The organism is Alteromonas sp. G4i35 (assembly GCF_054960375.1).
Genome location: NZ_JBHNZD010000013.1, coordinates 57672 through 115342, shown reverse-complemented (window position 1 = coordinate 115342; position 57671 = coordinate 57672). Strand labels below are relative to the sequence as shown.

Below are 57671 nucleotides of genomic sequence, written 5' to 3'. Positions count from 1 at the left end.
TAACATTTGTTATCGAGCGCTCACCAGAGCTATACCAAATTCGGCAAGCCCCCTCATCAGACACCATACATGCGCCTTTAGGGGATGCTGGTTTGCATTCCTGACCAAAAAACGGGCACGCATCAGGTGCCATTTTTCCGAGGATCACTTTTTCACAGGGCGATGTGGTTTCAGGAACGTTTTGCGCACATTGCGAAGGGAAATCGACTGGCGCATAATCGTTTGTGGCGTCTAGGTGCGATAGTCTCGAAGCAAAGGAAAATCCAGAACCAGGAATAACACCAATTCCTCGCCAATGTGCGTCAACGATAGTGAACGCTTTATTGATTATTGCTTTAGCTGCTGCATTGCCGTTTTGCTTTACCACTTCGGGATAGCGGTTACTCAGTGTGACGACTTTATTTGAACAATTACCGAGCAGCGTTTGGAGCGACAACAGCAAACTTTCTGGATGAAAACCAGCAATACTGACAGGCAAATTATGATGGTCGATTGCAAACTGCCATTCTTCACTACCCATAATTGTCGCAACGTGGCCTGGCGCAATCAGTGCATCAAAAGTATTCGGTTGACTCTCAAGCACATGGGCAACTGCTGGCCAAGTAAGTCGTCCAGACAATAATACTTTAAAGTTATTGGGTAAATCATTAAGCAGTGTTGCTGCAATCGGTGCCATAGTCGTTTCAAAACCAACAGCAAAAAACACAATAACCTTACGAGGTTCTTCCAATGCTATAGATACCGCTTCTTGAGGAGAAGATATCGGACGGATATCGGCCCCTTGATTTTTTGCGTCTATCAATGAGCTACAGCCACCCATTTCGTGTTCGACTGGGACGCGGAGCATGTCACCAAAACTAACGATAACGACATTTTCGTTAATGGCTAAGTGTATCGCGTATGCAATATCCTCTTCGGGGCAAATACAAACGGGGCACCCTGGCCCAGGTATCAGATGAATATTGTGCTGAAACAACGTTCTAAATCCAGCGCGCGTAATCGCACGCTCATGGCCACCGCAAACATTAAGAATACGAAACGGTTTTGAAAGCGAGGTATTCTTAATGTCTCTTAGCAACGATTCAACACTGTACATAAGACTTTAGACTCCGCTATTTTGTAACGACTGAGACTGATGAGCTGTAATGGCGTGCGTAAAATAAGAAAACCAACGCTCTAGATGTTGACTTTTCAATGAAGACACTTCGAGAACGGGCGCATCGTTGCCCACTTTACGAAATGATTCAATCGCGCGAGGTACATTGAATTCATCGTGAAATTGCAAGTAATCGGTCTTAGAAATAAGCATGACGTCCGCGGCACGAAACATCACTGGGTACTTTTCAGGCTTATCATCACCTTCTGGTACGGACAGCAAAATAATGTTTAAGTGCTGTCCTAAATCAAAACACGCTGGACAAATCAAATTGCCAACATTCTCTATAAACAAAACGTCTAGTTTTTGTAAGCTAAATCTTCCAAGTACCTTTTGCACCATACTGGCGTCCAAGTGACACCCTTGGCCCGTGGCGATTTGCTCCGCCTGCACACCATGACGTCTAATTCTATTTGCGTCATTTTCAGTTTCGAGGTCGCCTTCAATCACCGCCATCGCGTATTGCGACTTAAGCGCACGTATCGTTTCTTCGAGTAGCCGGGTTTTTCCACTGCCTGGGGATGACATCAAATTAATCACTAGTACATTATGTGCGTCAAATAAAGCACGGTTTGCTATCGCTTGGCTGTCATTGTTGCTTTTTAAATTTGCGTGAACCTCAACGATATTTGCTGATGGCTTGTCAGTTTTCTCTGATTTTACTTGCGTTTCGCAACCACAGTTACCGCACATGTTTTCTCTCCTTTGATTCTGTAAAATTGTCAGGTGCGATAAACTCTATTCGTTGCAATATAAATTCATCGCCCTCAATGAGGTCGGTTTGCCAAGCACCGCAACTTGCACATAGGATACTATTCACCGAAACTCGGCTGAATTCGCCACACAATTTACAGCGTATCTTGATAGCGCTTGTGTCAATTCTAAGCGTTGCCTGATCGCCAATGGTGTGAGTTCTACACGCCAAGAACGCATGGTGCAGCAAGTCAGGCTCAACACCTGACAGTGGGCCGACTTTGACGTGAACCAGACTGACAGACTTATTCATGTTTGCTCGCTGGTGAACAGCGACTGTGTCAAGCAAGCTATAGCAAAGACTAATTTCATGCATCGTAAGCAATGACCTGATCGAGCATCTCCCATGTCACCTGCGCTTCATCATAGGTGATCACTTGGAGAGCATAACCAACATGTACCATCACATAGTCGCCAACTTTGACCTCTAGCCCTTGCACTAAATGTAAACTCACCTCGCGAGAGACACCTTTCGCTTCACACGTTGCGTTAAAGCCTTTAATTGCAATGACTTTCATGGGGATAGCGAGACACATTACTGTTTTACCCGTTGATAGGGCCTACTTGCTCTAGCTCGATAAATAAACAGCGCAACGGTGACAAGCACGATTGTTGACACCAGCGATCCCAAAAGTAGTGAATGATCGCCTTGATGACCCGGGTGCGCATAACTAACGGGTGAACCTACCACCAGATAAAAAAAGGCAATTAAAGAAGTAACTGACTTTCTAATACTATTTTTGATTTTCATAATATTCCTCAAGTAAGGTTAACGAACTTTTAGACGCAAACGCTCTTCCCCTGTTTCGTCCATTACGTGCACGGCACATGCTAAGCAGGGGTCAAAACTATGAAGTGTTCGCAAAATCTCTAAAGGTTGGTCACGATCATGTAGCGTATGTTTATCTTGCAGAGCGGCTTCATAAGCACCTGCCTGTGAGTTGGGATCTCGAGGTCCAGCGTTCCATGTCGTAGGCACGACACATTGGTAATTCTCAATTTTGCCATTTTGCATGACCAACCAATGCCCCAACGCGCCACGAGGCGCTTCCATCACGCCTACCCCCTGGCCTTTAATTGGCCAATTGGTAGGGTCAAAATACAGAGGGTTAAACGTATCGGTATCGCCCTTTGCGATATTATCCAATAGTTGGTCATACCAAGACTGTAGCTGGTTAACCACAATTTTTGTTTCCACTGCTCTGGCGAGCGTCCTACCGAGTGTGGAGAAAAGTGCAGAGGTCTCTAAATCCAAGATAGAAAGAGATCGATTAACGATGTCTTGCGCAGCGGCATCTTTTTTAGCATACATCATTAGCACGCGAGCCAGCGGTCCCACCTCCATCGCATGGCCTTTCCAACGCGGACTTTTCAACCATGAATATTCAGCCCCTACATTTAGGTGCTTGTAAGGCGGTTTCGGACCAGTATACTCGAGTGTTGTTTGTCCATTAAAAGGGTGTAAACCACTTGCGTTCCCTCCACTATATCGATACCAGGAGGAAGAGACGAATTCTTGAATTTCAGAGGGATCATCTAGATCAAGGTCATGCACTTTACTCAAGTCTCGACCAAGTATTGCACCTCGTGGAAACAAGAAAGAATCAGGGTCATCCATTGATGTCATAGGTAAGTCTCCATAGGTAAGAAAGTTACCCAGCCCTTCCCCTCGTGTCCCCCACTCTTTGTAATAACCCGCAATCGCCACAATATCGGGGTAATACACCTGATCGACAAAGCTCTTCATTTGCGTGATAGCATCTTGTAGTTGCACTAATCGACTCGTGTTAATACCCGTTGACGCATTGAGATTAATCGGTGAAGGCACGCCGCCAACGACAAAATTAGGATGAGGGTTTTTCCCTCCAAATATGGTGTGAACTTTTACAACTTCACGCTGCCACGTTAGCGCATCTAAATAATGTGCTAATGCCATCAAGTTAACTTCAGGTGGCAGTTTATAGCCAGGATGCCCCCAATACGCGTTACTGAATATCCCTAGCTGCCCAGACTCAACCAGCGTTTTGACTTTTTGCTTCATATCTTTGAAATATCCCGGCGATGAACGAGGATAATCACTCAATTGACCGGCGAGCGTAGCGGTTCTCGTTGGATCTGCATCTAGTGCAGAAACAACGTCAACCCAATCTAGGGCATGCAAGTGATAAAAATGCATCACGTGATCATGCACATATTGGGTTGCAATCATGATGTTTCTTATCAGTTGTGCATTTTGAGGGATAGCCATTTCTGCTTCACTCAGTACGCCTATTGAAGTACGTGACTGTCGGTGCCCTTTTTTACCATGTTGCATCGGTCCTTTTGGCATAGATGTCATGGAGGGCTTTCCAATGGCAACCCCTAATTTTGCGTTTGACCGCCAAGCTTTTCTAATTGCATCTTCGACAGCACGCACCGATGCCATACCATGCACCAGCGTGCAGACGCCACAGATACGTTGCGCAAAAGCCCAAGCGTCACGCGGATCTCTGCCTTGTAAAATCAGTTCAATTCCCCGAACAGACGTGCCTGATGAGAACGCCTGTTTGATGGTATTCCCATCCATTTCAGCTTCTATTCGAAGATGCCCTTCAATTCGAGTGATAGGATCGACGACTAACCGGTTGTTACTTGCTGTATTTTCCATGAGCCTTGCCTATTATCTTATGAGTTTTTCCCAGCATGCTTCTGTGCACCTTTGCCGGGTTTGGATTTGTACCACTCCCATGGACCCAAGGCTTGGTAAAAGCTGCTTTTATCCCAGAAATCGGGCTCAGAGCAACCAAGACACGGATGGCCAGATTCGATAGGAAAACTCGTGCCTTGATTCCATTTAACCGTTGCACATGCGTTAAAGGTTTCGGGCCCTTTACAACCAAGTTCGAACAAACACCACCCATTTTTTGCCCCCTCATCATCAAACGATTTTGCAAATTTACGTTGTTCAAAAAATGGGCGTCGATAACATCTGTCATGGATGCTTTCACCAAAAAAAGCGAGTGGGCGTTGTAATTCGTCGAGATCAGGGAAACGCTTAAACGTCAGGTAATGAACCAACACAGCTGTAATCGCGATAGGCAGTGGCGGACAGCCTGAAATGTTTACGATTGGCTTGTCTGTAATAATGTCGCTTACTGCCACTGCCCCCGTCGGATTTGGGTTTGCTTTAGGGATCCCGCCAAAAGACGCGCAGGTACCGATGGCAATAATACCCGCAGCATCTTTTGCCGATTCTCTCAGCATATCGACATTACTCATGCCACTGATCGTTGAGTATCCTGGGTTACCCACCGGAACCGAACCATCAACCAACAACAAATATTGCCCTTTGTGCGCGTTCATCGCCGCACGCCTAGCGTCTTCAGCTTGCTCTCCCGCAGCAGCCATTATCGTATGCTGATAATCCAACGAAATATGATCGAAAATAAGGCTTTCCAATGTGGGAGCATGAGAGCGCAATATTGCTTCGGTACACCCTGTGCACTCTTGAAAGGGCAACCAAATCACAGAGGGTCTTCTCGCATTGCCAAGGGCAGTCGCCAAATCGGCAACAGCGCTTTGCGGCAATGCCAGTAAAGACGCCGTTGTAGCGCAAAACTTAAGAAATGTGCGTCTTGAGATACCGGACGCTTGTAACTGCTTGTTTAATGTTGGTAGCGCCATTTCAATCCTCCTTAGCCGTTTCATCAGAAGATTGATGAGACAACGAATGGATGTCAGACACTATATTGCTGAGCGATAACACCATATCTTCTGGCTGAGATTTTATGATTGGTGGACAGGTACAGATATGAACGTATTTGCCCATGATCTCCACATCTTCGTTATAGTGAATTTCAAGCCAAACGCCTGCGTAGCGTGATTCGATTAGCACCGTATCACCCAGCGCCTGAATATCAGCTTTAACCTCTCCATGCCCAAGAAAAGCTTCTAACTGCGCTTCTTCGCTAGCGCTTAAAGGCAATCGTCGCAGATCAATCGTGGTTTGTTCTTGTCGTTCAATTAACTGAGACAACGCATGACGTATCTGATGCAAAAGCGGCATTACGTTGCCGGTTTTTTCAGCATTGGATGTCATAAAAATGAGTTCTTCGGTCATCGTGCCTCCTTTTGGGTTGCCGGTTTATAGGCCTGAATGTCGTCGCTTGATAAGCAAGCAAATGCGATATCGATGATCGATGTTAACGCTGCATTTACCTTTGGACTCAAAGAGGTTCCCCACTCTATCGCCTCAGGCTCTACGCCAATTAACGTCACCGCAGAAGGTTTTGAATATAACGTTTGGCTGGTCAACAATGTATCGCGTAACGTGATCTGGTGAACGGAATGGGTCGTCGCTTGCTTAAACTGATCCGCAATTGCCTCGTCCTCAAACACTCTCACCGTACCAGGCGAACAGCGCATGTAGGCCGCGTCGATGACTATCGTATGATCGGAACTCGCGACCCACTCCAAAAGTTCATAGCTCAGTGTCCCAGCGTCAATGCAAGATACATTTGAATAAGACTTTAGCAGGGGTTGCAGAGCACGAACCGCGTGCACACCAACGCCATCATCTCGCTGCAGTAGATTTCCAACACCAATGATAGCGTAGCGCTTAGCCGCATTTTTAATTTGGTCAATTGTTGGTGTAGTTTCTAGTGATAGCATCGGTATTTTCCTTATTAGCTATGAGGTGCTGGAATTGACCAGCCAATCACAAAGAATAAACAGAGAACGATCACCGATAGACCAAGTAATTTTGTTGACCTAATGCGTTGACCTGTGCTTTGACGCATCACGAGTTTGATCACGATTATTGTTTGGATCAGGTAATAAAGTGCAAACCCTTTTGAAGCGAGATTAATAATTTCAAATACGTTAGATGACCAAACTAATATACCTGCGATGGCGATAACTAAAACGTAGTAAAATTGGGGGGAGATAGGTAAATGGAAAAGCTCTTTTAAGAGGCCTCCGCCACCGATAGTATCGGCTAATGCTGCACTTAACTGACTTGCCGTGGCGGCAACCAGTAATAAAATCGGCAATACCCATATTGCTTGCCCTAGGGTGTAGCTAATCGTTGTTTCGTTTAATTCCGTGATCGGAAAATCCAGGAAAATAGGACACGTTAGACCGATAAAAACAACATAGAGAAAAATAGCGATCCACTGAGCATAACGACTCGCTTTAATGCGCTGTTCTGGCGTATAGTTATTCCCCATAAAACGGGTTGTCTCGAACCCTTGCGTTACCATGAGCATCCCTGCGAGCATGCTAACAGTTTCAAAATGGCTCAATGCCTGTATCGCTTCATGTTGAAACCAAGCACTTTGTACTTGTATGTCGTAGGTTGCCAGCGCTGCGAGCACACCTACTATAATAGCCAACTTTATTGTCACGGCGAATAGCTCAATGGTCTCTAGCCCCCTAGCACCTCGAAGCCAAGCGACCACCATAATGATGACAAGCAACCCACTGGTAAACAGTTTGATGTACGTCGTATCAGAGATAGATAAACGATCAAAAACAAACGCTGCAAACAAACTAATATAAAACGCCACGGAAATGGCATATGCCGCACCAAGCGCCCATTGACTTGCTTTTTCAAGCGTCATAATACTGCTTTGTTGATTGCTAGCTAGCTCAGGTTCTGCGTGGCGTATATTGAAGCGAATAACCGACCCCAGCGCATATGCCAGAATGGACAACAACACTATTCCAAGCAGTGCCCATTTCCCCATTACCGAATGCAGCAGTGGTGCAATGATCAAAAAGCCACTACCAATAATGGAAGCCAACGGTGTGACTGTTGCTCGCCATTGGAAAGATTGTCGTAAGCGAGGCAGACACAATACTATTGCGATCAGCACCGAGGTTGCGAGCGCAATGGAATTTGTGATCACAGTTTGTACCCCTTAATGGTGTTTATACCACCCGGCACGCTTAATATCGTTCCAGGACGTAGATTGATGGCAGGCATAGCATTCCTCAACTTTAGCTTTAGGCTCGCCTGCCACTTTGGCGGAAATCATTTTAAAATGCTGCATATAGTGACTGGGCGGCGCTTCATGACATTGATTGCAATCACGTGATTGACTCGACGGGTGAATAAACTTTGGCAATGACCATTTGTCTGTGCTGTGACACTGCACGCAATCCTCTCCAAATAGACCTAAATGGCGATCATCGTTGCTGTGACATTGCGTACAATTTAATAAGGCTTCTTTATCACTGACCTCAGGGTGCACAAACAAGGGCTCAGGAGTTTGTTTATTCGCTAGTATGTTCTCCAAAAACGCCATGGTGGCAGCGCCCTCGTCAAACGGGACATTTGGGTTGGGGAGCATATTGAAACCAATGTCGACTAACGCTATATGGCTCATGAGCGAAATGTTGGCCGATTCACCTTTGTGCTCTACATGGCAACTTGCACATTCTTTGATGTCGGTATGAAATGCAGTGGGTTGACGCGCAACGATATGCGTATCATTTGCATGACACGCCACACATTTGTCACGCTCAACGCCCTTCACCGGTGTGTGACAACTCAAACAGTCATCCGCGAGAAAGGCATGTGCTTTATTGAGTGAACCGGGTTCAACCATTTTTTCCCATGGAATTTGTGCGCTATCTTCAGGCATATGAATGAAATGACTGACGCCAAAGCCAGCAGCAACTAAGCCAAGAACGATTATTATCCATTTCATCATAACCAGCGCAGTCCAAAGTAAACTTCACTGAAAATGTGAAAAAACAGGACTACATAAAGTGTCATTGAAATCACGATGTGAAATTTTAACCAACGAGCAAACCACACCTTCGCGGTGTCATGAATGAGAATGCTGTACTCAACATCGGAAATTGTATCAATGATAGAAAGAACCTGGCTTTCTTGTTTGAACAATTTACTTTGTGCTGAAGTAGGCACATTTAACGTAATGTAAGGAATATGTCGTGCGGATGTTTGGGCAAACGTCGAATATCTGTCATCACAGACTGCGTCTTTCAACGCCTGTTTTGCGTTAGAAAGCGCAACGTGGAGTTCATTTACTTGGCGCTTTTTCTCTTTCACATTCGATGAAATAAGACCGAGTACATATCGACCCACAAACCCACTGATCACAACGACCATCATAAAGATAACAAGCGAAACTCCGGTAGCACTATCAAAACGATGGGCACTATGGATCAGCGCTAGAATAGGCCCCAGCACACCAGCATAGATATGTATACGCAGGAGCTTTGGCATAGCGATGTGCTTCGTCACGACTTTCTTAAGTGATTTGTTACGCTTAATGGTCATGTATACCAATGGGATAAGCATTAATACCGAAGCGCTTAAACCCACGCCAAATCCAATAAAACTGCCTGGGAATGCTGGGTCTCTATGCCATAAAAAACCGAGCCATAGCAGGATCATTAGGACAACCAAGCTGCTTACAATTGTGCGCTCTTGAGAATTCATTAAGCCTCAACCTCCACATCAGATTTAGGGATAGCTTGGCACGCCAGAATATACCCACTGAGCTTATCTTCAGGCTCCAGCCCATCATCAACCTCCATATCGACGTCACCACGTAGCAGTTTCACCTTACAACTCCCGCACGAACCCGCTCTGCATGAATTCTCTATATCTACATCGAGTCCATCAGCGACGTCTAATACGGTCTCATCCGGACCCGCGTGGGCTTCGACGTCTGAAAGACTAAACCGTACTTGTCTGTTGTTGCCTGCGTTGGTGTTAGTGGCTAATTGAGGTTTAACGGGAGCGGGCTCTGGTTTAGCAGCCCCAAACGCTTCGGTTTTAATATGCGTGTTAGGCATACCCAATTCGGCTAGCATTTTTTTCGTAGCATCCATCATTGCAGGAGGCCCACAAATATGCGCAGTTTTTGAGGCAATATCTGGCACAAATTCGTTTATCATTGCGGATGAAAAGCGGCCTTGGGGCCCCATCCAGGATGTACCCTCTGCTTGAGTCATACTGACCAGTACTTTTAACCGAGGATGACGTGCTTGCAGATATTTTAATTCCTGTTCAAAAATAAAGTCGTTGGACGTTCGCGTACAAAACAGAAAATAAATATCACCGTCCCAGCACGTCGTCGTCAAGTAGCGGACAGCGCTCATCATCGGTGTGATCCCCACTCCCCCAGAAATCAACACCACGCTGTTTGAACCATGATCATTGAAATAAAATTTACCGCCGGGGGCTTTAATTGAAAGCGTATTTCCTACCTCAACCGCGTCATGCATATAACGAGAAACCACACCGAACTCCTCTCGCTTTATCGTAACTTCAAAGTAATACTGTTCAGTGGGCGATGATGCAATGGTGTATGAGCGCTTAACTGGCTTTTCAAAACCATCGATGTTCAGTGTGAACGTGACAAATTGACCTGGTTCGAAATCAAATGGAATGGTTTGTCCATCTGGGCTGGCTAGACGTAACGTTTTAACATCATGGGTTTCATTAAAAATCGCGGTTACTACCATACCGCCACTAAACGTGCCCTTGCGCGATGAGGCAGTGGATGACAATGCTGGCTCGCTACTTTGCGCAGGTGCCGAAGCATGCTGCTGGGCAGCCGGATTAGATTCGACAACAGAGGAAACTTTTGTCGTTGGCGCAGATGTGCTTGCGGTGTCAGTAGACTTAAGCTCTTCGAGCAGCGCGGCAGCTCTGCGCATCTTAAATCCATACACATACACCATAACAATTGTAAATATGAGTAAAACGAGCATCACTGCGCTGTGAAACGGTGTCATACCAAATAGGGTTGAAGTACCTTTTTCCGGCGCACTGGGAAGCAAATTCATTTGTGACTTGAACCAGGTTAATGCCACTCTTCGTGGTTCTTGCCCGTCTTGTATGGCACGTTTCGCAGCAAGACCACTGTCAAAATGGGCTATACCCTCTTTAACTGTTTCAACAGCCATTTGCATTTGGGAATAGTCATCAGTGGCAGCTGCGCGGGCAAGCCAATCAAAACCTGTAGCAAGTTGCTCACTTCCTTGTTGCATTCTTGCGGTTGCTTTAATCAGAACAGTCTCTCTTTGTTCGGGTGTAGCTGAATGCATGCGCATTAGCGTGGGATAGAGATCTTTAGGTTTGGGTGCACCCATTTTCTCCATCATTTTATCCATGCCTTTTGCCATACCGGATCCCATCATGGCGTCAGCATTGCCCAGCGGTCCTTTACCTTGTGTAGCAGTCGGCAAAACATCCGTATTAGCGTTGACAGTGGGATCATTGGTAGCTTCAGGATGGTGGCTCGCATGCTCACTATCCTCTGGCTGTTGCTGTGCGTAACTGCTCGTCGTTGCGAATAACAGCATAACGTTCAAAATGACGGCGTAACGCAGAAAAAATGATGTGTGTGGCCACCACATGCTCATAACTCACCTGTTTGTTCGGCCATCCACAGGCTATTTATCTTAGCGATCTGAGAGGGCGTTAATACTGATACCGCTTTCCCTACCGATGTAATAAACTGCAACCGCAAGGCGCTGTTTGTGGCTTCTATTTCAGCAATGGTGTCTTTGATATTGTCGTATTGAGGTAGCCCCTGAGCGGTCAATTCCCACAACGATGCTTCTAACGCACTTCGCTGCAGCGTAAAGCTTTGTTGAGTAGACTCCCATTCAGTTCGGATCGTGAGAAGCGTTTGGTACTGACCATCGGTCAATTCGAGTGTCTCTTTGTGGTTTAAGAAAAAAGCTTGCTCTCCAACGTGGTATAAATGCAGCGCTCCACTGACACCGGGTAAGCTTTCATTTAATGGAGAACCAGATATCTGTGTTTTATTTTGTTCAGGTGGTGTACCCATCATTGAGCTGTTTTTCATCATCATTTTGCACATCATTCCCATGCACGATTTCCCGCGCATTGGCATCATGCCTTTATTCTTACTCTTTCCCATTTTCATTGTGTTTGTTGCTGAAAGTGGCATTGATGATGTATTGAGTGAAACACTGGTATCACTCGGATTTACACTCTCATTGCTTTTTGGCTGGGTCGCTAATGAATTGTCTAACGAGCGCAAAGCGGTTTGGATTTTAGCGAAGTCATCAACGTTTAACTCAGGCTGAGTTTCTTTAGTTTCTGATGAATTGTTTTTTTTGTCTGGCTCAGTACTTTGTGGTACTGCTGAGCACGCGGTTGTGAATAAGACACTCACTAATACCAGCGTCACAATAACCGCTATACGGTAGGGTTGGTGATAAACTCTATTATTCACAACGGCATACTCCTAATTAAAATATTAATCAAAAACCACGGTCAAACTCGACCATGTCATAACGCGTAATTTCGCCATCCAGCACAATAGCTTCCGCGAAGTGCTTATCCTTAGTTTTTCCAAGACGAATTTTCCCAACGAACTCTCGTGAATAGCTGTTTTCACCTTCTGAGATTGCTGTAGGGTCGTAGACAGTTCTATAGACATTAAAAACTTGATGTTCCTTCAAACCATCCGTATCAGATACACATACCACTGCTTGCTTATCATCGACTGTAACAACTTGCCCACTCATGATGTAGTCGTGATAAACCTGGCTTGCGCATCCTCCGAGGAGTCCAACTGACAAGACTACAATTGAAAAAAACTTAATTAATTTATTCATGTAAAATTCCTGTGATTATTGAAATAAGCGAGACAGCAGGTCACCTCCTGCCTCGTAACGTGGTGATTAGCTCTATTTGTGTTTATGTATTGGTTTAGACTTTTCAGCGGTGTGCCCCATCATTTGGCTCATCATGTCTTCCATCATCGACATACGCTGTTCCATCATTTTCATTTTGTCTTCGGTGGACATATCAGTGTGTTTGTGTTTCATTCCTTTTCCCGCTTTCATCCCCATCGAGTCGCTTCCTTCCATCATGCCCATCATGTCTTGCATCTTTTGGGCATGCTCATGCAACATGGCTTCGCGCTTCTCCGGATCCGATTCACTCTTAACGGCATCCAATACTGCGCGCATTTCTTCCATATGCGTCTGCATCTTTTGCATCATCTGACCATCCATCATCGGCATATCAGATTTGTCAGTCTGTTGATATGCAAAAGAAGTCGCTATTGGCGCAACGACTAAAGCACTGGCCAGTAATAGTGAAGTAAGCTTTTTCATAAGATTGTTTCCTTTGATTATGCTCAGTTGAGCGTTTTAGGTTTAAAGTTTACGTCTTGTCACCTTAATCTAATGTCTTAGACTCAGGTCAATAGGCTATATGGACGATAAAAACTCAGCTAAAGCTTCAAGCTCATCATCTGTAATCGGCATTTGCGGCATTGCGGACGACGAGTTATTAAATTGAGGCTCCTTAACTTTGCGCAAAAAGAATGCCCTGCCTTTTTCGCTAATAACATTATCCAGCGATGGACCGAGTGTTCCGCCTGCGCCTTGCACTTGATGACACCCCTGACAACCATATCGAGTGAGTACGTCACGTGGATTGACTGTTAATGATTTAGCCAGAGTCACCTCTACCGGTTGAGCAGGACTAGAAGCTATTTCCATGAATTCAAGAATGGCTTATACTTCGCTGCCGGTTAAATGCGCTTTTTCGCGCATGTGTGGCATGATCACTCTCCACTCACTGATAGAAAACTCACGCACAGGCCTACTGTTATGACAACGCGCACAGTTGTTATTAATTAACTCTGCGCCAGAAAGTGTGGTTTCATCGTCTGCCAAGTTCGGTAACGAAATAAATGTGATTAGTGCACATATAATTAATTTCTTGTTCATGATATCCCCTAGAATCCATAGCTGAATTGCACAGCAAACCGTGTATCATCAGGGCCTTCAACTACGTCTGTATCTTCATAGCCCACCTTAATAACTGAACGAGGGTCCAACCAATAGTTGACACCTACCATCCAGCGCTCCGCTTCTTCAATTTTATTGGTTTCAGCATATTCAAGGACCAATTCAGTACTACCTAGGGATTGAAAAGCATGCCCAACGAAGAAAGTACCTTGTAAAAACCATCCATTGCGTGAAAATGAGTCAATAGTTTGCTCATGATCTCGCTCAACAAATGAGTCCGTTTCAGTTTTAATATACTCGCCTCTGATGATGGCGTGAGTACTAATAAAGTTGATATCAAACCCATTGGCTGTGATATCTAGTTGTCCTTGTTCGTCGTAGGCACCTTAATAAAATGTTTATGTATTTAATCGTAGTGATTTCATTTCAAATGTAGTTGATTCAGATCAAAGCTTCACAACGAATCGATTACAGTTTGATTACATTTCTGTAATCAAATCATTAACTTATTTATCCATTCAAGGACTTTACTTATGCTGAAGCTATCAAACATATAAGTGAGCTTTCACTCTTCTACGAAATAGGCTTTTAAGATGTTGTATCAACAGACAGCACTAATATCAGGCGCTAGCTCTGGTATAGGACTTGCGCTTACAAAAGAGCTTCTACTCTCCTACCCTTTTATCCAGATCGTAGCACTTTGTAGAAATCCAGAAACTTTACAACAGCTTAAAAGGTCTTATGGGGATAGGGTCAGAATCGAGTGTATCGATTTCACTAATAGGGATTGTATTAAAAGCCTTCAAAACGTTGTCAATCAGCATACTCACTTTAGCTACCTGATCCATTGCGCAGGTGTTGTCATGCCATTTGGAGATATTAGCAACGTCGCCCCTGATGAGTGGGAGGCAACCCAATGGATAAATGTCGAAGTACCTCGCCTTTTAACGCAGATATGCTTAAAAAAATTTAGTCATAGCCGCGTGATGTTTTTAACCAGTGATTTGCCAGTACAACCCGTTGCTGGCGCCTCAGCTTATTGTGTAAGCAAAGCATCATTAAATATGCTGTGCCAAAGTTTTCAACTTGAAGTCGATAACGATATTGCTGTTTTTACAACTGTGGCTCCTGGAAACGTCGACACGAAGATGCAGGAAACGATAAGGCAAGCCTCAAATCGAGCTTTGCCTGCATCGGAGTTAATGCGCAGTATGTTTTCGGCAAACAAGCTTTTACCTCCCCGATTAGTTGCACAATATCTGCGACAATTGCTGAGCGATGTCACGCCAAACACTTTTGGAAGTCGTAGTTGGAATTTACTAGAGAGTATTGTTGAAGTTTCACCTGCAAAACAGACAAAAACAGATTCAATTGACACGCGTGCTACTGAAACAAGCCTGGTAGAACTGGCAAGTCTTGTTGGCGGCGCATTCTGGTCACCGGGTAGTGCAGAATATGAAGAAAACAGGAAAGTATTCAATCAAGGTGTTTCGCGTTTTCCGTTAGTAATTATTCAACCTAAGACAAAGACCGATATTATACACATTGTCAAATGTGCAAAGCAGTTGCGCTTATCCATTACAATTAAGGGTCAAGGGCATGGTGTAAGTGGCATGTCGGTCCTTAACAATGCAATTGTAATTGATATGTCGATGTTTAAAACAACTGTACTGAATGTTGATAAGAGCTCAGTAAACGTCGGCGCAGGCGTCAAAAATAGTGAATTGGACCATTTTCTAGCGCAACACAATAAAGTGGTTCCTTTGGGTACCTGTCCCGATGTTGGTGTTGTCGGCGCAACATTGGGAGGGGGGATCGGTTTTTTGTCCAGAAAGCTTGGTTTGAGTTGCGACAATGTACTCGCGTTTGGATTGATAACTGCTGACGGTAAAGTAAGACAAGTGACCGAATCCCAACACGCGGAGTTATTTTGGGCATTAAAAGGGTGTGGCCATGGTCAATTTGGCGTTGTGACCGATATCACGTTTAAATTACACGATGCCCCCCAAAATATTGATGGCCGAATACTCGAGTGGCCGTTATGTCACGCACGATCTATTCTTAGGCAATATAGCGAAATAGTGCTCAGTGATAACAGATCGGTTTTTCTATATGCATATCTCTCGCGATCTACGCACGATAAAGCACGAATTTCGATAATGGGGTTTAGTGAGGACTCGGTGCACGGTTTGGAATCTGTAGCCAAATGGCAAGACGGTGCCAAATTGTTAAGTAGGCGTTCGCAATACGTTGAATGCCAGTCCAATAACTACGATAGTGATCTGAACTTGTATTGGCGCAATGGCATAATTGAAGGTGAGCTATCAGACGAATTCATTGAAACACTTTTATCATGTTACCGTGCTTGTCCGGTAAATTCAGGGGGATTTATGCTAGACCCGCTTTGTGGCGCTATTCAGGATGTAAACGCTGACGGTTCGGCATTTATTCACCGCAACGCTTCCTTCGTCTGTAGTATCACAGGGATCACTCAATTTGAACGTGACGATACTGAAGTTATCGATTGGGTAAATAAATCTTTCGATTTGCTATCACCGTTTTTTAATGGCCATTCTTACCAAAATTATGACATGGGGAATGGGTCGCCACTTGCACTTTACTACGGCCAACACACAGCTCGTTTGAAATTATTAAAACAACAATACGATCCTACTGGTCTGTTTATGAGTTCTCTTCTGCGCCCTGACTAAAAGTTTTTTAGTCATTGCTGTGACGATTTTGATATTCTGAACGTATGCTCTACCCAAATTGAATTGGCATTGTGGTTTCTTGTAACAAGGAAATAGTTTATGAAAAGATGGATATGTTTGTTTCTTGTGATGTCATCTTCGCTCGCACATCCAAATGATCGTGAGCATGGCGATTTTTACAGAGGATTAACTGGTCTTAAAGCACAAATTGATGAAATTAATCGCGACTTGATTTTGCTGGAAAATGCCACCCTTTCGAGTTCAGAATCAACAGGCGACTGGCTCGGATTGAGCAACAAATTGATGACGCGTATAAGAAAATTTCAGAGGCTTCTGACGCAGAGTTACGTGAGTGGAGTGCTCAAGAGTTAGAGCAGGTAAAGCAGTCTTTGCAGGTTCTCAACATGCAAGACATTCGAATGCAATTGCAACCCCATTTAGATCAACTGCACAAATCAACTAAATCTGAAACACTACTCGCGTCTAGAGATTTCACAAATGAAACCAGTCGAAACCTTGCAACAATGGCGCTGGCACTCATTTCGCTGTTGGTCGCCATGATTTCAGCGGCAATTGCTTGGATGAACCATGTTCAAAGTTCACGAACGAAGGCAGTTAAAGATGAAGCTGAGAGCGACTTAGTTGCCTTGAGAGAAGCAACGGATCGTGAACTGATCGAACTACAAATGAACACGCAGCGGCAAATTAATTCACTGACTGAGAGGCACGAAAACGATATTGTTCGCCTCACTCAAGATCATAAGGAAGAAGTAAGGCGTCTTGAGCAATTAAATTTAGACAAGGTTCAACATGCAGAGACAGCATTTGAAAATCTAATGGGAGAAACAGAAACACAAAATGGGCTGATATTTAAAAATCTAGCGGTCTCCATATATCTTCGCCGGTTCTTAGTGGAAGATGGTTACGATCGTTTTTTTAACGACTTAACGCTTACTTCAATTGATGAAACAGCAACGGTTCGGTGTGATCCAAGCATATTAAGAGAAGTGATTTCAATTCAAGAGCACGCAATTTCACGGTTTGAAAAAGTCAAAAACAAGCTAGAAGATGCTAAAATGCTGTATTACGAAGCATTACTAGATCTTGCATTTTATGAGGCTGAAATGTCGCGGTTTGGTATATTGAATGTCGATGCGACACAACGGATCAATGAAAACCTTGTAGCTTTTGAGCAGAATTTACTCTTTTGGTTAAACGAAGAACGAAGCGAATACAAAACACCAGAGCGGTTACCGCGTTTCATTTTTCGCGTAATCTGCATGGTAGACAGCTTGGTTTTTATCAGGGGATGTTTGAAACTTCACGAAATTTTTGAAGAAAAACCCGCTAAAGACGAAATATTATCACAAGTGTCTGCATTGCTGGTAGAAAACGATATGGCTACTGTAAGACAAATAACTGACGTAATAGAGTCAAAAGAATGTAGCTCTTTGTGGTCAAAATACACCAATTTCAAAGAAGAACGGCCAAAACTGTTCGAGTATTAACGATAGTCTGGGTTTGTTGGCACTAAAAGCACAATTTTCTCCGAATTAATCTTGCGTTACTGTAAACACATTAGCGTTGATAACAAGAGTATATCGACACATGCATTTGCGCGCAAGCGCATATGCGTTTATTAAGCATTACTCTGCTGCCTTGACTCTCCCCCAAAAAAATGTGCACATCTAATCGTAATTTTATGTCTGCAGCAGCATAGCGGATATTAGTTACTGAAGGTGATTTATGGCAAAGTAAAAGAAGGTGTATAGTTACACCGATGAGCTCAACCAATAGATAGTACCAAACAGCACAAAAAAGATAGGTTGATGCAATATGTAAACTGCTAAACTATGCCGTCCGAGAAGAGTCAACTTATTCGGAATATTCCATTTTGCAAACGGATCAAATCCGCTTTTCAAAACGTGCCCTATCGCTATACCAAACAATACAACACCTATCCATGGAAAAATTGCAACGTAATCGTTTGGAGAATGAGGTAGTGACAAACTCATCAGATTAAATGGCCATTTACTGGATACGAGGCCACTGTTAAACAACGTGACCGCAACAAAACCCAACAACAGCGCCAATATGGGTTTTCGAATCAACGGAACACACAAAACACTCGCTACAGCAATAAAATGCAATACGCCAAAGAATATCCAGTTTGCATTAAAAAAATAGTACGTAAAAAGCGATATTACCGCGGCCCAGAATGCTATGGAAAACAGCCGCAGTAAAAACATTTTTAGACTAAATTTTCGATAATTCCCGAGCACGAGCGACGCGCCTACACTCACGAAGAAGAGCGTCAATATTACATACCGAAACTCCCTCCACCCTTTTCCATTGGGGACATTCCAATCAACCCAACCAAAGAAACGAAGGTCGTAAGCAAAATGGAATACAACCATCAACACAATGGCTAACGTTCGTATTGCATCCAATGTGATATTGCGATTTTGCGCGGAATTCAACGTTGTTAACGGTGCTTATGTGGCTTATTATCACGGGTAGATGAATGCGAATGAATGACCTTCCATCCTTCATCAGTTCGGCGAAACAAATAGGTTTGAAATCCTTTTTTATCAAAAACTGCGCCGGTTTTGCGTACTTCTCCTGAAACATTTACTGTCGTAACTGCCCAAGCGAAGTCTCCTTCAACGTTTGTTTCGATATCTAGAATATCAATGGTCAATCGTTTCAATACCTCTTTTTCCGGCTCTACATGATTTTTGACCAAATCCTCTAACCCTTTATTCTGACCGCCTGACTCAATGTAACGCGCACCTACCTGGCCAAGATAATGTTGATAGAACGGCATACCGTTACCAGACTCCCACCCCTTTTCAATATCTTGGATCATTTCTAGTATCTCGGTTTCGTCGTTCGTTTGCTCAGACGCATAAATGTATGGTGATGTGGCTAAAAAAATAACAACGCAGCTTGCATAGAAAAGTTTCATCGTTTTGACCTTTTTATTTTAGTTTGGTGGGGAGTTAGTGAGACCAATGAATATGACTGATTTTCCACTGTCCATTGATCAGCGTTAAAAAGAGCGTTTCATTGCCTGTCCTATCAATATCTCGACCTTTATAGTTTCCAGAAGTGTGACTTCTTGAAATGGAGACAGCTGTATTACCATGCACACGAACATGATGCTCAATCGTCTTCGTGGTTACGGCAGATGAAAATTGCATGTCTGCTTGCAAATGATGTGCACGATATTCGTCGGCACTGCGCTCAATTCTGCCACCTTCCAAAATAAGGACATCATCGGCAAGTAAGCTCATGACTGTCTCTGCATTAGCCTCGGAGAGTGCTTTGTGGAATTGTTTTGCTATTATTCCTGCGTCGGAGTCTAGCCCTGAGAACATAGGACTATTACTGGTGTCGTTATGCGTTTTATCATGAGCATTAACACAGTTAGTTAACAGCAAAGGAAAGAGTATGATTGACAACAAGTAGATTTTTTTCATTTTGTGTTTCTTCAATAATTGGGGCCTACGGCGGTACTTAACACCACCGTCACCATTAAAATAGATATCCCTATACAAAGTTCGATTTGGATTGATTTTTGAAGCGTTCGAGGACTGGTTATGCCGGTTAAAAGCTGAGGAACCAATCGCAGTTTGTGTAACAACGCGATTAGAAAGATAGCACCAACAAACAACAGCTTAACAAGCAATACAAAGCCGTAGTTTGTGTCGAGCAAACTGCTAACAGAACGCACAAGTTGCCAAGCCAGTAGTAAACCAGCAATAATTAGCCCCCCAATGGGGTACATCGCCGATTTCCCAAATTTTGTCATGACATGGTGCAAATTGGGGGTAGAAAGCTCTACGCACGTCCTTGAAAGAGGCCAGAGTGAACCCACCCACGCGAGCGCAATAACGGCATGAGCAGCCAGGATAAATTTTAAACTAGGTTGTAACTGTTGAGTATGCCCAGTTAACGTAAATGTATACCCAAATCCTGCCAACGCAATAACAATGAAAATTCCAAGAGAGAGACTTGAAATAATGGCGGTTTTTCTAATTGAATGACCTAAATAGGTTAAATATAGTAGCGCACTTGCGAACAGCACTAGTCGACTTTTTGCAACATCTCCGAGCGTTGAATGCGCGACCATCTCTCGCATAATGGGGTCAAACATACCAGCGTATCCAGATTGAGCGAGCTGCCCAACCTGAAACAAAAAGTCAAAAGCACTAAAAATGATGCCAATGACCGCAAACAAACACATGTGCCTTGTTACCGTTGTTTGTAAGCTTGCGGGTAAAGTAAATTTGGTGTCAATATCAGTATTGGTAATGCACAAAATCCAACCACCACCAAGCAGCGCTGATACGCCGAGATAAACACCAAACTTTGAAATCAACAACCCCAACTGCCAAATGTCCATAGCGTCCTCTAATGGTTGCCGTGCGTGCTGTCGTGCTTTTTGTCGTTATGTTTCATCATTGAAGCATGCACCATAAAACTAAAAGCCCCTTCCATTTTGTGACCGTCCTGACCTAGCAACATCCAATTGACAGTGTATGTATCTACTGGTAATCCGGGTAATTCGTAACTAAAGGCACTAGCGAGTTCCGTACTTGGCTTAAACTCAAACGGAATGGTTTCCCCACTTTTCGATTGCAATGTGACTCTAGCCAACCTTACAGGCTTGGTAAAAACCAATGATAGTTCAGGTGGAGATGACATCAACATTGCATTATCCTTAGGCGTAGATGTCTTGAGTGTTGTGTGAGCAAAAGTTGAAAAACTTAAGGCTATCATGAGCATTGAAAAGAGTAGTTTCATTCAGAGTCTCCTTAGACTTGATGGGTTGTGGATGACGCAAATGCTTCAACAGTGATGGCATTTGGGTCAATGGAATAGTCGATCAACATGTCTTTAACGTCTTTCATCATCGCGCTGGGCCCACATAAAAAAAACAAACATTGATCTTTTGCATGATGCGCTTCTAGAAACGAGCGAAGTGGTAACTGGACATGTCCCGTCGCTCCAAACCATATATTCGAGGCCCTAGACACCACGGGACAATAGCTAAAGTTTGTGAGTGTGGTTTCTATATCCTTAAACCAGTTGTGATTGGCCAAATCTATTGGGTGACGAGCGCCATAAAAAAGCACTACTGATTGTGTTACCTGCAATCCGAACAGAAGCTCATCTATCATTGATTTAAGTGGTGCTATACCTGAACCGCCGCCGATTAACACAAACTCTTTTTTATGAAAATCATGTGGCAATGAAAAGCCGCCATAGGGCCCCTCAATCTCTAACACACTGCCAATACCGAGATTACCCAATACATGCGAACCGATCCCTGGTTTCAGCATGGAGGAAGGCGCTGGTTGCATTTTGATATTAAAAGTAAGGTAGCCTGCCCCTTCACAGCGGTTTGCAACTGAGTAGTAACGGGTGACACTCGGGTGAAAAAAACTTGATCTTTCGCTGTAAGGCCAAAATCGGCGGAAACGTCTAGGCAAGTCAGGAGGGCATCCTCGAGTTTTACCTTTAGATATCGAAAACTTGAAATAACAACCAGGTCGAAACACGAATGTCTCAGGGGAATGATATTTGAATTTCAACTCTTTAATAAAAGGTGTCAAAAACTCGTTATTGACCAACTCTGCAGATATCGTTTGAAGTAAAGTATTTGTGTCTACACGCACTATGCTTGTTTGGCCAACCACGCGCTGACAGGCTAGCCGATAGCCTGCTTTTAGCTGATCTGTTGATAATTGGTAGCGATCTGCAGTCAAGACTGGGTCCGTTGGCTTGATCACTACACGACAACGACCACACGTTCCGCTGCCACCACATTGCGATTCAATCGATATTTTATTTCGCTGTAAAATTGACAACAGATTATCAGTTACTCTGCCTTCGATGCGATGTTCAGCCTCTTTGTCATCGATGACAGTGAGCCACTTTTTCGTTCTTTGTGTTCCTGGTACGGCAGGTTTAGTCATCATGATTTGCAACAACCACGTCACACCTGTGATACTCATCACCAAAGTAAGCAGTGCAAAAAGCTTTATCCACCAATGATTAAATGACCCTGCATTTTGATAGTCCATGAAATGCAGCATCATTAACAGTGAAGTCCATTCACTATTTTCATTGAGCACCGCTACGATATCTCCCGATGAAGCACGTAAATATATATGAGTGCTGAACTCATCAAACACCGCTACTTTCCAAAGCGGTGATTTCTCTTTGGGTAGTTCAGAGAATGGAGGCTGCACAAGAGACACGTTCGTGATTGGCGAAGTGAATTGAAATTTACTGGTTACAAGCCGGCGAATGTCAACTTCATTTAAGTTAAACTGCTCTCCTGTTACCGCATCGTATAGTTCATATGTTTTCTCTTGTTCATGCTTAGAATATTCTGTCATGACTCTATAGACTGATTTCCCTAAGAGATTAACAAGCTCTATTGAAATCGCATTTGGTGACAACGCTAGAAGCTGTTTGATCGTCATTAGTTCTTCATCGTTCTCTGACAAATCCACACCGTTCTCTACGCGCTTTTCTATGGTCGGGGCTGAGTGCATTTGCCCTAACAACAATCCAGTAGACAACCAAATCAGTAATTGTACAGCCACTATCAGTGCGAGGTATTTATGCAAGAAACGACTAAACATGCTAAAGACATTTCCTCTTAGGATTTTTTATTGATCCTGGCAATAAATAAATGCCGAAAAAAACACCCAACAAGCTTAACGATGAGATGGTAATAAGGAGGGTATTGGCTACGTCTTCACCGTCTTGGTAGTCCATAATATGAATACGCCAAAACACGTCAAAAATATGCCAAGGAAGGTGTCGCACATATTCTATGTTTCCGGTATATCGGCTAACATAAACGACTGGAGCGAGCATGCCCTCAAATTTAACTTCCCATAGTGGTCGGCCGCGCCCTCCCACTACGTGATTTTCTGACGACAACAATTCTACACTTTCTACCGGGTAGCCGTTACGTAGTTGAGAAGCAGCGATTGCACCCGCGAGAACAGGATTGACGGGCTTTAGCTCATTACCTGTGATACTGTCAACACGTTTTATTTGGTCATTATCAACAACCTGATAAATGAGCCGACCTCGCTCAGAGCTAAGTAAAATGGAACTCGCCCCCGGATACATATTAATAATGTCATTAAATTCAACGCGCGTCGTCGCATTGCTTTCCAATGGCGCAGGCGACTCAATAAAATGGTCACCGTGAATGTAGTGGATATCAAACCAGACCATGTAAAGGCCGCTTAACGACCAAAACAACACCTGCCCGCCGACAAGCAGCATAAGCCAACGATGTGAACGGCGAACAGGTACTTTCATTACGCAACGACAGCCAGGTTCTTGAGCTGTTGTTTGCGCCACATTAAATAAATGGCAGGTAATATGAGTAGTGTCAGAATAATCGCACTAACCATTCCCCCCACCATCGGCGCCGCAATACGACTCATGACTTCGGACCCCGTACCAGAGCCATATAACACCGGCAGCAATCCAAAGATGATAGTGGCCGTTGTCATCATGACGGGACGAACACGCAATCCTGCACCGTGCAGTACTGCCTCGGTCAACATGTTGACGCTCGGTAAGGTACCCTCTTCTTTGCATTTATCCATCAGTGCCTGATATTCATGATTAAGATATACAAGCATAATGACTCCGATTTCTACAGCGACACCGGCCAGAGCAATGAAACCTACGCCCACGGCCACGGAGAAATTAAAGCCTTCGATGTACATAAGCCATATGCTACCAACCATCGACAATGGCAACGTTCCCATAATAATGGCTACTTCAATGAAGTTTCGGAAGTTGAGGTACAATAGAATAACGATGATAGCGAGCGTCAAAGGCACAACGTATGTGAGCTTCTCCTTTGCCCTTAACATATACTCGTATTGGCCAGACCAATTAATTGAATAGCCGGCGGGTAAAACGAGTTGTTCAGCAACAACTTGCTGCGCGTTAGCCACATACGTGCCTATGTCTACACCATCGATGTCAACATACACCCATCCATTGAGCCGCGCGTTTTCACTCTTGATACCCGGTGGTCCGTCTTCGATGTAGACGTCAGCAACATCAGCTAAGGCTATACGTTTTCCTTGTGGTGTCACTACAGGTAACAAAGAAAGCGACTCTGGAGAGCTTCGGTATGACTGCGGATAACGAATATTTACTGGATAGCGCTCCAGCCCTTCTACACTCTGTGTTACGTTAACACCGCCAATTGCACTAGAGACAATTTGCTGAACATCAGCGATATTGAGCCCATATCGGGCGGCTTTTTCGCGATCAATGTCGACTTTCAAGTAGCGACCGCCAGCGACGCGTTCAGAATACACTGAAGCCGTGCCATCGACGTCAGTTAATATTGACTCAATTTGTTGGCCGATTTTTTGAATTTCCATTAGATCGGGACCACCAATTTTAATCCCAACAGGGGTTTTAATTCCTGTGGCAAGCATGTCAATTCGGGTTTTTATTGGCATCACCCATGCGTTGGTTAAGCCCGGTAAATTGACCACTGCATCAAACTCTTTAATAAGGTCCTGCGTGGTCATCCCTTCTCGCCATTGTTCTTTGGGTTTCAATTGAATGAATGTCTCAATCATGGTCAGTGGCGCGGGGTCCGTCGCCGTATCCGCCCGCCCTACTTTGCCAAATACCGTTTCTACTTCTGGTACGGTTTTTATTAATTTGTTGGTCTGTTGAAGAAGCTCTCGTGCCTTCCCGATTGATATGCCGGCATAGGTGGTCGGCATATACATCAAATCGCCTTCGTCAAGCGGGGGAATAAATTCACTACCAATTTTATCAATTGGCCAAACCCCGATAGCCAAGACAATCAATGCTGCGACCATCGTTGACTTTGGAAAGCGCAAAACTGTCTTGAGCGTCGGTATGTATAAAAACGTTAAAAACTTGTTGACTGGGTTTTTGTGTTCAGGCAACACCTTTCCACGTACAAAATACCCCATTAAGACTGGGACCAGTGTAATCGCAAGTGCCGCTGATGCAGCCATTGCATATGTTTTCGTATAAGCAAGAGGGGAAAACATCCTCCCTTCCTGGGCCTCAAGCGTAAAAACAGGTACAAAACTAACCGTAATGATCAACAAACTGAAAAATAACGCAGGTCCAACTTCGACCGCAGAATCGATAACAACCTGCCAGCGATTTTCCTTGGTAAGAGGCGTCTTTTCCATGTGTTTGTGCATATTTTCAATCATAACGATCGCACCATCACTCATGGCGCCAATGGCAATAGCAATGCCGCCCAACGACATGATATTGGCATTGATACCTTGCATATACATAACGATTAGCGCGGTAATGATCCCAACAGGAATACTGATGATAGCGACGAGTGACGACCGAACATGAAAAAGAAAGGCGACACATACCAAAGCGACTACGATAAACTCTTCTAATAGTTTTGAAGCTAGGTTATCAACGGCCCTTTCAATTAATGCGGAACGGTCATAAACAGTGACCACCTCAACGCCATCAGGTAGTCCTTTTTTTAAGTCCTCTAGTTTTGCTTTGACGCCATCTATCGTTTTTTGAGCATTCTCGCCAAAACGCATCACGACAATACCGCCGACTGTTTCCCCTTCGCCGTTTAGCTCTGCTATACCGCGGCGCATTTGTGGACCGATATCTACAGTGGCAATATCCCTTATTAAAAGCGGTGTGCCATTGTCATTGACGCCAAGAGGAATAGTTTCGATATCCTTCTTATCAGAAATATACCCCGTAGCACGAACCATGTACTCAGCTTCTGCAAGCTCCACTACAGAGGCCCCAACTTCTTGATTCCCTCGCTTTATTGCCATCTGAATATGAGAAAGCGGTATACCGTAAGCGCGGAGTTTTTCAGGATCTACTTTCACTTGATACTGTTTCACCATACCCCCTAGCGCCGAGACTTCGGACACGCCAGGCACAGTTTGGAGCTCAAATTTCAAGAACCAGTCTTGCAAACTGCGTAATTGAGAAATATCGTGTTGGCCGGTTCTGTCGACCAATGCATACAGATAAACCCAACCAACGCCTGTGGCATCTGGACCTAATTGCGGCCTGGCGTTTTCAGGTAGATTGGGGGCAACTTGCGATAAATATTCAAGCACCCTGCTTCTTGCCCAATATAAGTCGGTATCATCATCAAAAATGATATAAACGTAGGAGTCACCGAAAAACGAATAACCTCGAACCGTTTGTGCACCCGGTACGGAAAGCATGGCGGTCGTTAGCGGGTACGTTACCTGATCTTCTACAACTTGTGGCGCTTGACCAGGATAACTCGTTTTGATTATCACTTGGACATCGGATAAATCTGGGATCGCATCTACTGGCGTATTTTTCATTGTAACTAAACCGCCACCGACTATGATGATGGTTGCGAGTAAAACAAAGAAGCGGTTTGAGACCGACCAACGTATGACTGCTTCTATCATTCGTGCGCTCCTTCATGTTGGCTGTTATCCATCGTTCCTTTATCAGATGCTTGTATATGTACTGTGGTAATAACGTACGCACCGTCTTGGGTTTTGGTAATTTCGATGTGCAGTCGCATACCAGCGGTAATGTCAGATAAATCAACCTCATTAGCGACGTTAAAATCCATTGTCATTGCAGGCCAATCCCACGCCTCAATAGGGTCATGTTCAAGGCTTAACTGGTTGCTAGCACTCATCACTGCATTGACCGTTGCTTGAGTCCACACAGCGTCGACAGCGGTACTTGTTTCACTACTTGCCTCTTCAACAACATGAATGGTAGAAACAAGATATTCGCCACTTGAGGATTTTGAAATTTCAATATGCGCAAGCGTTCCAGAGGCCAAATCAGACAAGGTAATGTTATCTGCCACGTTAAAATCCATCGTCATCGCGGGCCAATCCCACTCTTTTATAGCGGGATGATCGACATTTATCATTCGATGCCCATCCATTACAGAATTAATCTTGACTTCAGTCCAAACGCTTTCAGACATAGTCGCCTGTGTACTTTGTGCTGAATCGATAATGTGCACGGTTGTCACCACATATTGACCATCAGTTTGCTTACTGATCTCGATATGTGCCGATGAACCACCTTTGACCGTTGCTAAATTGATATGCTCCGCTACCACAAAATCCATGGTCATCGGCGGCCAATCCCATTCTGGAATTGGACCATGTTTTGCAGTTATCATGTTGTGAGAAGGCATCACGTCTGTGATCATCACCTCTGTGAAGACCGATGTTGGACTTTCTTCAGGGGGTTCCATTCGCTTAAAGTCAGAGCTAATACTGCTCTCTGAATCAAGCATAAATTGAGCGGAGGTGACAATGCTGTCACCATCGATCAGTCCTTCAAGTACTTCTGTAAACTCGTCAACCACTCGCCCAATTTTGATTGCAACTGATTTAAATTTTCCATCTCCCAATGCCAATACAACGCGATTTTGATTGCCTGTTCGAATAACCGCTTCGGTTGGCACGATCAAGTTGGTCGAATCCATATCAGAGTGGATAGTCACTTGAGCGAACATGTTCGGCTTTAACGTATAATCTTGATTAGCAAAGCGAAGACGCACACGCAGTGTGCGGGTACTCTGTTCAAGGGTTGGGTAGACGTAGTCTACAACGCCTTGCCACGTCTTTCCGGGGAGGAAATCTAATTTCATAGTAACAGGCAGCCCTTCCACTATTTGGGCGGTTTGTCGCTCAAATACCTCTGCATCAACCCAAACCTCATCCAATGCACCAATCGACATGACTGTAACGCCAGGTTTTATAAAGAAACCTTCTCGAATGTTTAAATTATCTACGAATCCGGTTTGGGGCGCGGAAAAGGTAACGGTTTGCTGAACATTTTTTGTTTTTGTTAACGTCTCCACGACGTCTTCAGGCACTTGCAATGCATTTAAGCGAGAACGAGCAGCTACGATCAGATCTTTGTTGTTTCTGCGCATAGCAAGCAGCAATTCTTCTTGTGCATTCACTAACTCAGGCGAGTATAGAGAGTAAAGTGGTTCCCCTTTTTTAACATATTCTCCAGATGCTTTTACATGCAGTGTTTCTATCCAGCCTTCAACGCGAGGATGCACATGGATTAATGTTTCTTCGTTGTATTGAACGTACCCGACAGTTCTAATAGGGACATGCAGCGCGCGGCGCTGCACTTTCGCAGTTCGAACACCAAGATTGTTCTCCACATTTGGCGCTATAGTAATTGTTCCTGGGCCCGCATCACCACTTGAACTTTCTTCGTAGACAGGAATGAGATCCATGCCCATCGGAGACTTTCCTGGTTCGTCTCTGCGGTAATTTGGGTCCATCGGCGCAACCCAATACAACGGTTGCTTCTCTTCGTTTTGCTCATTATTCGCGGTGGATGATGAAGATGGTATCAGAAACGTGAATGCCAACGCAGTCATAATACCGCCTGCTACCCCGCCTATGACGAGTGCTTTAATTGTGCTCATTGTTGTTCTCCGATTTGAGACAAAGGAATACCTGCGTTGGTATCAAAGTAATAATTGAGTTGAATTTTTGTTTTGACCAAATCCACACTGATATCCAGTGCGTCAATTCTGGCATTAAGATCCGCAATACGAGCACGCACTACCTCAGCAAAGTCTCCTTCGTCGTTGGTATAAGCATTGAGCGATGCCTCAGCTTGCTCTTGCATTTGCTCTAACAATTCGAGTTCGTACAGCGCTTGTCGCTCCATTAATCGCTCATTTTCCGCATATAAAGACTGGATGTATGACATCATTTCTCTGAGGACTAAGCGCTTGTCGGTTTTAATGGCTTCAGATAGGCTTACGGCAGCCGAAACCTCTTGGTCTTGGCGGTTTTCTGTAAAAAGAGGTACATCGAAACTTACACCCATCGATAAAAAATCTGCTCGACTTGTACCGTCGGGCGTGTCGTCTCTGTAGGCGTAACTAGCGTTAACCCCCCATTGTGGCTTGTATTTTTCTTTGGCAAGGTCAATACCGGTTTGGCTGGCGCGAATTCTTTGCTCTATCGAGAGGATCAAAGGGTGTTGATTGAGAACCATTGCAAGCGATTGTTGATCTCTGCGCTCAAGTATTGTTCTCATATTCTGCCCCATGTTTTTGATCTCAGGTAGGGCATGCGGCAACGTTAATCGAGAAAAGGCATCAAATCCCGATTGACTTGGATAATTTTGATCTCTAACTAGCCACTCTAGAAGCTTCCCTGTGGCTCTTTCTTCTAATGCTCGTAGTTTAGTAAGTCGGTCTTCCAACCTTGTTAATTCCAACTTTGCACGAACGATATCTTGCTGATTTACGCGTCCAAAGGCAGTTGAATAATTTGCCTTTGCGATATCGCTGAGCTGTTCAAATAACGCTTTATCTTCATCAATTAGCTTTACACTTTGCTGCGCCCGATATATTTCTAACCATAAGTTTGATACTTGAACGCGTGCTTTGGCCACTCGGTCGGCTCTCATCAGGGGATGCTCTGCTGCTTGCTCCCGCAATTGACGAGACCTTATGGCTAACGAATCACCACGAGGAAACATCTGTGACACACCTACTTTTAGCTGAGTCATGGGCTCTTGATCAAACGCAAAACCATCAGTGGGTACATTTGCTAAACCGATGTTGACAACGGGGTCTGGTAGGCTCGAGGCGACGACACTACTGGACAATGTGGCACGTTCACGATGTGCACTGCTAACGAGCCATGGATCATTTTCTACCGCTATTTCTACTGCACGTTTGAGCGTTAATTTTTCATTCGCGATAGCGGGAGAGACCATCGAGAACGAGAACGCTCCCCAAATAGAAACAAAAAGACAAAACCGGTTCATTAGAATTGCTCCTCATAGGTGTTGACTTCAGCAAAGGTCGTAACTGAACCATCTACATTGAGTTGCAATACAAGGTAAGGTTGGAATCGTTCGTCAACTTCCATGCCCGGCGATCCAATTGGCATGGCTGGAACGCTCAACCCTAAAACCCCTTCAGGAGGGTTTTCTAAAAATTGTTGGATGTATTTTGCGGGTATGTGCCCCTCAAATACAAACCCGTCCTGAGAAAGAGCAGTATGGCAGGAGCGATACTGGGGTTCGATGCCATGTTTATCTTTAACTCTGGACATTAGCGCGACATTTGTCACATCTGTTTCAAAACCATGTTCTTCAATATGTCGTACCCATTTTTGACAACATCTACATGTTCTACTTTTGTAGACATCCAATGTAATTTTCGGGGCCTGTGTTGCAGACTTTGCATCATTATTTGCTTGCAGGACATCACTGCACGCCGTTAAAAAGAGGACTACAGAAACCAGAGCCCAAAACGGTATATTTTTTTTCATAAACAACTCTCACATATATTGAATTTCGCACGCTTCACGATGGAAACATCACGTGCAGTAACTGTTAGTCTTTACATCGACTAACCTGATTACACGAGAGAGTATTTTGGGGGGCGTAAATGTATAGCGATAAAGACTTTATGCAGCCTTGCTTGTCTGGTTAGGACTGGGGTGTTCAACAGTTTTGATGTTTCGAGATTCGCCCCAGCCAACATGCCGAGCTGAAAGGCAGCCATGGGACAACAGCAATCTTGATTGCAACAATTCTCTGATACATCATGTGTTGAGTGGTCCATGTGATGACCGATTCTGTTATCTATTTCATGCACCATATCGCTTGCACATGGCACAGCTACACTCGCGAAAGACCCGCTTACTTGCACGCTCAACAAAGCGATAACAACGAGGTATTTGACGAATGAAAGTTTCACTTAAACCTGACTCCTTTAATGAAACGCGTTTTCACGGATTAGCTACGGCAATGAGAATATCAAATGGCCCTGACAGACAGATTACCTTGACATTACAATTTTGTAATCATGAGCGATATTGATAGCGAAAGTGTATTTTTAGTTGAATATTTGCGACTTCGAGCTACGATGTGGTGCGCTCATTAGTATATTGAATACTCTGTTGGTGGCTGGCATACGTTTTATTATTAGTATACTAACAGCATTTTACGATTGCGGTGTATTCAACAGGCTTACTCCATTGAATTAAAGCTATGCAGCAGGTTAATCACATACCATGAAAATACTTGTAGTCGAAGACGAAGTAAAAACGGGCGATTACATCAAACAAGGGCTAATTGAATCCGGCTTTGTTGTAGAATTAGTAAGGACTGGCCTGGATGGTCACCACAAATCGATGATTGGTGATTATGAATTAATCGTACTCGATGTAATGCTGCCCGACATAGAAGGTTGGAAAATCCTGTCTTCATTGAGAGAGTCTGGTAAATTTACACCCGTTCTTTTTTTAACCGCTCGCGATCACGTTAATGACAGAGTCAAAGGACTTGAGTTAGGCGCAGACGATTATTTGGTTAAACCGTTTGCTTTCGCGGAACTCCTCGCAAGAGTGCGCACCTTGATCAGGAGAGGGACTTCTGTCCCTAACAACACGTTACACATTGCAGATTTGGAGCTTGATATCCCTTCTCGCGTTGCGAAGCGCGGTGGCAAAGTAATCAATCTGACGACTAAAGAGTTTACATTGCTTGAACTAATGGTCAGACGTCAAGGTGAAGTATTGCCCCGTTCTTTGATCGCCTCTCAGGTATGGGACATGAATTTTGACAGTGACACGAATGTCATTGATGTCGCTATCCGAAGATTGCGTGCAAAAATTGATGATGACTTTCCTGTAAAGCTAATTCAAACTGTCAGGGGGATGGGCTATAAAATGAGTGTAGATGATAGTAACGAATAAACTAAAACGGCCAAACTCTCTTGCGTTTAGAGTCACTATACTTGTTGGCATTACCGTATTTTTGTGCCTTACAATAATCAGCTTAATCGTTCAACAATCAATTGCAACGCATTTTGCTGAACAGGATGCTGATGAATTAAATGAGGTATTCCATGCTGTAAAACGAAAGCTTAGCGAAGCATACACTGAAAAGGTGGCACCTTCGAGTATCCTCGTTGAAGCAGTGTCTGGTCATCATGAAGTCTATTACCTTGTGCAAAATGAAGATGGAGAATCCGTATTTTCGAGTAAAGGCGTTGACTTGCACAAATACCCCGGTCAATTGTTTGACAACGATCTCATAACGCCTGATATGTTGACACTTTTTTTTGATGGATCCCATATGTTGCGAGCAACTGAAGCTCTCGTGACCGTCAGCACTGGTCAGAATAAGTCTACATACCGTGTTGTGGTAGCCTCAAACATGGAATTTCACATGAATTACATGGAAGACTTTGAAAAGACGTTATGGGGCATTATTTTCGTGTCTGGTTTGATCACGATAATAGTGGCACGTTTTGCTGTGTATCGAGGCCACTCGCCGCTACGGAAACTGAGTAGAAAAATAGGTTCTATTACTGCTGACAAGCTCGATATCCGACTAAATCCTTTAGAGGTACCGGTCGAGCTCGCAGGATTAGTGGGGTCGTTTAATGCTATGATTGAACGACTCGAAGCTGGCTTTGAGCAACTTTCATATTTTTCTGCGGACATTGCGCATGAATTGAGAACACCGGTCACAAACCTGACAACTCAAACGCAGGTTATTCTGAATCAACCGCGCACTGAAAGTGAATATGTTGAAATTTTATATTCTAATTTGGAAGAATACGAACGTATGACCAAGATGGTCAGTGACATGTTACTTCTAGCCAAAACGGAACATGGACTCGTCAAGCCACAGTTAGAGCGACTAAATTGCCGGGCAGAGCTTCAAGAATTAGTTGAGTATTTTGAACCACTGGCAGAAGAAAGACAAATTCAAATTCGCATCCGAGGGGCCGATGCCACAATTGATTGCGATAAGTCCATGTTTCGACAAGCTATGAGTAATCTATTATCAAACGCAATTCGATATTCCTTCGAAAACGCGATTGTTAAGGTAGCAGTATCTACCAACGAAGAACATACAAAAATTACCGTTTCAAATCCAGGCCCGAAAATCTCTGATGACCATCTTCAGAGACTTTTTGATCGCTTTTTTAGAGCAGACCCTTCACGAAAAAATCATGGTCAAGGCGTTGGTTTAGGATTGACTATCGCTCGTTCATTGCTTCACATGAACGGAGCTAAACTAACGGTTAGCTCAGATGACAACTTAACCGTATTTGTTGTTTCATTCCACAAATAATCAATCAAACTTCGTCCTGGACTCTAAACAGGTGGTCACTTTCTGAAGCTGATGTATCGGCCACTTCCCCTCATTTGTCATGTTTGCACTTTCCAACACCTGCTTCATAAAACTGGACATTTCATCATTAATCTTAATACAGTTGCTGGTATAGGCTTTACTTGTGTGTATCAACGATTGATCTAACAGTTCGGAATAAGTTGATTAATACCTTCGGAAAAAACCAAGCCTAGAGCCTCACTACCAAATTGGGAAACTCATTTTTCAGTTCCTCAATTATTGGATAAAGAATGATAACCTGCTCACTGTAAAAAACACCTGGAGCCAGATGGAAAACGCACATCTGTCGTGTTGTTTCAGCTGCTATAATAGTCGTCATCATTGACTCATTGTGGCCAATCACACTTAGGACTATTTCATTCGCATCGTTTGAAATTTTCCCACACGCTCGGACGGTGACGCCACAAATATCAGTGCTATTGTGTATGTTTATAAAAAGCCAAAATGCTATTTTTCGAAAAAACGGATTGCGCAGGAGCAAAAAATTGGGTTAAAGAAGTTGCACAGTAAGCACCTATGCAGCACGCGCATATCGATTGATCATTTCCTTCGCAGTGCTGTGCATCTTGGTTCTTTTTCTGAATGAAGTGTGTGATTATTTAAATTAGTATGTTCTACGTTTGATAAGGAATCATTTGAGGATATATGAGATTCTGATGTGTCGTGACCATCACATATAATTGGGTTCGTCATAGCAAAGCCATGCTGTGAAAGCAGCGCAGCTATTAGTACTAATTTAAACCATTTATAAATGCCTGACACAAATAAACTCCATCAGTGAGTAAGGAAATAGTAGCGGTATTCCGTTATTCTTACTTTGACGCAGATCAACACAACACAAAAAAGTGCGTAGGGCCTTTAAATATTAAAGCCGTAATCAACTAGTTTAGTACTCTTGATTCATATAGCCTTAAACTACGCTTAGAAAGTACAACATAGCCATCATTTATAGCAATGCTTTTAATTAGTGCATCCTCAAAGATTACGCTACCGCACGTGAAATCGTGACTGAAAGTTGTGACTTCGACATCATTTGCGATATATAACGCGTTATCTAACGAAATAAGAATCCCAAAGTGCCCGTATTGTCGAAGAGCATGACTAAATTGAGTGGTGTTTTGATCCCAATTTACAAACCTTCTTTTTACTGGAGGTAGACTTTGGAATGACGCTAGCTTTTCCAATTGAGGTGTGGCGTTATTATAAAGCTCATTAAAGTTATTGAGTAATTCTTCTAACAGAGTTTCTGCGAGTAACTGAGACTTGACCATCAATGATGATATCGTTTCATTGTCTTCGACCTCAAATTTCTCTTGGATTAGGATGCTACCTGCATCAAGTTTCTCAGTAAGTTTATGAATGCTAACACCCGCGTTCTCAGGGTTGTCGATAATGTAGGTTAGTGGGGTTGGGCCTCTACTTTTGGGTAGTAAAGATGGGTGGATATTAATCGCATATTTTATTTCGTTTATGGGTAGTTTGTATCCGTAATCTGCTACAACAAAGACTGTCTGCTCGTCATTTAAATATTCTTTAAGAGTCACGACACTTGGGCGTTCGGTGGAATAAACAATATTGTGTGTACGACAAATTCGTTTGATAAAGCTCGCATTTTCCTGAACATCGTTTATGAAAACGAGCTCAATGTTCAATCTAATTTTGATTAGAAGTGACAAACAATTCGAGAATAAGTCACTTCCAAAATAAACTATCTTCATACATGTTTGCACCTTCTGAGAGTAGCGAATGCCATGCTGCTTAGCAGTACACTAAATATTGCAAATGATTTAACAAGTGCTTTCATGATTACCTCTATCTTTGGTTAATATTCGGTTTTTAAAAATTAAAATTGCTTTGATTGTCAAAAGTGCGCATTTATTTGTTTAACTTTGACTTCAATCGAATTGACTGTCGTAGCTTTCTACTTTCGCGTAAGGTTCGTAGCTCCCATCTTGATATATAATGAAAACGGTATAAGGCATAAACTGCTCTGCTACTTCCATTCCGGGTGAACCTACTGGCATAGCTGGAACAGATAACCCGATAGCCTTTGGATGTTCTTCTAACAAGAATCGTTTTATAAACTTAGAAGGGACATGGCCTTCAAATACAAAGCCGTTTTCTGTAACAGCGGTATGGCAAGAGCGAAGATTTGGCGAAATTCCGTATTCGTTCTTGATGTCGCTCAAGTTATGAAAGTCCTTTGTACGTAGTTGAAACCCTTGGCTTTCTAGATGAGTTATCCACTTTTTACAGCATCCACACGATGGTGATTTATAGACCAATAATTCAAAGGCGTCGTTTGCGCCATGGTGGATATTTGCCATGGCAACGCTAGGTAGAATTAGCAGTAATACCGCAGCTTGATAGATGATTTTTTTTAACATTTTTGCCTCCAGACAAAGCTGGCACATATAGGTACGCTAGCACCTAGATAATAAACAGGAACTAAAACAAATTGTGCGTGAAATTTGGACGCACTGACCCTGTGTTAGGCAAATATCGGTGGGCGAAAAAGTGAGGAAGTTACTGAAACTGGCTGTTGGAAGAACAAGCCAAATGAAGCGTCCGGCACCACTGGGTGTTGAACAATCATCATGGAAGCTATAAGGACGGGAGCATGAGTACAACCACCTGGTGGGCATGTGCATTCCGAAGTGTTGCAACAATCTTTAATACTAGCGTTCTCCGAACTGCTAGAATCTACTCTCATACCATGGCTCATGTTCGTAGAGCAATTCGATTCAGAATTACTATTGTAATGTTTGTTGTCAATAGCCATTTCAAAACTCATAGTATCTACAGCCATCGCTTGCCCGACGAGGGCAGATAGCACTGTAAACACTAATATTACTTTTGATATGGATTTAAACATTTCTTAAGCATTAAACATAACCAATATGGAGAATAATGGATTTTCGCGAATTGGTAAACAGTTGAGGCTGATTTGTGATTAGAATAGCCCGTTCATCGGCAGAATTTAAGAAATAGTCATGATGAGAGAGATAGCCTACAACCATGCAAATTTTTAGCCGCGCCACTAAATCCGTAATTCAGATACTGCGATAGAACTTGAACGCTCTAAGTAGTTGCCACAATGCTTTCTCTTTGTCCAGTTCCATTAACGTTATAACAGGAGGTACCCGGACTTACACAAAAAATTGAGGAGGCTGACAAATAAATGCTTGAGGAACTCGCGCTCTGACAGATAGAGTTTTTGATGTCGGCGACCTTATTGACAGAAACCTAAATTCTGAGAGGTGTTTGAATTTATTAGATGAGAAATGATTCTTTTCTGTATTAGGGAATCATGAAAAACTAATATTAGAAATCAATTTGAGCAAGCTATACCAATCTGAGCTTTGGTATCAGAATGAAGGTAAATGGTGGCAATACTTAGACAATGAGCTTAAGAATAAATATTTTAACTTAGCTAACAAGTTACCTCTTTCGATATCTATTGAAACGAACTTTGACAACATTGGAATAGTCCACGCAGATCATCCTTTCCATTCTCGGCCGCCTACATAAGACTGTCAAAATTATATTAAGCAAATTCTTTGGGAAAGGATATTATCCTAATAACAATATCAAAGACCCTAAATCTACTTTGTATAAATTCTCTGAAGATTTTATACACATATTCAATTACCGAAACTTCAAACTTACTCACAGTAAAATAAAGTTAGACTGCTAAAACAAAAAGCCCCGCATTTTCATGCAGGGCTTTCTGAATAATGGTGCCTCGCTCCGGGATTGCAACGCGCGGCGCAGCCGCAGGGGCACGTTAGCGTGTGCGTGTGTTTTCAACCGCCGAAATCAAAAAAGCCCCGACCATTTCTGATCAGGGCTTCTTTATAAGTGGTGCCTCGACCCGGGATCGAACCAGGGACACGCGGATTTTCAATCCGCTGCTCTACCAACTGAGCTATCGAGGCTGAAACTTGTTAGCGTTCTAGGCGTTTGCTGCCTGTCCTGCTGTGGGTGCGTATTAAACGGTTTTCGCCTTCACAAGTCAACCGTTTTTCTCGCTTTTTTTGCGCTTTTATTACTGTTTGCGCATTGTTTGCTCAAAAAACGCTTTTTTGCTTATTTTTCAGGCGGAACATAGCCTTCAATCGTAGGCTCTACGTCGTCAAACAAGTAGGCCGACATTTTTTCTTCTAAAAACTTACGGGCATTCGGCTCCATCATATTCAACTTGTGTTCGTTAATCAGCATGGTCTGTTTCTTTTGCCATTCAGCCCATGCTTCTTTAGAAATGTTGTCGAAAATACGCTTACCCAGTTCACCCGGATAAAGTTGGAAATCTAAGCCGTCAGCTTCTTTTTGAAGCTTGCGACAAAATACCGTTCTTGCCATGTTATTTCCTTTCGTTCGCTATCTGCTTAGCAAAAAATGTTGCGTTGGGCTTAAAACGCCTAACGCATTAACTGCTGAATAATCTTGGTTGTAGGTGCCGCCAAACCAACTTCAATAGGCTCGTTCAACGAAAACCAACGAAATGCTGTTTCGGCTACGCGCTTTGATGGAGCAGAGTTTACCACGGCCACTACCGGGGTGATATCTAAATGAAAATGGCTAAAGGTATGACGGAACCCTTCAAGCGTTCGGGTTTCGTCGACACTGATACCTCGCTTGGCCAACTGCTCCATCCCCTCTTCTATTGAAGACACCTCAATAAAACCATATAGGCCACCCCACAGCCCTGTTGAAGGGCGCTGCTCTAGATATACTTGGCTGTTGAACTGTGCCACCATCATAAAGGTGGATTTCTCGGGCAGCGTCTTTTTTGGTTTTTTACCCGGGTAGTCGGTTTGCGTGCCTTGGGCGTAGGCTATACAGTCGGCTTGAAGCGGGCACTCATCACACTTTGGCTTGCTTCGCGTACAGATCATCGCGCCCAAATCCATCATCACCTGCGTATAGTTGGCACAACGTCCGCCTTCTGGATTGGTAGGCGTATTTTTCTCGGCCACTTCCCAAAGCAGATTCTCTACCTTTTTCTGTCCCGGCCACCCGCCAATTGCATAGTATCGCGCCAGCACACGCTTCACATTGCCATCTAATATAGGAAAGTGCATATTGCGAGATAGCGAAAGTATCGCCCCTGCGGTTGAGCGCCCTATGCCGGGCAAATCCATGACTTCTTCCAGACTATAGGGAAACTCGCCATTGTAATTATCTACCAGCATATTCGCAGCTTTGTGAAGATTCCTTGCTCTTGCGTAGTAGCCAAGCCCAGTCCAATGATGAAGCACGTCGTCTTGAGATGCCTTAGCCAAGTCGTGCACGGTAGGAAAAGACGCCATAAAGCGTTTGAAATAGGGAATTACCGTAGTGACTTGGGTTTGCTGAAGCATTATTTCAGACACCCACACTTTGTATGGCGTAACGTCTTGTTGCCAAGGCAAATGCTTTCGCCCGTGTTTATCAAACCATGCGAGCACTCGCTCTGCAAAGCTACCTGTATATTGTTGTTCTGTCATAATCGTCTGTATGGGCAATTACTACCGCTTGGTCGCTTTCTACCTAGCGACCATTCATTAAAAAGCGCGCTATGGTAGCATGTAACTAGCCAGTTTATTGTTAAGGAGCACACGTGTCTGTGCAGCACCCTGTTTTATTTTTTCCCGGTACGCTCTGTGACGAGCGAATATTTCTGCCTCTTTGGCGCACACTCAGTATTGCGCAACGTCGCTATGTGCCACTTCAGTGGGCAGCTTCACAAGAAGAAATGTTAGCATTAAGCGAAGATCGTATTCTCGAAAACGAAAAAGTGCACCTTGTGGGTTATTCCATGGGCGGATTTATTGCCGCGCTGGTGGCGCAGCGCAACCCTGTAAATGTAGCTTCCATAACATTGATTGGCTATAACCCAGAAGGGCTTTCAAAAGAAGAAATAGCCAAGCGTAAGCAGCTGACCACCATGCTTAAGCAAGGAAACTTCAAGCCCGACAACGATGCTTATCTTTCGCGATTTATCCACCCTTCCCGCTTAGCGGATGAAAACGTGGCTGGCGTTGTAAAATCGATGGCGCAGGATTTAGGTAAAACAACGTTACTCAACCACACACTAGCAACCACACCACGAGAAAGTACCGTTAAAGCGCTCGCAAAGATCAATGCGCCAGTAACGTTTATCACTGCCCAGCAAGACGCCATTGCACCAGCAGAAACAATTAGGCAGCTAAAAAATGTACTACCCAAAGCGACGTTCCACACCATCAGTGACGCCGGGCATATGGTAGTACTTGAGAAAACTGACGCCGTAGCGTCTATTATTGCGAAACAAATTGGCGTATAAAATTACAGCATTTTTGCCACGATAGCGTTGCATAAGCCGTGGGTAAGTGGATAATGCGCCACCATAAAATTGGGTAAGAAAGGCATTGCAAATGAGGCAATTCAAAAGTCAGGCGGAAGCAGAAGCCGCTGGAGTATACGTAAGCAAGGTAAAAAGCTTTGTGAAACGCGAAGGTAGACTTACTAAAGCACAAGAAAAAGCGCTAGAAGATCACTGGCCAACCAAGGGCATTGACTACGCTGAAGCACCGTTATCGTTGTCAGAAATTTTTGGCCGAAGTGCGCCTGTTGTTGTAGAAATTGGCTTCGGTATGGGCAAGTCATTGGTTGAAATGGCCGCAAACGCACCTGAGAAAGACTTTATCGGCATTGAAGTTCACCGTCCAGGCGTTGGCGCATGCTTAGCTGAAGCAAGCGAACAAGGCGTCGAGAACTTGCGTGTAATGGACCATGATGCAGTAGAAGTGCTTAAGAATATGATCCCAGACGGTTCGTTGTCTCGCCTACAGCTATTCTTCCCAGACCCTTGGCACAAGAAGCGTCACCACAAACGCCGTATTGTTCAGCCTGAATTTGTTGAGCTGGTTCGCACCAAATTAGCTATTGGCGGTTGTTTTCATATGGCGACGGATTGGGAGCAATATGCTGAGCACATGTTAGACGTTATGATCAATGCCGACGGTTACACCAATACTGCAACTGACGGCGACTATGTACCTCGTCCAGACTACCGCCCAATTACCAAGTTTGAAACCCGTGGCCAAAAACTAGGTCATGGCGTTTGGGATCTAATTTTCGAGCGTACTAAGTAATGATTTTATCTCCTCAAAGCCAACTGTTAGAACGTAATATCGCGCTTTTCGAAGAAGGTCAGTGGGCATTTATCAACCCTTCTGATGCGTATTTTCTGGACGGTCTTAAATCGCAAGAAGTCACGGTAATTCACCAATATTTCGATGTTTTTTCAGAGTGCGTAAGAGTCGTACCCTCGGTATCGTTTGATAGCCGAGATATTACGCGCACAGGTTTTGAGGTGACGCAAAAAGTCGGAAATCACACTCATATATTTACGCCTTTCGTTGCACTAGAGAAATCTCACACTGACGTGATGATTTTCTTACCCAAAGCTAAAACCCATTTTCAGATGCTATTGCGAATGGCAGCCAGCATGGTGGGCCAAAATGGTCGTATTCACGTGGTGGGTGAAAATAAGGGCGGTATAAAGAGTGCTGCTAAGTTGATGGACCAATACGGCCCAACCCAAAAGGTTGATTCTGCTCGCCACTGCAGTCTTATCACCGTTTTAGTTGAAGAGCCACACCTTGCCTTTGAACCGGATGCATGGCTTGATATGAACACGTATCACGTTGAGGGCACAGCTTGGCAAGTGGCCTCTATGCCTGGCGTATTCAGCTACAAAGAACTGGATGCGGGAACTGAGCTTTTACTAGAAAAACTCTCAACGTCACTGAGTGGTGAAATTCTGGATTTCGCATGCGGCGCTGGCGTGATTGCCAGTTATATAATGCTTAAGTATCCGCATTTGAAGCTTCATCTTACTGATGTTAGCGCACTTGCGGTTTACTGTAGTGCACTCACCCTAGCAGACAATGGGTTATCAGCAACACTCTATGCTGCGGATGGATTGCACGGTTTTACTCAAAAAGTACAGCACATTGTCACCAACCCGCCATTTCATACTGGCATTAAAACTGACTACACCATCACTAAGCGCTTTATTTCTGACGCTAAAGCAAGCTTAAGTCGTGGCGGCACTATGCAGATGGTGGCAAACCGATTCTTACCCTACCCAGGTTTACTCGCTGAGCACTTCCAAACGGTCTATACCACAGCACAAACGTCGCAATTTTCTGTTTATCAAGCGGCTTTGTAATTAAAAAAACCATTAGCTTGTGCTAATTTAGCTTTTCTACCTGTTGCTCATGCCATTGCGTACTCCACGCAATGGCATACGGCGCTTTTTCCGTACACTATATTTAAGCATTACAAGTGCACTGCACGTTACGCTCTGGGGGATCACCTGTGAATATTGTATTTGCTATTTCAGAAGTTGAAGAATTGGTAAAAACCGGCGGCCTTGCAGACGTTGGAAAAGCACTCCCACTCGCGCTTGATACCTTGGGCGAAAGCATCACCATTGTTATGCCTTATTACCAAGTACTGGCTGAACAGTTGAACCTACCAACTGTAACCGAGCAACAAACCCTGTTTACTGAAGGTCAGGTGTACCATTTTGATATTCGCTACATGCAATGGCACGGTATTCCTATTTACTTTGTAGACTCGCCCGAATACTTTATGCGTGAAGGGCTATACGCCAACGCATTTGAAGCCTATGAAGACAATGGTGAGCGCTTTAGCTTTTTCAGTGGCGCCGTACTTCAAACGCTAAAAGCTATCGATAAAAAGCCTGACATTATTCACTGTCACGACTGGCATGCGGCCATGCTGCCGTTTTTACTTACCCACGACAAATCTGGGTATTTTGACGGTACTAAAACCATATTCACTATTCATAACGCGGCTTTTCAAGGCGTGCATAAGCTTGAGAGCATTCCCTTTCTTCGCCATCATCCAAACATTCTGGCGCAAGTGCACGGCGGTTACATCAATATGCTGCAGAGCGGGATTGAGTTTGCCACGAAAGTGACAACCGTAAGCCCTAACTATGCAAGCGAGTTACTCACTGACCTGGGTAGTCATGGCCTGCACGAGCGGCTTGTAAATCGTCAAGCCGACTTAAGCGGTATTCTTAACGGATGTGACTACACGCAGTGGAACCCCGAGACAGATACATTTCTACCTGAGAATTACAGTGTAGAGAATCTTCATCCAAAGACCGCATGTAAACGAGCATTACAGGAGAAGTCGGGATTACCTGAGAATGGCAACGTACCGCTTATTGGAATGGTGTGCCGGCTGACTGAACAAAAAGGCTTTGGCTACATACTGCCCATTTTGGACGATTTAATTAAACACAATGTTCAAATGGTAATTGTGGGCACTGGCGACCCTAAAGTGTGTATGGACCTTGGCGAATTCGCTCAACAACACCCTGACCAATTCGCGTTTATAAACGGGTTTAGTTCCGAACATGCCCATTTGGTAGAAGCCGGCGCTGATTTCTTCCTAATGCCTTCTCAGTTTGAGCCGTGCGGATTGAACCAGATGTACAGCTTAGCTTATGGAACCATCCCCATCGTACGTTCGGTAGGCGGACTCAAAGACACGGTTATCGATTACAGCAACGATAGTGAAGGTACGGGTTTTGTGTTTGATGATCCTACGCCACATGCACTGCTATCTTGTATTCGTCGAGCTCTGCTGGCGTTCTACGAAGATGCCGGAAAATTCAGGGCGATGCAGCAACGTGGAATGCGAACGCGATTCACATGGGAAGCAGCGGCGAAGAATTACCAGCAACTATACGTTTCAACCCTCAACTAAAGGGCTTTGCGTACATTAATTATTGTTTATGGGCGTCTTCCTTTTTGCGCATTTTTGCGCCACTATGAATATATGGAAGACGCGAATGGACAATACGCAAAACGGATATGACGGATAAAGTAGTCAAGCTTACGATTAAAAGCCTTTTCATTTGGGTGGTAATGTCAATTACTACGTTTTCGCTTGCAGTGTTATCCAGTCTTGCCGTCTACACGCAAATTAAAACCTACCGTCATGAACTTGAGTCTAACGCACTCATGTTAGCCAAGTTGGTCGCAAGCAGTTCAGCTATGTATCTTTATGACGAAACGCCAGAGCGCATTGAACTTGCCCTAAGTAACCTTGCTGCCGCCGACCATGTATTAAATGCCCACGTTTACAAAGCGCAAAGCGGTAACTTAGAGCCCCAGATTTTCGCCTCTTATAACAAGGAAGGCCAGTTATTGTTAGGAGGCAAGGAAAATCAACTGGCGTCCATGTTTATGACACCTCAATTGGCCGACAATGGGCAATACCTTGAATTAAGTGCAAAAGTCTTCGACACTGAGACGAACATTCAGTTGGGCTGGATATATTTACGAATTTCCTCAGAGAATTTTAACCAGCTTGTTGGAAAGTCGATTTGGCTTAATTTGGCAGTAGCCTTGGCGCTTTTGGCTATTAGCTTTTACTTTGCAGTGCGTATGCAACGTATTGTAACTGGCCCCGTTGAAGACATTGCTAACTTCTTGCAGCGTACTTCACGACAACGTGATTATTCAGCCCGTGCCAGCGGCTCCACTATTAGAGAACTCGATATCTTGGCTGACGCCGTGAATGTGATGCTGTTTCGCATGCAAGAGTACATGCAAAAGCAACGACAGGCGGAGGAGCAACATAGAAAGCTCAATGCCAGCTTAGAAGATATGGTAAGTCACCGAACCACCGCCCTTAAGGATGCAAACCAGGAACTTATTCAAACGTTAGAAAAGCTACATCAGTTTCAGCGTCAAATTGTACAGAATGAAAAGATGGCCTCGCTCGGTGATATGGTTGCGGGCGTTGCGCACGAGGTAAATACTCCGATAGGTTTAGGCGTTACTGCGTCGACAATGATGTTAGACAGGTTAGCGGTTATTCAAAAAGACTTTGAAAATAAAACGCTGAAAGCCAGTGCAATGAAACGCTTTTTGGATGAAAGTAACGAAAACCTCAACATTATTTACCGCAATTTGAACAGAGCTGCCGAACTTATTAGCAGTTTTAAGCAGGTTGCTGTAGATCAAACCTCAGAATCTAGTCGAAGTTTTTGCGTTGTACAGCTAGTTAATGAGATACTATTGTCATTGCAGCCTCGACTCAAAAAATTAAAACACAACATCAACGTAGATTGCGACCCTACCCTTAGCGTTGAAACGAAGGCTGGCCCAATAAATCAAATCTTGATTAATTTAATCATGAATTCGGTTATTCATGGGTTTGAAACCATGGATGAAGGCACAATTGATATTCGTGCCGAAATGGTGAGTAGCAATAAGCTCAAGCTTGTTTATACCGATAACGGAAAAGGCATTTCCCCAGAAATTCGCAAACGGATATTTGACCCCTTTGTCACCACAAAGCGCGGGCAAGGCGGTTCCGGATTGGGAATGCACTTGGTATACAACTTAGTAACGCAAGCCCTTAATGGTTCAATATCGATCACCAGTGAGGAAGGCAACGGCGTAGAATTTGTAATTATCTTCCCCGTTGTTAATGCGAAAACGTCAGAATAGTTGTATAAAGTATGAACTTTTCTTGATTTTTATTGGCTAACCCCAATACCTTAACAGTAAGAATATTCACAAGTTGCTTGCAATCAAGTATATGAATATTAAAATTTAACCAGTTAGTTGCTTAAATCGTATTTTAGAAAGAGTGTAGAACACCATGCAGACGCCAAATGTGTTAATTGTTGAAGATGAGGTGGTAACCCGTACCACGCTTAAGAGTTTATTTGAAGCGGAAGGGTATAATGTGTTTGAGGCCGAGAACGGTGATCAAATGCATGATTTCTTCGAGAATCACGCTATCAATTTGGTTATCATGGACATTAACCTACCGGGTAAAAATGGCCTTATTTTGGCACGTGAAGTACGTGACCGTAAAAACGTTGGGCTTATTTTCTTAACGGGTCGTGATAACGACGTTGACCGTATTCTAGGTCTTGAAATTGGCGCAGACGATTATCTGACTAAGCCTTTCAACCCTCGTGAATTGACTATTCGCGCGCGCAACTTACTGTCTCGTACTACAAACTCTTCAGAAGATGACGATTTACCAAGCCGTGTAAGCTTCAACGGCTGGACGCTTGACGGTGATAGCCGTTCATTGATTTCACCTAGCGGGAAAGAGTTCCGCCTACCACGCAGTGAATTCCGCGCTCTTCACCTTTTCTTAAGCAATCCAGGTAAGATCCTTACCCGTGAGCAGCTAATAATGGAAATGACGGGGCGTGAACTTCGTCCGAATGACCGTACGGTTGACGTAACGATTCGTCGTATTCGTAAGCACTTCGAATCAGATCCTTCAGATGAAGAATTGATTGTAACCATTCACGGTGAAGGTTACCGTTTCTGCGGTCAGGTTGACGGCTAAGACGTCGCCTGAACGAGTTTTGAATTAATGAAAAGCCGCTACTGTGTAGCGGCTTTTTTTATATGTAAACAATTCATCCCAATGACGGCATAACTAAGCTATGCCGTGAAATGTCACTTGAGATATCGAGAGCTAAATGATCTACTTCACACTGAGGATTAGCTGTCAGTAGCGCTAAAGCAAACTGAGTAGCGGTATTGCTTCTCTTCCAACAAGAATGCTTTATGTGTACTTGGGCTCCATGAATCATCGCCGCCTACGCCCATGTGAGCATGATCAATGTACACAAACACACAATCTTGAGGTGTTAAATCACAGGTGTGTTTTGCCTCGTCTAGCTGTGCTTGTCCATATTCGCTCACGTTAAAATAGAACTGTCCTTTTGCTTTCAGGCCGCTAACCTCAAGTTGTGTACAGCCACAGCGCAAGCCGTTGTCCGTTGGGAATATGTAGCACGTTTGCATCTCTTCTATAGGTAAGGTGTAGCGACCATAACGCGCTGCCGCTTTTCTGTCAGGGTAGTTCTCAAATGGCCCTAGTCCCTGCCAGGTAATCGACGTTGGCTTATCGGCTACAGGCACTGCCGTTTGTATACCAATTCGCGGCATAGGTGGTAAACCATCATCCAAAAGCACTTCAACGTCTACCGATAGCTCGGCCTGTGCATTTATGGTGTAAACCCACTTGGTTGCCGCTACCAGCTTTTCTGAATGGTGATAGTCAAATAACGATGTTATACGCACGTCTTGCGCGCCCTGCTCAACGTCTACGCCCGTGCAAGTGCGTGTCCACTTGCCAATTCCAGCACGACGCCAGCGAGACTCCCACGCATTTGGGTCTGGATTATCAACTTCGCTTACCCCAATGTCGTTATCTAGCGGCGCTCTGAAGAAGTTATCTTCTAGCGGCGCGGCAAGTGTTTCCTCCGCGCCTTGAAGCCACGAGGTTAATAGCCCGCTCTCACTATTAAAGCTAAATACGTTATTTTGCGCATGTACCTGCAACATCCCATCCTGAGCTTCAATTGATAGCTCACTAGTGCCGCTTGTTGTTTCGTTATCATTAAGAGAAAACGATACTATTCCACGCTTGTTGACTAGCGCTAACTGGGCGGTGTCCATAACATGCCCTGCTTTAGCCCACGAACAGTTATTCGCTAGTACCACATCAATATTTAAGTGGTAGTCAGCGCCTGCTTTAAACGTAATATCTGGGCTAAGACTGAGCGTTTGTGCTTGTTGTGGCGCTATGTCGATTTCGCATTCGCCCTTCGCCTCAGCAATCGGTTGTCCATTTTCTAGCACTTGCCAACGTAACAACTCGTTATCTGTGCGTCTAAATAAGTAATCGCTGCTTGCTGTAAGCTCAAACTTGTTGTCTTTCTCAACCAACGAAAAGCTTAAGTGCTGCTGACAATATTTAGCTTCTAATAAGTGCGGATGTGGCGTTCTGTCTGGAAATAACAGACCGTTTATACAGAATTGTCTGTCGTTTTCAGTATCGCCGAAGTCTCCGCCGTAAGCCCAGTATGCTTCGCCGCTATTAGTGTGCTTTACTAACCCTTGATCTACCCAGTCCCAAATAAAGCCACCTTGAAGGCGAGGATAAGCCTTAAACGCTTTCCAGTATTTATCAAAGCTACCCAAGCTATTGCCCATAGCATGCGCATATTCGCATAGAATAACGGGGCGGTTTTCCCCCGGCATCGACAACCATTTTTTAATGGCCCACTTAGGCACTGCATCGTCTTTAATGTCGGTATCAACCCGTGCGTACATTGGCGCAATAATGTCGGTAGCCGAAGTATCAGCGCCGCCGCCTTCGTACTGTACAGGGCGCGATGGGTCAAATGACTTTGCCCAGCCATACATTGCATCGTGGGTAGGGCCGTGACCAGACTCATTCCCCAACGACCAAATAATGATGCTGGGGTGGTTTTTGTCTCGCTCGACCATTTGCGTAAAGCGCGCCATGTAAGCGCCGGCCCAGAGCGGGTCGCGAGAAAGCCTTCCCATTGGGAACATACCGTGGGTTTCGATGTTAGCTTCATCCACCACATAAAGCCCGTATTCATCACAAAGCTCATACCAACGAGGGTGATTTGGATAATGAGCGGTACGTACGGCATTGAAGTTGTTTTGCTTTAACAACTTAATGTCTTCAAGCATGTCATCTTCATTGATTGCATGCCCTTTTGTTTGATGGTGTTCGTGACGGTTAACCCCACGAATTAGCACGGCTTTACCATTTACCAGTAACTGGCCGTTTTTCATTTCAATGTTTCTAAAGCCAACGTTATAGGCCTCAACATCAACGGCATTGCCATTCTCATCAATAAGTGAGACTACGATGCGGTACAGATTCGGTGTTTCAGCAGTCCAGTGTTTAGGTTCATTCACATGAAGCGTTTGAAAAACTACATCATCCCAACCGCCCTTTTCATCAATACGCTTATTGTTAGTGCCGGTAATGACTTGCTCGGTAACAGCGTTATCGCCATCAAAAAGCTGGATACCCACTTTGTAAGTAGAAGGCGCATTGATGGCGGTACGTACGGTTACTACTGCGTCGCGATAGCATGCGTCAAGGCTTGGCGTAACAAACACATCCTGAATGTGATGCTGAGGTTTGGTGACAAGATTTACGTCGCGGAAGATACCGCTAAGCCACCACATGTCCTGATCTTCTAAGTAGCTGCCGTCTGACCATCGGATCACCATTACCGCTAGTCGGTTTTCACCTTCGACCAAGTAGCCAGACAAATCGAATTCAGCCGGTAGTCGACTATCTTGGGAATAGCCCACATACTCGCCGTTGCACCACAAGTGAAACGCGCTATTTACCCCTTCAAAAACAATATGATTGCGCTGTTTTAACTCATCCTTGGTAACGTTGAACGTTGTTCGGTAGCAACCCGTTGGATTCTCGCTGGGTACCACTGGAGGGTTCACCTCGAAAGGATATTTAACGTTACAGTAAATCGGTTTGTCGTGACCTTGCAGCTGCCAATTAGAAGGTACCGCGATAGGCTGCCAATTAGCAGATTCATCATCACTTAATGTTTTAGAAAGCAGGCTTTCAGGTACGTTTGCTGGTGCCTCAAATAAACGGAAATCCCACTGACCGTTTAAACTACGCTTTTGCGCATTGGTATTGTGCAATGCGTCTTTTAGCGTTTTATATCCGTGATGTGGACTGTGGGCATTGATGCGATTCCTCTGAAATACAACCGGGTTTTGCCAATCGTTTTGAGCCACTACTTGCGCAACATTAAGCATGTCATATCCTTTACTTTTTCGTTAAGCGCAATATAGCTAACTTTCATTAAATCCTTTATGCTCTAATCTTTCATATATTTATCCAAAACTATCATTTCACATTTATGCAACTTAGCTTTAGAGACATTGTAGACATAGGCCCTAAGTGCTTTGAACGCTTTATTGATAGTAGTAATACGCCTGAAATCAGCGACCTGGAGATTGAACTAGCAGGATGCTCTAACTTATCAGGTAACTATACGGTAGGTCGCGTTTCGCCTCCTAACCACACCTTGTTTTACAGCATTCATGGTCAAGGAAAATTTCGTGTCCCGTCAGGCGAGATGCAATTGGATGAAGGACAGCTAATTATTTTACCCGCTGGACAAAGTTTCGAAGTCACAATAGTCAGTGAGCAATGGGATATAATTTGGGTAAACTTGGCAGACTCCGAACGCTGGACACCATTTAATAAGCTAGGTGCTGTGATAGTGGATAATGCCATGCTGGAAGGACTGCATCATGCAATGGAACTTTTGTATTTAGAGCGTGACGTCGAGAATCGAAATTCGGCGATGCAAGTTGTGTCTCGCTACCTGTACCGTATTATTGATGCGCCTTTGAGTGACGTACATACTCACGATGAGAAAGAACGACGCCAAGTAAGCAGACTACACAGCCTCTTTTCTGCGGTTGAAAAACAGCTTCAGTTTGATTGGGATATGGAAAGCTTAAGTGAGAAAGCGCATTATTCTGCCCCTCACCTTCACAGGCTGTGCTTACAAGTATTTGGGAGAAGCCCCAAACAGCACGTTATCCATTTGCGTATGACACGAGCCAAAAGCTTATTACTAAGCACGCAGTGGCCCGTATCTTATATCGCCAGTTATGTAGGCTACGCAAATGTATTTACGTTCTCGAAACGCTTTAAGAAGTCCACCGGGCTGTCTCCTTCAGCGTTTCGAGAAAGCGTAAACTAGCTGCCTGCTATCTTCATTTGGTCAATAAGCACAGAACCGGTCTGTACACTACCGCGCACATCTTTTTCAGCGCCAATTGCCACAATGCCTTTAAACATATCTTTCAGATTGCCAGCAATAGTTACCTCGTGAACTGGGTATTGGATGATGCCATTTTCAACCCAGTATCCCGCTGCGCCGCGCGAGTAATCGCCCGTCACACCGTTAACGCCCTGCCCCATCAGTTCGGTTACGAACAAACCTGTGCCCATTTCTTTAAGCAGGTCGGCGTCGCTGTGACCCGTATCACCTACTAGCCAGTTATGAATACCACCGGCGTGGCCATTCGAGCGGGTGTTTAGCTTACGCGACGAGTAGGTAGTATAAAGGTATGTAGCCAATTTACCCGCATCGACAATGGTCATGTCAGAACATGCCACACCTTCGTTATCGAAGCTTGAGCTTGCCAGACCGCCTTTAATAAACGGACGCTCTTCAATATTAAGCCATTCTGGGAAAACTTGTTTACCCAAGCTATCTAGCAAGAAGCTAGAGCGACGGTAAAGGCTGCCACCACTAATGGCTCCTACGTAATGACCAAACAAACTAGATGCGATGTCACGGTGTAAAAGCACAGGCACGTTTGCCGTGTTGATTTTACGAGCCCCCAAACGGTCTACAGTAGCTTTAGCGGCATCAATACCCACTGCACTTGCTGATTGCAGCAAAGACGCTTTACGACTTACTGTGTAAGCGTAATCGCGCTGCATATCGTTATCTTGTGCGCCAATAACCATACAGCTTAGTGAATAACGGCTGCTAGGATAACCTGCATTGATACCGTGCGTGTTGCCGTAAACGCGCATACCTAGATTTGCGTTATACGACGCGCCATCTGAATTTGTAATGCGCGAGTCGTAATTCATTGCCGCCGTTTCGGCTTCAATAGCAGTTTTAATGGCCTTTTCAGTATCTAATTCTTCAGGGTGATACAGATCTAAATCAGGGAACTCGGTAGCAATAAGGTCGGCATCGGCCAAACCTGTACAAGGATCTTCACTGGTATAGCGAGCAATATCGACGGCTTTTTCTACCGCGAGTGTTAGCGCCGCTTTGCTCAGATCTGCGGTAGACGCACTCCCCTTTCGCTTGCCTACGTATACGCTTATACCTAAGCCACCGTCGTTGGTAAATTCAACGTTTTCAACTTCTTGCATACGTGAAGAAACGGCGATGCCCTGCACTTTAGACATGCTGGCTTCGGCTTGTGTTGCGCCTTTAGAAAGGGCTAATTTCAGTACATCATCTACGACATTTTGAATGTCGGCTAACTGCTGCTCAATTTGCATAGTAAGTTTCGCTGTCTTAATTCGACTGTGATAGTTACAATTTAGCTAAAGTGTAACACTAATGAGTTTGAAATGAGTGATCAGAAATACAATTCTCCTGAAGATCCTTACTTCGAAGATGCGCAAGCAGATGAGTTCGAAGAGGAAGAATTAATCAGTAAAACTGAGCTGAAGCGTCAAGCTAAAGAACTTCACAAACTAGGTGAAACGTTGGTTAACCTGACCGATGCTCACATAGCGACGATTCCAATGGATGAAGAGCTTGCTGACGCCGTAGCTATTGCCCGCAAAGTGAATAAGAAAAAAGACGGTTACCGCCGTCAGCTTCAGTTTATCGGCAAAGCTTTACGTCATAGAGATACCGCCCCTATTGAAGAGGCGTTGGCTAAAATTACACATCAGCATCAGGCAAGCAATGCGGCCTTTCATGCACTAGAAAAAGCCCGTGAAGCCGTGATTGAACAGGGCGACCCCGCTATTCAAAAGCTGATTGAAGCGCATCCTGAACTGGACCGCCAAAAGCTGCGCCAATTTCATCGCCAAGTTAAAAAAGAGCGTGAAAAAAATGCGCCGCCTAAAGCATTCAGAGAGCTGTTTCAGTATTTGAAAGACGTTATTCATGAGGATTAACGGTCTGCAATTAAAGTAATCTCAACATCACAGTTTCGTTCACCAGCCAAAGGGGGGATAGTGTGAAAATATTTTCCAACCCTAACGCAACACTGAAAAGCAAGTACGGTCAGTATCAAATTGCTGTGCTTGGTAGCATTGTTGGCGTGTCGGCTGAAGGTATTGCCGATGGTTCAGCCATTGAACGCTATGCGCGAGATATGATGGATGTGATTAACAGTTTTGGTGGGAATCACTGGGCATTTTTAGGTTTTTTGCATGGTTCTGCCCTTCTCACTAAAGCAGGTGAGACAGAACTGCAGCGTTCAATAGAGTGGCGTGCGAAGCACGGAATGGCGCTTGGCGCGCTGGTTATCGGCGACACCACAGTGCAGCCTATTGTAAGAGCGCAATTTCAGAGAATTTACGACAATGCAGGCCTTGAGCTAGGTATTTTTACCAACGAGGAAGATGCTATTGAGTGGTTGAATGGAAAAGGATTTGAAAGTTAGCCACGACCTATACCAGTCCGCATACAAAAAAGGTTGGTGCCTAGGCCCAACCTTTTTTAATTTTCCAGTTTACGGGTTTGAGCTGAATTAAGCCGTACCACCCACCGTCAACTCGTCAATTTTAAGCGTAGGCTGACCTACACCCACCGGCACGCTTTGTCCGTCTTTACCACATACACCCACGCCTTTATCTAGAGCAGTGTCGTTGCCAATCATTGAGATTTTTTGCATAACCTCTGGACCGTTACCAATTAAGGTAGCCCCTTTCACCGGTGCGGTAATTTTACCGTTTTCAATTAAGTAGGCTTCCGCGCTAGAAAATACAAATTTTCCTGACGTAATGTCTACTTGTCCGCCAGCAAAGTTCGGCGCGTAAATACCTTTGTCGATAGACGCGATAATTTCCTGCGGATCATGTTGGCCTTCCAACATATAAGTATTCGTCATGCGGGGCATAGGCAAGTGTGCATAGGATTCACGACGACCGTTACCGGTAGGCGCAACGCCCATAAGCTTGGCGTTGTGTTTATCCTGCATATAGCCTTTCAAGATACCATCTTCAATAAGCACGTTATGCGCAGTAGGTGTACCTTCATCGTCTACCGACAACGAGCCACGACGGTCGTTTAACGTGCCGTCATCAACAACCGTCACGCCTTTTGCAGCAACGCGCTGACCAATGCGACCGCTAAATGTTGATGCACCCTTACGATTAAAGTCGCCTTCAAGGCCGTGCCCTACCGCTTCGTGAAGTAATACACCAGGCCAACCGTTACCTAATACTACAGGCATAGCGCCTGCCGGTGACGCCACAGCCTGCATGTTAACGCGTGCCATGTGAAGGGCATCTTCTGCCAACGTCTCGTAATACGGTTTGCCGTTTTCGTCTTGCTTAAAGAACGAGTAGGCATAACGACCACCAGCTCCCGCTGAACCACGTTCACGTCTATCGCCTTGTTCTAGCAATACCGAGCAGTTCAAGCGCACCAGCGGGCGAATATCAGTAGCTAAAGTACCGTCACTGCCAGCAACTAAAATTTCTTCATACACACCGCTTAAGCTCACCACTACCTGATTGGCAGACGGCTCTTGTTTGCGGATATAGGCATCTACTGCTTTTAAAAGCGAAATTTTCTCAGCGTCTTGCATCGCAAGAATAGGGTTATTTTCGCTGTATCGCGCTTGCACTGGTTTTTGCCCAAGCGAAGCAACTTGTTGTGATCCGCCGCTTGGCGCAATGCCACGAGCCGCTTTACACGCTTTGGTCAACGCTTCTTCGCTTATTTCATCTGAATAAGCGAACCCTGTTTTCTCGCCGCTAATTGCACGCACGCCTACGCCGCGCTCTATGTTATAGCTGCCTTCTTTAATAATGCCGTCTTCCAACACCCAGCTTTCGTGCTGGCTTGACTGAAAATATAAATCGGCATAGTCGGTATCGTGACGATGAATAGTCGCTAAAGCACGCTCTAGCTTAGAGATATCTAGCCCTGAGTCAGATAATAAATGACGCTCAACAGATTTAGACAAAGTGACTCCTGAATCGGTTATGTTCGGCAACCGGCATATTCTGTTTAATGGTTTCTCTTTCTGCAATATCTACTTTTGCCGAAACTAACCCTACGTCGGTTTTGCGTTCGGCAAGGGTCTCCCCCCAAGGCGACAGTACAAGACTGTGACCGTATGTTTCACGGCCATTTGCATGCACGCCACTTTGATTTGCAGCTACCACAAAGCACTGCTTTTCAATGGCTCTGGCTTGCAACAACGCATGCCAATGCGCTTCTCCGGTGCGCTGGGTAAAGGCCGCTGGCAACACCAAAATATCGATATCGCCCATTGCAGTAAATAATCCTGGAAAGCGTACATCATAGCACACCGCAAGACCAATGTTGCCTATTGGCGTTTCAACAGTAACCACCTTGCTGCCCGCTTCGGTTGTCGCCGATTCACGATAACTGCCCGTGTTGTCGTTAACTGATACATCGAACATGTGAATTTTTCGGTAGTCTGCCAACACATCACCATTGGGGCCAAACAGCATGCAGGCTGCGGAAAACTTCTCTGGGCTATTGGTTTTCACTGGAAACGTACCCGAAACCAGATAGCACTGATATTGTGCAGCAAGCGCTGACAAACGTCGCTGAATCTCACCTTCGCCCTTTGTTTCTGCCACAGCAAGTTGGCCTTTGTCTTTACCGCCGAAATAAGCAAAACACTCTGGAAGCACAACTAAACTGTTTTTCTCAATCTTTGCCGATGCCATTTCGTTTGCAACGGTGTCGAGATTTTCTTCCACGCTTGGCGCAGATGTCATTTGTAATGCAACTAAATTAACCATCGATCACCTCCATTTTAAGCCTGCGTACGTCATCTTCCGTTAATGGCCTGTCTTGCGGGTTGGCCGGTACAGGCGCATTTTGCGCAGGTAAGCTGATGTCTTTGCTGTTGCGCTCAACTTCGTCGAACTTAGGATCTTTTATGGTGCCTGTAACGCGATAGTTCACATTCGAAATAACTTTCGCAGAGGTCAGCACCTGGTCTATGGCAAGAGCAGCGAGTGCAGTAGGCGGCGTAGCCAAGAAATACACTAAAAACGGTAAGTTCCCGGTTACGTTCGGTGCGAACGATACGTTGTAATTTAATCCACCGGTATTGAGATCGGTGAAGCCCGTGATCTCTATTTCACCAGCGCCGCCGTCAATTTCAGTATCGTCGGTATACGCTTTGCCATCAACAATACTTAACGTGCCGCCCATATCGTCGTAGAAAAAACCCTTAGCAAAAACGTCTCGAAAATCGAGGCTGAGCTTCCGCACTAACGAGTTCAAGCTAAACAGGGTAAAGATACGTGACCCCTTATCACTCAACTCAGTTAGATACCCATCTGAGAGCGACCACTCAACATTACCGTTTAGCTGTTCAAACCCGAAATCCATCGGCGCATTTGGCCAGTTGATATCAAACGCCACATTTGCGCTAGAATCTTTTATACCTGATTCAACACCGTACTCTTTTAGCATCTGCCCAACGTCGGGAGACGTTAATGTTCCGTTTAACGCGCTTTGAATCTCGCCTCCCATGTGCTTCCAATAACCCGTTGCGGTAACGTTAGTTTCATCAGATTTCACTAGAAGCTGGCGAATGGCTAAACCATTCTCTTCCTTCGCGATGTCTAAGGTAATTTCACCTAAATCGATGCCGTGCACGCCACAGGACTGACAATAAAAATAAATGGGCGGTAGCGTATTTGGGTCAATATTGTAGGGCGACTCGCCTTCCTCACTTGGCATAGCACTATTCGTAGCTAACTCAACGCCGCTCTCTGAACCGGTTTTTGTCGCCCCCCCGGCTTGAGCAGGCTTCTCTAGTGATAAATAGTCGGCATTTATCTCAATGCCCTGCTCGTCTAAATCACTATTAATACGAATAGTGGCTCTTGCCTGAGGCGACGCTAAGTCTAGGATCCAATCTTTATTGCGTTCTGTTGCACTGAGCTGCGCATCATTAATACTGTGGCCAGCAAAATTTAGCTTGTCGGCTTTGGCGAATATCCGCGAGGGAGTACCAAACAAATTCGCTTTTTTGCTTTCGTTTGATTGGATACTCGATTGAGCATTTGTTTTTGCAACGGCGGTGCTGGTGTCTTTCCCTTTACCGGAAAGTAACATATTTATAGTGGTAAACCATTCTTGCACATCAGCTTGAGCTAGATTCGCACTGATACTAAAACCTGTACCAATGTTGGCTATATCGCTTTCGCCAAGTGCCAAGTGCGCACGTGAAAACTGCATTTCTTTGTGCGGTAGTACGCCATCAAAACGAATGTTATCACCAAGTGACGCCTCCACATTTGATGCTTTGCTATCGCCTTTACTGGTAATAAGCAGCGGTAAACTGCTGCCCGCTGGCGTATCGAAGGGAGCAGGCAATACACTTTGTGTCGCCGTTAAATCTGCAGTTAAATTGGCAGTATAGTTAAACCCATTGTTTGAAAGCGACAATTGAACTGTAGTGTTCCAATCACTTTCGCCGTCGATGTATTCGGTGAGGTCTGTATTCACATAGTTAGCGAGCGGATGTACATGCCATCGTCCACCTAACTCTACATTTAGGTCGTACGTGTCGCCCTGTCTACCGGATAGCGACAAGCTCACCGGCTGTTTAAGAAACTGCGCCTGAAGCCCACTTGCGTCTATATCGCCATTAACAAATGACACCTCTCCCGATGCCTTATCAAATAGCATATTTGTGGTCGCAACAAAAACGGGGTTATTCGACAAGTGCGCCGTTCCCGATGCCACCACATCTTTGCCTTTAAACGGGATATCAAGCTTTATATCGGCAGATAGAGGCCCGCCAATTTGCACGTCTTCGTTAAGTACTTTGCCTAAAGATTTTTTAAGGGACGAATCCATCATTAACGCGGTTAGCGCGTTACCAGTGCCAGTACCATTGGCATAAATAATCAGGCGAGCATCTGGACTAAAGCTTGGAATGGCAGCCGACATATCACTGATTTTCATACCAGCAAGCGTCGCACTAGGGCTCTCCATCACTAATGCATTATTCACAAAATACAAAGATAGGTCTAAGTTATTAAGTGCCGGCCAGTCTGGCGCAAAAAGAAAATCCCCCTGCTCAATATCGACATACGCCTGAAAAATGCCCGTGTTGTCGTCAAACGGGAAGTCACTCGTGCGACCGTGCCACAGCACGCGCGCATTTGCGATTTCACCTTCTCCTGTAAACGCACGAGTAAGGTATTTATCGGTATTGGCCCCCATTAAAGAAGGGGGAAATAAACTGCTCACCTCATTTAGCGCCAATGGGCTTACATCCACATAAAGCGACATAAACCCTGTCGACGTATTCAGTTTAAACTGCGGGTGAAGAGTAACGGCATCACTATCGAACAGCATATCGCTGCCTTTTACTACCCACTGCTTGTCTTCGCTATCT

At 44.5% G+C, this 57671-nt stretch carries 54 protein-coding genes and 1 tRNA gene (2 of these 55 cut by a window edge); 14 read left to right on the top strand and 41 right to left on the bottom strand.

The window, feature by feature from the left end; genetic code table 11:
- The 19 genes from hypD to ACFI6L_RS10150 all read right to left on the bottom strand — a co-directional run.
- Positions 1-1096, bottom strand: the 5' portion of a protein-coding gene (gene hypD, locus ACFI6L_RS10240) for a hydrogenase formation protein HypD (protein ID WP_012516863.1). It extends 38 nt beyond the left edge of the window; the window shows 1096 of its 1134 coding nt (coding positions 1-1096); the start codon lies at positions 1094-1096; its stop codon lies beyond the left edge, outside the window.
- 6 nt (positions 1097-1102) lie between these two features.
- The gene (gene hypB / locus ACFI6L_RS10235; RefSeq protein ID WP_020742696.1) at positions 1103-1849 is read right to left on the bottom strand and encodes a hydrogenase nickel incorporation protein HypB; all 747 of its coding nucleotides are present in this window, start codon (positions 1847-1849) and stop codon (positions 1103-1105) included.
- Complete coding sequence (locus ACFI6L_RS10230) at positions 1839-2225, bottom strand: hydrogenase maturation nickel metallochaperone HypA/HybF (protein ID WP_012516861.1); 387 nt, start codon at positions 2223-2225, stop codon at positions 1839-1841. The genes hypB and ACFI6L_RS10230 overlap by 11 nt, the downstream gene beginning before the upstream one ends.
- Positions 2218-2445: a HypC/HybG/HupF family hydrogenase formation chaperone gene (locus tag ACFI6L_RS10225; protein WP_012516860.1), complete on the bottom strand. Its 228-nt coding sequence runs from the start codon at positions 2443-2445 to the stop codon at positions 2218-2220. The genes ACFI6L_RS10230 and ACFI6L_RS10225 overlap by 8 nt, the downstream gene beginning before the upstream one ends.
- On the bottom strand, positions 2445-2660 hold the full coding sequence (locus ACFI6L_RS10220; RefSeq protein WP_012516859.1) for a hypothetical protein: 216 nt from the start codon (positions 2658-2660) through the stop codon (positions 2445-2447). The genes ACFI6L_RS10225 and ACFI6L_RS10220 overlap by 1 nt, the downstream gene beginning before the upstream one ends.
- Before the next feature lie 18 nt (positions 2661-2678).
- Entirely contained in the window at positions 2679-4556 is a 1878-nt protein-coding gene (locus tag ACFI6L_RS10215; protein ID WP_462573927.1) for a nickel-dependent hydrogenase large subunit, read from the bottom strand.
- Between the two features lie 17 nt (positions 4557-4573).
- Entirely contained in the window at positions 4574-5572 is a 999-nt protein-coding gene (locus tag ACFI6L_RS10210; RefSeq protein ID WP_012516857.1) for a hydrogenase small subunit, read from the bottom strand.
- Between the two features lies 1 nt (position 5573).
- Entirely contained in the window at positions 5574-6008 is a 435-nt protein-coding gene (locus ACFI6L_RS10205) for a hydrogenase expression/formation C-terminal domain-containing protein (protein WP_006991848.1), read from the bottom strand.
- Positions 6005-6559, bottom strand: a complete 555-nt coding sequence (locus ACFI6L_RS10200; protein WP_462573926.1) for a HyaD/HybD family hydrogenase maturation endopeptidase — start codon at positions 6557-6559, stop codon at positions 6005-6007. Before ACFI6L_RS10200 ends, ACFI6L_RS10205 begins: the two co-directional genes overlap by 4 nt.
- 14 nt (positions 6560-6573) lie before the next feature.
- Positions 6574-7797: a hypothetical protein gene (locus ACFI6L_RS10195; protein WP_156079167.1), complete on the bottom strand. Its 1224-nt coding sequence runs from the start codon at positions 7795-7797 to the stop codon at positions 6574-6576.
- Between the two features lie 12 nt (positions 7798-7809).
- Positions 7810-8604: a cytochrome c3 family protein gene (locus tag ACFI6L_RS10190; protein ID WP_014997000.1), complete on the bottom strand. Its 795-nt coding sequence runs from the start codon at positions 8602-8604 to the stop codon at positions 7810-7812.
- Positions 8601-9359: a hypothetical protein gene (locus ACFI6L_RS10185; protein ID WP_348670544.1), complete on the bottom strand. Its 759-nt coding sequence runs from the start codon at positions 9357-9359 to the stop codon at positions 8601-8603. Before ACFI6L_RS10185 ends, ACFI6L_RS10190 begins: the two co-directional genes overlap by 4 nt.
- Positions 9359-11293, bottom strand: a complete 1935-nt coding sequence (locus tag ACFI6L_RS10180) for a 2Fe-2S iron-sulfur cluster-binding protein (protein ID WP_462573924.1) — start codon at positions 11291-11293, stop codon at positions 9359-9361. Before ACFI6L_RS10180 ends, ACFI6L_RS10185 begins: the two co-directional genes overlap by 1 nt.
- The gene (locus tag ACFI6L_RS10175) at positions 11290-12135 is read right to left on the bottom strand and encodes a hypothetical protein (protein ID WP_020742694.1); all 846 of its coding nucleotides are present in this window, start codon (positions 12133-12135) and stop codon (positions 11290-11292) included. The genes ACFI6L_RS10180 and ACFI6L_RS10175 overlap by 4 nt, the downstream gene beginning before the upstream one ends.
- A 28-nt stretch (positions 12136-12163) precedes the next feature.
- Complete coding sequence (locus ACFI6L_RS10170; RefSeq protein WP_012516849.1) at positions 12164-12520, bottom strand: hypothetical protein; 357 nt, start codon at positions 12518-12520, stop codon at positions 12164-12166.
- A gap of 72 nt (positions 12521-12592) precedes the next feature.
- Positions 12593-13024 carry a hypothetical protein gene (locus tag ACFI6L_RS10165; RefSeq protein WP_012516848.1) on the bottom strand — a complete coding sequence of 144 codons (432 nt, stop codon included), beginning with the start codon at positions 13022-13024 and terminating at the stop codon, positions 12593-12595.
- 96 nt (positions 13025-13120) lie between these two features.
- Positions 13121-13414 carry a c-type cytochrome gene (locus ACFI6L_RS10160; RefSeq protein ID WP_226434253.1) on the bottom strand — a complete coding sequence of 98 codons (294 nt, stop codon included), beginning with the start codon at positions 13412-13414 and terminating at the stop codon, positions 13121-13123.
- A 15-nt stretch (positions 13415-13429) separates the two neighbouring features.
- Entirely contained in the window at positions 13430-13645 is a 216-nt protein-coding gene (locus tag ACFI6L_RS10155; protein ID WP_012516846.1) for a hypothetical protein, read from the bottom strand.
- 8 nt (positions 13646-13653) lie between these two features.
- A complete protein-coding gene (locus tag ACFI6L_RS10150; protein WP_012516845.1) occupies positions 13654-13827 on the bottom strand; it encodes a hypothetical protein in 174 nt (57 codons plus the stop codon).
- A gap of 432 nt (positions 13828-14259) precedes the next feature.
- On the opposite strand from ACFI6L_RS10150, the gene ACFI6L_RS10145 reads away from it, so the two are divergent.
- The 3 genes from ACFI6L_RS10145 (at position 14260) to ACFI6L_RS10135 (ending at position 17885) form a co-directional block, all read left to right on the top strand.
- On the top strand, positions 14260-16377 hold the full coding sequence (locus ACFI6L_RS10145; RefSeq protein ID WP_370133348.1) for an SDR family NAD(P)-dependent oxidoreductase: 2118 nt from the start codon (positions 14260-14262) through the stop codon (positions 16375-16377).
- Positions 16378-16476: 99 nt separating this feature from the next.
- Positions 16477-16749 carry a hypothetical protein gene (locus tag ACFI6L_RS10140; RefSeq protein ID WP_462573923.1) on the top strand — a complete coding sequence of 91 codons (273 nt, stop codon included), beginning with the start codon at positions 16477-16479 and terminating at the stop codon, positions 16747-16749.
- A 32-nt stretch (positions 16750-16781) separates the two neighbouring features.
- A complete protein-coding gene (locus ACFI6L_RS10135) occupies positions 16782-17885 on the top strand; it encodes a hypothetical protein (RefSeq protein ID WP_462573922.1) in 1104 nt (367 codons plus the stop codon).
- A gap of 264 nt (positions 17886-18149) precedes the next feature.
- Here ACFI6L_RS10135 and ACFI6L_RS10130 read toward each other — a convergent pair whose 3' ends face one another.
- The 11 genes from ACFI6L_RS10130 to ACFI6L_RS10080 are packed head-to-tail and all read right to left on the bottom strand — an operon-like array spanning position 18150 to position 30752.
- The gene (locus tag ACFI6L_RS10130; RefSeq protein WP_342290165.1) at positions 18150-18827 is read right to left on the bottom strand and encodes a heparan-alpha-glucosaminide N-acetyltransferase; all 678 of its coding nucleotides are present in this window, start codon (positions 18825-18827) and stop codon (positions 18150-18152) included.
- Positions 18828-18862: 35 nt separating this feature from the next.
- Complete coding sequence (locus tag ACFI6L_RS10125; RefSeq protein ID WP_012516840.1) at positions 18863-19345, bottom strand: YybH family protein; 483 nt, start codon at positions 19343-19345, stop codon at positions 18863-18865.
- A gap of 34 nt (positions 19346-19379) precedes the next feature.
- Positions 19380-19841, bottom strand: a complete 462-nt coding sequence (locus ACFI6L_RS10120) for a YybH family protein (RefSeq protein ID WP_242514749.1) — start codon at positions 19839-19841, stop codon at positions 19380-19382.
- Between the two features lie 29 nt (positions 19842-19870).
- Entirely contained in the window at positions 19871-20785 is a 915-nt protein-coding gene (locus ACFI6L_RS10115) for a copper resistance D family protein (RefSeq protein ID WP_014996992.1), read from the bottom strand.
- Positions 20786-20793: 8 nt separating this feature from the next.
- Complete coding sequence (locus ACFI6L_RS10110) at positions 20794-21186, bottom strand: copper resistance CopC family protein (RefSeq protein WP_014996991.1); 393 nt, start codon at positions 21184-21186, stop codon at positions 20794-20796.
- A gap of 11 nt (positions 21187-21197) precedes the next feature.
- The gene (locus tag ACFI6L_RS10105; RefSeq protein WP_462573920.1) at positions 21198-23036 is read right to left on the bottom strand and encodes a 2Fe-2S iron-sulfur cluster-binding protein; all 1839 of its coding nucleotides are present in this window, start codon (positions 23034-23036) and stop codon (positions 21198-21200) included.
- 1 nt (position 23037) lies between these two features.
- On the bottom strand, positions 23038-23730 hold the full coding sequence (locus ACFI6L_RS10100; RefSeq protein ID WP_014996989.1) for a peptidase: 693 nt from the start codon (positions 23728-23730) through the stop codon (positions 23038-23040).
- A complete protein-coding gene (locus ACFI6L_RS10095; RefSeq protein ID WP_014996988.1) occupies positions 23730-26867 on the bottom strand; it encodes an efflux RND transporter permease subunit in 3138 nt (1045 codons plus the stop codon). The genes ACFI6L_RS10100 and ACFI6L_RS10095 overlap by 1 nt, the downstream gene beginning before the upstream one ends.
- Positions 26864-28882, bottom strand: a complete 2019-nt coding sequence (locus tag ACFI6L_RS10090) for an efflux RND transporter periplasmic adaptor subunit (RefSeq protein WP_014996987.1) — start codon at positions 28880-28882, stop codon at positions 26864-26866. Before ACFI6L_RS10090 ends, ACFI6L_RS10095 begins: the two co-directional genes overlap by 4 nt.
- Positions 28879-30243 carry a TolC family protein gene (locus tag ACFI6L_RS10085; protein ID WP_014996986.1) on the bottom strand — a complete coding sequence of 455 codons (1365 nt, stop codon included), beginning with the start codon at positions 30241-30243 and terminating at the stop codon, positions 28879-28881. Before ACFI6L_RS10085 ends, ACFI6L_RS10090 begins: the two co-directional genes overlap by 4 nt.
- A complete protein-coding gene (locus ACFI6L_RS10080) occupies positions 30243-30752 on the bottom strand; it encodes a DUF411 domain-containing protein (RefSeq protein ID WP_049587499.1) in 510 nt (169 codons plus the stop codon). Before ACFI6L_RS10080 ends, ACFI6L_RS10085 begins: the two co-directional genes overlap by 1 nt.
- A gap of 747 nt (positions 30753-31499) precedes the next feature.
- Between ACFI6L_RS10080 and ACFI6L_RS10075 the strand changes: the two genes are divergently transcribed.
- Together ACFI6L_RS10075 and ACFI6L_RS10070 are read left to right on the top strand one after the other, a co-directional pair.
- Positions 31500-32183, top strand: a complete 684-nt coding sequence (locus ACFI6L_RS10075; RefSeq protein WP_012516830.1) for a heavy metal response regulator transcription factor — start codon at positions 31500-31502, stop codon at positions 32181-32183.
- Positions 32167-33573 carry a heavy metal sensor histidine kinase gene (locus ACFI6L_RS10070; protein WP_462573919.1) on the top strand — a complete coding sequence of 469 codons (1407 nt, stop codon included), beginning with the start codon at positions 32167-32169 and terminating at the stop codon, positions 33571-33573. Before ACFI6L_RS10075 ends, ACFI6L_RS10070 begins: the two co-directional genes overlap by 17 nt.
- Before the next feature lie 941 nt (positions 33574-34514).
- On the opposite strand, the gene ACFI6L_RS10065 is transcribed toward ACFI6L_RS10070, so the two are convergent.
- The 6 genes from ACFI6L_RS10065 to mutY form a co-directional block, all read right to left on the bottom strand.
- Complete coding sequence (locus ACFI6L_RS10065) at positions 34515-35351, bottom strand: formyltransferase family protein (RefSeq protein WP_012516828.1); 837 nt, start codon at positions 35349-35351, stop codon at positions 34515-34517.
- A 177-nt stretch (positions 35352-35528) separates the two neighbouring features.
- Positions 35529-36020, bottom strand: a complete 492-nt coding sequence (locus ACFI6L_RS10060; protein WP_462573918.1) for a DUF411 domain-containing protein — start codon at positions 36018-36020, stop codon at positions 35529-35531.
- Positions 36021-36124: 104 nt separating this feature from the next.
- Complete coding sequence (locus ACFI6L_RS10055; protein WP_353843090.1) at positions 36125-36508, bottom strand: CopL family metal-binding regulatory protein; 384 nt, start codon at positions 36506-36508, stop codon at positions 36125-36127.
- A 987-nt stretch (positions 36509-37495) separates the two neighbouring features.
- Positions 37496-37571, bottom strand: a tRNA-Phe gene (locus ACFI6L_RS10050).
- A 151-nt stretch (positions 37572-37722) separates the two neighbouring features.
- The gene (locus tag ACFI6L_RS10045) at positions 37723-37995 is read right to left on the bottom strand and encodes an oxidative damage protection protein (RefSeq protein ID WP_014947929.1); all 273 of its coding nucleotides are present in this window, start codon (positions 37993-37995) and stop codon (positions 37723-37725) included.
- Positions 37996-38054: 59 nt separating this feature from the next.
- The gene (mutY, locus tag ACFI6L_RS10040) at positions 38055-39122 is read right to left on the bottom strand and encodes an A/G-specific adenine glycosylase (RefSeq protein WP_462573917.1); all 1068 of its coding nucleotides are present in this window, start codon (positions 39120-39122) and stop codon (positions 38055-38057) included.
- Positions 39123-39235: 113 nt separating this feature from the next.
- Between mutY and ACFI6L_RS10035 the strand changes: the two genes are divergently transcribed.
- The 6 genes from ACFI6L_RS10035 (at position 39236) to arcA (ending at position 46023) form a co-directional block, all read left to right on the top strand.
- Positions 39236-39940, top strand: a complete 705-nt coding sequence (locus tag ACFI6L_RS10035) for an alpha/beta fold hydrolase (protein WP_462573916.1) — start codon at positions 39236-39238, stop codon at positions 39938-39940.
- 91 nt (positions 39941-40031) lie between these two features.
- A complete protein-coding gene (trmB, locus tag ACFI6L_RS10030) occupies positions 40032-40751 on the top strand; it encodes a tRNA (guanosine(46)-N7)-methyltransferase TrmB (RefSeq protein WP_014978023.1) in 720 nt (239 codons plus the stop codon).
- Positions 40751-41833, top strand: a complete 1083-nt coding sequence (locus ACFI6L_RS10025) for a methyltransferase (protein ID WP_039225841.1) — start codon at positions 40751-40753, stop codon at positions 41831-41833. The genes trmB and ACFI6L_RS10025 overlap by 1 nt, the downstream gene beginning before the upstream one ends.
- A 149-nt stretch (positions 41834-41982) precedes the next feature.
- On the top strand, positions 41983-43407 hold the full coding sequence (gene glgA, locus ACFI6L_RS10020) for a glycogen synthase GlgA (RefSeq protein WP_069943557.1): 1425 nt from the start codon (positions 41983-41985) through the stop codon (positions 43405-43407).
- A 107-nt stretch (positions 43408-43514) separates the two neighbouring features.
- Complete coding sequence (locus tag ACFI6L_RS10015; RefSeq protein ID WP_039236941.1) at positions 43515-45161, top strand: sensor histidine kinase; 1647 nt, start codon at positions 43515-43517, stop codon at positions 45159-45161.
- A gap of 154 nt (positions 45162-45315) precedes the next feature.
- Positions 45316-46023 carry a two-component system response regulator ArcA gene (arcA, locus tag ACFI6L_RS10010; RefSeq protein WP_014947922.1) on the top strand — a complete coding sequence of 236 codons (708 nt, stop codon included), beginning with the start codon at positions 45316-45318 and terminating at the stop codon, positions 46021-46023.
- Positions 46024-46181: 158 nt separating this feature from the next.
- Here arcA and ACFI6L_RS10005 read toward each other — a convergent pair whose 3' ends face one another.
- Positions 46182-49301 carry a beta-galactosidase gene (locus tag ACFI6L_RS10005; protein ID WP_342326031.1) on the bottom strand — a complete coding sequence of 1040 codons (3120 nt, stop codon included), beginning with the start codon at positions 49299-49301 and terminating at the stop codon, positions 46182-46184.
- A gap of 104 nt (positions 49302-49405) precedes the next feature.
- Here ACFI6L_RS10005 and ACFI6L_RS10000 point away from each other — a divergent pair, with 104 nt between their 5' ends.
- Positions 49406-50260 (top strand): AraC family transcriptional regulator, encoded by an 855-nt coding sequence (locus ACFI6L_RS10000; RefSeq protein WP_069943554.1) that lies wholly within the window; start codon positions 49406-49408, stop codon positions 50258-50260.
- On the opposite strand, the gene pmbA is transcribed toward ACFI6L_RS10000, so the two are convergent.
- Positions 50257-51588 carry a metalloprotease PmbA gene (gene pmbA / locus ACFI6L_RS09995; protein ID WP_039236933.1) on the bottom strand — a complete coding sequence of 444 codons (1332 nt, stop codon included), beginning with the start codon at positions 51586-51588 and terminating at the stop codon, positions 50257-50259. The genes ACFI6L_RS10000 and pmbA overlap by 4 nt on opposite strands.
- Before the next feature lie 72 nt (positions 51589-51660).
- Here pmbA and yjgA point away from each other — a divergent pair, with 72 nt between their 5' ends.
- Positions 51661-52218, top strand: a complete 558-nt coding sequence (gene yjgA / locus ACFI6L_RS09990; RefSeq protein ID WP_014975398.1) for a ribosome biogenesis factor YjgA — start codon at positions 51661-51663, stop codon at positions 52216-52218.
- Positions 52219-52280: 62 nt separating this feature from the next.
- The gene (locus ACFI6L_RS09985) at positions 52281-52709 is read left to right on the top strand and encodes a hypothetical protein (protein WP_014947917.1); all 429 of its coding nucleotides are present in this window, start codon (positions 52281-52283) and stop codon (positions 52707-52709) included.
- Positions 52710-52796: 87 nt separating this feature from the next.
- Here the strand turns inward: ACFI6L_RS09985 and tldD are convergent, their stop codons facing one another.
- The 3 genes in view from tldD to ACFI6L_RS09970 are tightly spaced (each overlapping or abutting the next) and all read right to left on the bottom strand, a layout consistent with a single transcriptional unit that may run on beyond the window.
- A complete protein-coding gene (gene tldD, locus ACFI6L_RS09980; protein ID WP_039217280.1) occupies positions 52797-54239 on the bottom strand; it encodes a metalloprotease TldD in 1443 nt (480 codons plus the stop codon).
- The gene (locus ACFI6L_RS09975) at positions 54232-55050 is read right to left on the bottom strand and encodes a carbon-nitrogen hydrolase family protein (protein ID WP_049588411.1); all 819 of its coding nucleotides are present in this window, start codon (positions 55048-55050) and stop codon (positions 54232-54234) included. The genes tldD and ACFI6L_RS09975 overlap by 8 nt, the downstream gene beginning before the upstream one ends.
- Positions 55043-57671, bottom strand: partial view of a YhdP family protein gene (locus ACFI6L_RS09970; RefSeq protein ID WP_462573913.1) — the 3' portion only. Its footprint extends 1367 nt past the window's final position; only the last 2629 of its 3996 coding nucleotides appear in the window; its start codon lies beyond the right edge, outside the window — the gene reads right to left on this strand; its stop codon occupies positions 55043-55045. The genes ACFI6L_RS09975 and ACFI6L_RS09970 overlap by 8 nt, the downstream gene beginning before the upstream one ends.

Excerpts from the sequence above, each read along its gene's own strand:
- hypB (WP_020742696.1), bottom strand. The coding sequence starts at position 1,849 with ATGTGCGGTAACTGTGGTTGCGAAACGCAAGTAAAATCAGAGAAAACT.
- ACFI6L_RS10230 (WP_012516861.1), bottom strand. The coding sequence starts at position 2,225 with ATGCATGAAATTAGTCTTTGCTATAGCTTGCTTGACACAGTCGCTGTT.
- ACFI6L_RS10225 (WP_012516860.1), bottom strand. The coding sequence starts at position 2,445 with ATGTGTCTCGCTATCCCCATGAAAGTCATTGCAATTAAAGGCTTTAAC.
- ACFI6L_RS10220 (WP_012516859.1), bottom strand. The coding sequence starts at position 2,660 with ATGAAAATCAAAAATAGTATTAGAAAGTCAGTTACTTCTTTAATTGCC.
- ACFI6L_RS10215 (WP_462573927.1), bottom strand. The coding sequence starts at position 4,556 with ATGGAAAATACAGCAAGTAACAACCGGTTAGTCGTCGATCCTATCACT.
- ACFI6L_RS10210 (WP_012516857.1), bottom strand. The coding sequence starts at position 5,572 with ATGGCGCTACCAACATTAAACAAGCAGTTACAAGCGTCCGGTATCTCA.
- ACFI6L_RS10205 (WP_006991848.1), bottom strand. The coding sequence starts at position 6,008 with ATGACCGAAGAACTCATTTTTATGACATCCAATGCTGAAAAAACCGGC.
- ACFI6L_RS10200 (WP_462573926.1), bottom strand. The coding sequence starts at position 6,559 with ATGCTATCACTAGAAACTACACCAACAATTGACCAAATTAAAAATGCG.
- ACFI6L_RS10190 (WP_014997000.1), bottom strand. The coding sequence starts at position 8,604 with ATGATGAAATGGATAATAATCGTTCTTGGCTTAGTTGCTGCTGGCTTT.
- ACFI6L_RS10185 (WP_348670544.1), bottom strand. The coding sequence starts at position 9,359 with ATGAATTCTCAAGAGCGCACAATTGTAAGCAGCTTGGTTGTCCTAATG.
- ACFI6L_RS10180 (WP_462573924.1), bottom strand. The coding sequence starts at position 11,293 with ATGAGCATGTGGTGGCCACACACATCATTTTTTCTGCGTTACGCCGTC.
- ACFI6L_RS10170 (WP_012516849.1), bottom strand. The coding sequence starts at position 12,520 with ATGAATAAATTAATTAAGTTTTTTTCAATTGTAGTCTTGTCAGTTGGA.
- ACFI6L_RS10165 (WP_012516848.1), bottom strand. The coding sequence starts at position 13,024 with ATGAAAAAGCTTACTTCACTATTACTGGCCAGTGCTTTAGTCGTTGCG.
- ACFI6L_RS10160 (WP_226434253.1), bottom strand. The coding sequence starts at position 13,414 with ATGGAAATAGCTTCTAGTCCTGCTCAACCGGTAGAGGTGACTCTGGCT.
- ACFI6L_RS10155 (WP_012516846.1), bottom strand. The coding sequence starts at position 13,645 with ATGAACAAGAAATTAATTATATGTGCACTAATCACATTTATTTCGTTA.
- ACFI6L_RS10145 (WP_370133348.1), top strand. The coding sequence starts at position 14,260 with ATGTTGTATCAACAGACAGCACTAATATCAGGCGCTAGCTCTGGTATA.
- ACFI6L_RS10140 (WP_462573923.1), top strand. The coding sequence starts at position 16,477 with ATGAAAAGATGGATATGTTTGTTTCTTGTGATGTCATCTTCGCTCGCA.
- ACFI6L_RS10135 (WP_462573922.1), top strand. The coding sequence starts at position 16,782 with ATGCAAGACATTCGAATGCAATTGCAACCCCATTTAGATCAACTGCAC.
- ACFI6L_RS10125 (WP_012516840.1), bottom strand. The coding sequence starts at position 19,345 with ATGAAACTTTTCTATGCAAGCTGCGTTGTTATTTTTTTAGCCACATCA.
- ACFI6L_RS10115 (WP_014996992.1), bottom strand. The coding sequence starts at position 20,785 with ATGGACATTTGGCAGTTGGGGTTGTTGATTTCAAAGTTTGGTGTTTAT.
- ACFI6L_RS10110 (WP_014996991.1), bottom strand. The coding sequence starts at position 21,186 with ATGAAACTACTCTTTTCAATGCTCATGATAGCCTTAAGTTTTTCAACT.
- ACFI6L_RS10105 (WP_462573920.1), bottom strand. The coding sequence starts at position 23,036 with ATGTTTAGTCGTTTCTTGCATAAATACCTCGCACTGATAGTGGCTGTA.
- ACFI6L_RS10100 (WP_014996989.1), bottom strand. The coding sequence starts at position 23,730 with ATGAAAGTACCTGTTCGCCGTTCACATCGTTGGCTTATGCTGCTTGTC.
- ACFI6L_RS10095 (WP_014996988.1), bottom strand. The coding sequence starts at position 26,867 with ATGATAGAAGCAGTCATACGTTGGTCGGTCTCAAACCGCTTCTTTGTT.
- ACFI6L_RS10090 (WP_014996987.1), bottom strand. The coding sequence starts at position 28,882 with ATGAGCACAATTAAAGCACTCGTCATAGGCGGGGTAGCAGGCGGTATT.
- ACFI6L_RS10085 (WP_014996986.1), bottom strand. The coding sequence starts at position 30,243 with ATGAACCGGTTTTGTCTTTTTGTTTCTATTTGGGGAGCGTTCTCGTTC.
- ACFI6L_RS10080 (WP_049587499.1), bottom strand. The coding sequence starts at position 30,752 with ATGAAAAAAAATATACCGTTTTGGGCTCTGGTTTCTGTAGTCCTCTTT.
- ACFI6L_RS10075 (WP_012516830.1), top strand. The coding sequence starts at position 31,500 with ATGAAAATACTTGTAGTCGAAGACGAAGTAAAAACGGGCGATTACATC.
- ACFI6L_RS10070 (WP_462573919.1), top strand. The coding sequence starts at position 32,167 with ATGATAGTAACGAATAAACTAAAACGGCCAAACTCTCTTGCGTTTAGA.
- ACFI6L_RS10065 (WP_012516828.1), bottom strand. The coding sequence starts at position 35,351 with ATGAAGATAGTTTATTTTGGAAGTGACTTATTCTCGAATTGTTTGTCA.
- ACFI6L_RS10060 (WP_462573918.1), bottom strand. The coding sequence starts at position 36,020 with ATGTTAAAAAAAATCATCTATCAAGCTGCGGTATTACTGCTAATTCTA.
- ACFI6L_RS10055 (WP_353843090.1), bottom strand. The coding sequence starts at position 36,508 with ATGTTTAAATCCATATCAAAAGTAATATTAGTGTTTACAGTGCTATCT.
- ACFI6L_RS10045 (WP_014947929.1), bottom strand. The coding sequence starts at position 37,995 with ATGGCAAGAACGGTATTTTGTCGCAAGCTTCAAAAAGAAGCTGACGGC.
- mutY (WP_462573917.1), bottom strand. The coding sequence starts at position 39,122 with ATGACAGAACAACAATATACAGGTAGCTTTGCAGAGCGAGTGCTCGCA.
- trmB (WP_014978023.1), top strand. The coding sequence starts at position 40,032 with ATGAGGCAATTCAAAAGTCAGGCGGAAGCAGAAGCCGCTGGAGTATAC.
- ACFI6L_RS10025 (WP_039225841.1), top strand. The coding sequence starts at position 40,751 with ATGATTTTATCTCCTCAAAGCCAACTGTTAGAACGTAATATCGCGCTT.
- ACFI6L_RS10015 (WP_039236941.1), top strand. The coding sequence starts at position 43,515 with ATGACGGATAAAGTAGTCAAGCTTACGATTAAAAGCCTTTTCATTTGG.
- arcA (WP_014947922.1), top strand. The coding sequence starts at position 45,316 with ATGCAGACGCCAAATGTGTTAATTGTTGAAGATGAGGTGGTAACCCGT.
- ACFI6L_RS10005 (WP_342326031.1), bottom strand. The coding sequence starts at position 49,301 with ATGCTTAATGTTGCGCAAGTAGTGGCTCAAAACGATTGGCAAAACCCG.
- ACFI6L_RS10000 (WP_069943554.1), top strand. The coding sequence starts at position 49,406 with ATGCAACTTAGCTTTAGAGACATTGTAGACATAGGCCCTAAGTGCTTT.
- pmbA (WP_039236933.1), bottom strand. The coding sequence starts at position 51,588 with ATGCAAATTGAGCAGCAGTTAGCCGACATTCAAAATGTCGTAGATGAT.
- yjgA (WP_014975398.1), top strand. The coding sequence starts at position 51,661 with ATGAGTGATCAGAAATACAATTCTCCTGAAGATCCTTACTTCGAAGAT.
- ACFI6L_RS09975 (WP_049588411.1), bottom strand. The coding sequence starts at position 55,050 with ATGGTTAATTTAGTTGCATTACAAATGACATCTGCGCCAAGCGTGGAA.